The sequence below is a fragment of the Actinobaculum suis genome (assembly GCF_900618115.1).
In the GTDB taxonomy this organism is placed as follows: domain Bacteria; phylum Actinomycetota; class Actinomycetes; order Actinomycetales; family Actinomycetaceae; genus Actinobaculum; species Actinobaculum suis.
Genome location: NZ_UYIO01000001.1, coordinates 2,247,654 through 2,305,324 on the forward strand (window position 1 = coordinate 2,247,654; position 57,671 = coordinate 2,305,324).

Sequence of the window (57,671 nt, forward strand, 5' to 3'; positions counted from 1 at the left end):
CCGCGCAGAACTCAAACAGGCACTCGGCCCGATCGTGCGCGATTGCGAGGAACGCATGGGCTTACATGCTCGCGAATACCGGATTCGTAATATGAAGACGCGATGGGGTAGCTGCAATATCCCCAAGCGCCGCATCTGGCTCAATCTCCAACTCGCCAAATGGGCCCCGAACTGCTTGGAGTACGTAGTTATCCACGAACTCGCCCACCTGGTGGAAGCCAAACACAATGCGCGTTTCCACAGCCTTGTGGAAACCTTCTGCCCCGATTACCGGCACCTGAAGCATTTTCTCAACTCGTCTATTTTCGACGCAACTGCTATTTTCGATGCCGCCGCACTTACCCCTTCCGCAGCTTCTGCTTCGTGACCCGCCAGGCTCTACTGTTTCTGCTTCATTACCTCGTGCCATCCGCAGCTTCTGTTTCAGGGCTTCTGTTTCAGGGCTTCTGTTTTGTGACCTAGCGCCTTCGGCGTTTTCGCTTCGTGACCTGGTGCCTTTCGTCCTGCTCGGCAGCTTCTATGCTTGGACACATGGATACCAGTGGAGACTCTATGCCCTTGTCAAGTTATGCACCTGGGCAACTAGTAGTCGGCGCGGCGCTTGTGGATAGTTTGCAGAACCCAAAAACCGTCCTCGGCGCGCAACGTTCGTACCCGCAATGGGCGGATGGTTTGTGGGAATTTCCGGGCGGAAAGGTAGAGCCTGGGGAAACTCCCGCGCAGGCATTGCGCCGCGAAATTCGGGAAGAACTCGGGGCGGATATTATTCTCGGGTCCTTGGTGAAAAACCCGGAAGCAAAGGACGGTTCGTGGGATTTAGCGGCCGGTGGTCACAATACGGGTAAACGCATGTTGTTGTGGCTCGCGGAATTGGCGCCCGGCGCACAGGTGCACGTAACCGCTTCGCATCGGCAAGTGCAAGCCCTCGACGCAGATTCTTTACTCGCGGTTCAGTGGTTGCCTGGTGATCGTCCAATATTGCCCGTGCTCCACTCAATATTACTTGCGGACACTAGCCGTTAGAGTGTCCGCACCATGTAAAGTATTGGGGAAAGGATCTGTAGCGCGGCCCGGATTGGCGGAGTCCACTTGGAGTCGCGCCTGCCACCACGCCAGCAACCAGGGAGTCGGACATGTCAGACCATACAGAGTCTTCTCGGAAATCCGCGGAGACGCCAGGCGAAGAACTTGGTAGCACGCCCACACCGGGCAACTCTACTACTTCGCCTAGTGCGCCGAACCCGGAAGAAGTAGCGCCAGTCCCAGCGAAACCCGATCAGCCCGATCAACCCAATCAGCTTGATCAGTTCGCTGACCCAGTCGAAATTGATCCGGCACCGGACCCTACAGGCCGCGTTTCAACGCCGCCGTCTACTTCGTCTCCCCTGGAACCTGCACCTGACCCTGCAGAACCGGAAGCGACGCCGCCGTCGGCACCAGCGCTTTCTCTCACCGATCCTGAACCAGCCCCTGCGGAATCTGTACCACTTCCCGCAGAACCTGCACCGGAGCCCGAACCGGAAGCAACAGCCGAACCGGAACCTGAGCCGGAGGCCATAACCGAACCGGTGCCTGAGCCGAACAACGTAGTAACCGAACCGACACCCGAGCTAGAGACCGCTGCGGCTGCCAGCACTAGCGCGGAGATTCCTAGTGCGGAAGCCGCCACTGAAGTAACTGCCCGCGCCGAACCCTTTGCTGCAGTAACCGCCGGCGCCGAACTCACCGCAGACGAACCCTCCGCGGATGAAACCGCCATTATTGAGGCCACTACTATTGGGGCCAACGCCGGCGAGAGCGCTACCGAAGGTAGTAAACATGCCGCGAGCGCGGATAATTCGGCTCCTACCGAGCAGTGGACCGCCGATTGGAACGAGTATCCGCAGAATGTTTCGCAGGTCCAGTACCAGGAGCAATATCCGGGGCCTTACCAGACTTCTTATCCCACCCAAGCTTCCTATGCAGCTCAGGGCTCTTACCCGGCCCAAGCTTCTTATCCGACGCAAAACTCATATCCGGCGCAGCCCTCTTATCCAGCTCAGTACGAGGAGCAGAATCAAGATCCCTACCAGCACCAGTCGCCGGCGCAAGGTGCTTCCCCGGTAACGGACCAGTCGCACTTCTCGGCGCCAGCCCAACCGCAGGCACAGCCGCAAGCGCAACCGCTGCCACCGGCCCAGCCGCTCCCGCAGTCGCAGGCACAGCCGCAAGCGCAACCGCTGCCACCGGCCCAGCCGCTCCCGCAGTCGCAGGCACAGCCGCGAGCGCAACCGCTGCCACCGGCCCAGCCGCTCCCGCAGCCGCAGGCACAGCCGCAACCTTTCCCTCCCGCCCAGCCGCAGCAGTTCTCGGGCTACTATCGCGGGGCGAGCCAGACCCAGCAGGGCCGTTACGTGCGGACCCAAGACGCGCAGCACAATACTTTTGAAGAACAGCTGTACGGCCCGCAAAGTTTTATGAACTGGGACAATGGCGAATCCGAAAACCGCGCGCAGCCGGCCTCGAAGCAGTCGCGTTGGCCCATGTATTTCCTGGCTTTCTCCGTCGTCGCACTTTTGTTAGCGGTAGCCGCCGTGTTCTTCACGCACGTTTTCAACCGCGGCCGCGATATTGCCGGTAACAATGAGCCGCAACCGGCACCTTCCGTGCAGGTAACTAGCCAGCCCAGTGCCTCACCGGAGACGACGCCGAACGCCAGCGATTCGCCCCTCACCGCCAAACGCGAAGCCGTGAAATCTTTACCCACCCGCACCACCTGCGATGCCGGTGCAGATAGCGGCAAGATCAGCGATTTTGTGACGGCTTCTAATCAGGCGCATGAACTATCCGGAGATATCGGAATTCTCAAAGACAACATGTACGAGCTGTCCAAGAAGTGCGGTGCCCAGTACACGCTCGATTTGCAAGCAAAGCTGGATACCGTAACTTTACCCGATAACGCCGCCACATTCGTCAAATCGCGCGACTGGTGGTATTTGGTACGCCCAGCCGGCACAGACACGATCAACGTGGTAGATTTCACTACCCCGGTGAATAATATTCGGTGCCGCTTCGGCGATCACGACGTCTCCTGTTCGATCTACGCCTACGACTATCCTTCCCCGCCCGGATGTGAAGGGGAAACCGCCACTTACCACGTGGGGCATGCCGGCGAAGTCACGGCCGATTGTAGTTCCGAAATCAGTGCCGCGAACACTATCGGCTACGACCAAGTGATCTCCCGCAATGGGTTTGCCTGCCAGGCCAGCCAATTCGGCGGCGTCTCCTGTTGGAGTGAACTCTCCGGCCATGGTTTCACTCTGAAACGCTCCGCCGAAGACAGATACTAACCGGTGAAATAGCTGCAGCCCGGTAATGGCGACCACCGCAGCGGTCGCCATTACCGGGCTGGTTATGTTTACGCGCAAATAGTTACGCGGCGCTAGCGCCCGCGCGGATGCGGTCTAAGGCGCGCCACAGCCGTTCCGTACCTTCCGGTTCGGCTACCGAAACCCGCACCCCTTCCGTTCCGAAGCGGCGGGTAATAATGCCTTCTTCGCGGGCCACTCTTTCCAGTAGCTCCGCATCTACCGTGGCAAATTCTGCCGCGTCAGAGCCGTCCGCCGCGCCAGAACCGCCCGCCGCGCCAGAACCGCCCGCCGCGCCAGAGCCGCCCGCCGCGCCAGAGCCACCGGCCGTACTATTGCCATTCTCGCTACCGCCACCGGCCGCGCCCGTATCAGCATCAGCATCAGCGCCTGCAGCAGTATCAGCGTGACTATCGCTGCCGGCACCGGCGAACCACACAAAGTTCGCTACCGATTCTGGTACCGCGAAACCGCGCGCACGGATCCCATCTAACATGCGGCTACGTTCTTCTACCACGAGTTGTACGCGGCGCTCTACTTCCGGCAGCTCTGCCAAGGCCGCCAGTGCCGCCTCCTGGGCAAGTAGATTTACCCCGAAAGGCGTGGCGATCGCGCTCAAACCGGCAGCCATTTCTGGGCTGGTAAGCACATACCCCACGCGCAGGCCCGCCAGCCCATAAGCTTTCGAAAATGTGCGTGCTACCAGCACGTTCGGCCGATTACGAGCCAAGGCTTTGCCGTCTTGAATCGCCGTACCGATCCCGTTCGCAAAATGTATATACGCTTCGTCAATGAGTACCGGAATGCTTTCCGGTACTCGGTCCAAGAAAGCTTCCATTTCCTGATGGCCGATCCCCACACCGGTGGGATTATTGGGCGAGCACAGCAGAATCGCCCGCGTCTTATCTGTAATCGCGCTGGCCATGGCGGCTAGGTCGTGCCCGCCGTCGGCCCGCAAAGGTACCGGTACCGGGCGCGCCCCCGCGCCGAGCACAGCAATCGGGTATGCCTCAAAAGAACGCCACGGGTAGATCACTTCCCCGCCGGGCACCGCCACTGCTTGCAAAAACTTTTCAATCAGCGCGGTGGAACCCGTACAGGCCACAATTCCCTCAAAAGGCCACTCTTCCACTTCCGCCAAACGTTCCCGCAACTGCGTATTCGCCATATCCGGGTAACGGTTAATCTGCCCGGCATAACGCTCCAAAGCTTGCGTTACCGCTGGCAAGGGCGGGAAGTGCACCTCATTCGAAGAAAGCTTTATAACCCGCGGATCTGCGTCCCGTTTACCGGCCACGTAGGCAGGTAACTGCGCAATTTCCGGTTTGAACCATTCGTGCATACCCATAATTCCTATTGTGGCACTCAGCGGCACATTTTCGCCGCAGCGTCCGGCATATGCCCCGAAATGCTCGCCCGTAACCGCCGCCCCTCGCTACCGGGCCTTGCCACCGGGCCTTGCTACCGCGAGCGCGGTTAGCATGGAGGTATGGCTTCTTTTACGAAAACTGGTTCGCCGCAAGAGATTCTGGGTGAGTACGCGGGCTTGCAAGATTTGGGGGCGGCTGCCAAGGCTGGAGGCGCGCCTACCGTGCGGGTCACTTCCACGGTGGAAGATGCGCGCGAACGCGGCTTTTTGGCCGAGCCCCGCTTAGTTTCGGCCCGGGCCACGCCGGCCGCGGCGCGCGAGTTCGGGAAGCGTCTGGCTTATACCCATGCTTATACGGGTGACCTTACGTCCGGGGAGGAACGTCCCTATGGCCGCGCACCTTCTTTGGTGGCCGGCCCGCAGGCCCCGGCTTTCGCGCTCGGCACTTCTCGGCTCGTAACCGTGCCCGCTTCCCATCCGCAACGCACCTGGGGCGAGTTCTACGCCTCAGACCGTATCGAAGCTTTCATTCCTGCCGCGGAACGTAATGGTTGCCTTTCCCCTAGTGATATTGCCGTGATCGAAAAGCTGTGTGAACGCTTGCGTGCCGGAGAGTTCGACGCCGGTGAGCCGGCCCTGGTTACTCGCGGCGCGGCTTTAACCCACGGCGATCTGTGGGGCGGAAACGTACTGTGGGTAAGCGCAGAATCGGCCCGCACCGGCGCACACGGCGCAGAATCTGCAACCGGTGTAACTGCGGTACTCATTGACCCGCTTTCTCATGCCGGGGCCGCCGAAACCGATCTGGCTTGCCTCACGGTATTTGGTGCTCCGCACGTGAGCGATATTTATGCGGGCTATAACTCCGTCTCGCCGCTGGCCCCCGGCTGGGAAGACCGTATTGGTCTGCATCGCATGTACATGCTTATGATGCACTGCGCGCTTTTTGGTGGCAGCTACGGGCCACAAACAGTTTTCCAAGCCCGGGTTTATGCGTAAATAGCCCGCTGTTACCCAAGGTTTTGGCGCCACTACCCGTGCAGCGCCGCTACCCGTAGCACACCACTACCCGTAAAGCGCCACTACCCGCGGAGAAGAAAAACCGGTAGCGGTTAGCAGCGAGGTTTGGCAAGCAGTAACGCAGATAGCCGCGCGGCGTGTTCGTTAGCCGCGCGCCAGTTAGCTTCGCGCCAGTTAGCCGCGCGGTTCGACGTCGAGGTAGGCCACTAGTTGTGCGGCGAGGCCGGTATAGCCGGCCGGGGTCAGAGATTCTAGGCGGGCGGCAAGTTCGGCCGGCAAACCAAGATCGGCAATAAAGGCTTGCATTTCCGGGCCGGTGACTTTCCGGCCGCGGGTAAGTTCCTTGAGCCGCTCGTAGGGATCTTCCATACCGGCCTGCCCGGAAAGGGCGGCCACGCGCATGGCCTGCTGGATCGGTTCGCCCAACACTTCCCACTCCTGCGCTAGATCAGCTTCGAGGCGGGCCGGATTGGGTTGCACCCCGGCAATCCCGCGCGCCAAGTTTTCTAGGGCTAGCAGCGAATGGCCTAGTGCCACGCCCAGATTGCGCTGTGTGGAAGAATCCGTGAGGTCACGCTGGAGGCGGGAAGTTACCAGGGTTTGCGCCAAAGTGTCACATAGGGCCCCGGAAATTTCGAAGTTAGCTTCCGCGTTTTCGAAACGGATCGGATTCACCTTGTGCGGCATGGTGGAAGAACCCGTACTTCCTTGGGCTGCCAAATCTTGGTGGAAATAGTCCAGGGAAATATAGGTCCAAAAATCGGTGGCCACATTATGAGCGATGCGGCCAAAGTGGGCGATAGCGCTGAGCAGGTCTGCAACCCAATCGTGGCTTTCAATCTGGGTGGTAAGCGGGTTCCATCCCAAGCCGAAACTTTCCACGAATGCTCGCGAAAGCGCGGGCCAATCCCGGTCTGGCAAACAGATAGCGTGCGCGCCGAAAGTGCCGGTAGCCCCGTTCCACTTGCCTAAATATTCTGCTTTTTCGATCCGGGAAAGCTGGCGGGAAAGCCGGTGGGCGAATACTGCCATTTCTTTACCAACTGTTGTGGGGCTGGCCGGTTGGCCGTGCGTGCGGGCCAACATGGGCTGGTCCGCGTAGCGGTGCACCAGATCCGTAAGTTCGCCGATCACCTTGCGGGCGGCTGGCATCCAAACATCTTGCACCGCGCTACGCAAACCCAAAGCCCACGCAATATTATTGACGTCTTCCGAAGTGGCGAAAATGTGGACCATTTCCCGCAGTTCCGGTAAACGCGTGCCCGGAATTTCCGTACCCGCCCGGTCCATCGCCGCTTTGATGAAGTACTCCACGGCTTTCACGTCGTGGCGCGTTTCCGCCTCGATTTTTGCTAATTCCGCGATTTGTGCGGCGTCGAAACCCTCGGGAATCTCACGCAAGTACGCTACTTCGGCCGCGCTAAGCGGCTCCACCCCGGGCAGCACGCGGTTTTCTGCCAGGAAAATCACCCATTCGGTTTCCACGCGCAAACGGTTACGGTTCAAGGCCGGTTCGGAAAGACAGTTCACCAAACCGGCGGTTTGGGCGCGATAACGGCCGTCAATCGGTCCGAGTGCCACCGGTGGTTCTATTTTCGCGAAATCATGCATGCCCCTATTCTCGCAGAGCTGCGCGCCTTATTCTCGCAGAGCCGCGCACCGGATTCTCGTAGAGCTCGCCGCGGTATCTATTTGGCACGCGAGCCGCCTACTCCTTAGCGCACCAGCCGCGTAGCTCACCCTCCGCGCAAGGCAACACGCAAGCCCTCAAGGCAACACACAAACCCTCCGCGCAAGGCGATATTCGGCACGTACCGTGCAGTTAACAGCTTCACTCAGTAGAATCAGCCCCGTTGCGAATCCCCGCAAAATTGATCGGTCTTATCCGAACTGGCGCGGTTTGATCCGCTTACCTTGCCAGAATCGGAAAACCACAACCTGAGGAGAATCGTGAATCCCACTCTGAGCGCCCTGCTAGGTATTGCTGCCATGCAAACCGGCGGCGGTGAAGAAATGACGGGTATTGCCGGCTGGGTCGTAAGCGTTATGGACGCTATTGGCGGTTTGGGAGCGGCCTTCCTAGTAGCTCTGGAAAACATTTTCCCGCCCATCCCTTCGGAAGTCATTTTGCCGCTAGCCGGATTCAGCGCCTCCGATCCCACCTCAAATATCACGCTAGTGAGCGCAGTTTTGTGGTGTACCGCAGGTTCTCTGGTGGGGGCCTGGGTGCTATATGGCCTCGGCGCCTGGTTGGGCCGGGAACGCACCCGCAAAATCTTGCTCTGGCTTCCCCTCACCAAACAATCAGATGTGGATAAAACCGAAGCCTGGTTTGATAAGCACGGCCAGTGGACGGTGTTCTTTGGCCGCATGGTACCGATTTTCCGTTCCCTGATTTCTTTGCCCGCCGGGGTAACCCGCATGAACCCGGTCAGTTTCACGATTATGACCACGGTCGGTTCACTCATCTGGAATTCGATACTTATCGGCGCGGGCTACGCACTGGGCGCGAACTGGGCCATTGTGGAAGACTACGTGGGCATTTTCGCCAAGATCGTGGCCGCCATTATCGTGCTCGTGGTGCTCGGTTGGATCGCACACCGCCTCTACCAAAACCGGAAAGCCGGCCAAACGGATTAAGGCCGGCCACTCGGTATAAAAACGCGGGGCCGGGTGCTCGGTATGCCAGCGAGCCACCGGCCGCCAGCTATTTCATTGACCTGCCTACGCGTGTTCATTGGCCTACCCAGGTGTTTCGGCTAGTCCGGATTTTTTCTCGCCGCGCCGCGTTATCCTGGAAGGAGTCAGCAACTCCTCAATGTGGAAGGAATAGCGCTATGGCAGAAGAATTTGACCGCACTATTGAAGTCAAGATCGCCGGTCTTACCGACCCGCAATGTGTAGAAAGCGTGACCTCCGAACTCACTGCCCTTCCGAACGTGGAACACGTCGTCGTCACCTTGGCGGCGCCCGGCAAAGAATCTTCAGCACTCATCTACACACCCCGCGATATCGACGACGCTACGCTCACCGCGGCAATCACCCGCGCCGGGCAGTACACCGTGGCAGAAATTATCCGCTAGTTTTAACGGTTCGCGAGCTTCACTTGGCGGGCGGTAAACCTCACGCTTCCCACCAATGAAGCCAGTTCCACGTACACTGAGCGAATGCATACTGAGGCCGGCGATTCTCGTTTAAATCCCGCCCGCGCAGGTTTTACTAAAAAGCCCGCAGCGGGGTTTTCCGCATTGACCCCAGAAACCGCCCAAGAAACCGCCCCCGAAGGCCCCTCAGAAAACAGTCCCGAGACCGCTCCCGCGCCGCGCCCCACCACAAAAGTTTTGCTGGTAGACGCGATCGCCCGCTGGCAACGCCGGCCCGCCAACCTCGTGCGCGGGATTATTGCCACGCTCGGCGTGATCACCGTGGTACTCATTTCCCTGTACGGTTTTTCTTCCACGGTAGCGGTCACGAACGACGTCGCTAATGCCGCCGCAGACGTACTTCGCACGGTGCTATTTATGCCCGTCAATGTGCTGGAAGGCATTATCTCGCTGGTACTGCCCCTGTGGATAATTCTCGAACTTTTATGGAACCGGCGCTGGCGGGCGCTAGCTACCGCCGCGGTGGCAGTGGCCGGCAGCGTCGCAACCTGCTATGCCGGCCTGTGGCTCTTCCGGCACTATCTGCCCTATGCGGCCGTTACCGAAGCTTTTTCCAAAACGTTGAACGAGCAGGCAACGATCGGCATTTTGCCCTATGTTTCGGTAATTTCCGTGTTGCTTACGGTGGCCGGCCAGTTCAACCAGTCGCGCACTGCCCGGTGGGGATGGTGGCTCCTTGGCATCGTGGTTATGCTTTCGATTCTGCAAGGCATGCAGTCCCTCACCGGCGCCCTGTTCACAATTTTGGTGGGGGTAGCGGCAGCCTGTTACGCGCTTTTTGCGATTGGGGATGCACCGCAACGCGCCGTCGGAAAAGCAGCGGTAGCGCTCGTGCGCCGGGCAGGGCTCGACGCCGTACGGATCATCCGCGTCGATAATATTGACGACCCTTTGCACGCTTGGGAAATTGCGAGCAATGCGCCGCTCGGCTACGCCGATTCGGCCACCTTTAGCGGGATTAGCCGCGTACTTTCCGGGACGGCGAAAACTTCCTCCTCAGCGGCAAAAGAAGCGGCCGCTCCGGCCGGGGCCGAAGAATGGGCGGAAGGAACCGCCCCCGCCGGCGCAACCGCAAAGGCAAGCGCGGGAGCGGAGGGCGCCGCGGAAAGAACCGCCCCCGCCAACGCGGGAGCGGCAGTAGCGGCGGAAGGAAATATTTCGGTATCGCCCGCGCAGGTAGCTGCCGGCCCCGCGTTTACTACCGACACCACACAGGTTACTGAGGTAGAAGCCGCGCTCGTTCCCGCGCCGATCCCCACCCAGACGCTCGATATTGATGCGCCATCATTGGCCGCGCAAACCCGGGCGCGGTATAACCCGCCGATCACGGATACGAACTCCCGCAACTACGTGGCAGAACTGGCTGATGGGAGCGCGCGGTTCCTTACTTTTATTGACTCGGACCGGGAAATTGTGGGCCGGTTGGCCGCGGCGTGGCAGCGTATCTTTTTGAAAGCTTCTACGCGGCGGACCGGGAGCAATATTGTGGAAACCGCTGAACGCACGCTTTTGATGGAACGGGAGGCGGCCGCAATTGGTGCCGCCCCGGACCGCCACCCGCACGCGGCCGGCGGCAACTATTCCATGGTGCTCAGCTTCGACCTGGCGCCACGCGCCGCTACCACACCCGGCAGTGAGCCCGGCAGCGAACCCGGCAGGACCTCCGCTAGCGCGCCCTGTGAGCCCGGCCGTGCCTCCGCTAGCGCGTCCGGAGGCAGCATCGCAACCGGCGTCGAAACAGCCGGCACCGCAACCGGCATCGAAACAGCCGGCACCGCAACCGGCGTCGAAACTGCCGGCACCGCAACCGGCGTCGAAACTGCTACCGCCTCTGGCAAGCTTGGCAATGCCATACCGCTTGCCGCGCTTGCGGCCGAAGAGATACCCGATAGCGCACTCGATGATGTGTGGCGGGCTTTGCGCACCGCCCATCACGCTGGGATTTCGCATCAGGACGTGCGGGCTTCTACTGTGTTGGTAAGTGGCGGGCGCGGTTGTCTGATTCATTGGCGTAATGGCAGTATTGCGTCTTCCGAACTCAGCCGGCAAATCGATCTTTCCCAAGCGTTGACCATGATGGCTAGTGCCGTTGGTATCGAACGGGCATTGGCTTCCGCGCAGCGTATGCTCAGCGAACAGCAACTTTCTTCGATCGCCCCGGTTTTGCAGCGGGCAATTATTCCGCAAGAGACTCTGCGCGCTTTCCAAGACCGGAAAGACTTGCAGCGTTTGCGCGATAGCCTCACCAAGGAAATCCCGCAGGCCGCTACGAGCTCGGGCCCGCAACTTACGCGTTTCTCCCTGCGCACCATAATCACCGCGTTTATCGGGGCGGCGGCGCTGTTTATTTTGCTCGGCTCGATTAACTTCAACGAGCTTTTGGAAACTATTCGCACCGCCAACTTCTGGTGGGCGCTCGCTGCCCTGGCCGCCGGCTTCTTGGCCTTCCTGGGTGCAGGTATCGTGCTCCGGGCTTACACCGCGGAAAATCTGAAACTTTCGGAGGTGACGCTCGTGCAGGTGGCTGCCGGCGTCGTCGGTTTGGTAATGCCCGCCGGAATTGGCCCGGCGGCCCTGAATTTGCGGTATTTGCAAAAGAATAAGGTGCCCACCGCGGTGGCGGTAGCAACAGTAACGCTCGTGCAGGTTGCCCAGTTTGTGGCCACCGTGATTTTGTTACTCGTTTTGGCTTTGGCGACGGGCGATTTCGGTGGGATCTCCCTACCTTCCGGTTCCGGCCTACTCACCTTCTTGGCAGTGGTGGGAGCGGTGGCCGCGGTGCTCACGATTCGCCCATTACGCCAGTGGATCATCAAGAAGATCCGACCCACCGTGCAGCAAATCTGGCCGCGCATCGTCTGGCTCGCCACCCATCCATCCCGGATCGCCACCGGTTTTGGCGGTTCGGTTTTGCAAACCGCCAGCCTGGTAGCCGCCTTCGGATTCTCCCTCGCCGCCTTCGGAGAAACCTTGCCGATTACCACTTTGGCAATCACCTACCTGGTTTCTAATTCCGTCGGTTCGATTGTGCCTTCCCCGGGCGGTATCGGGCCGGTGGAAGCTGCCCTCACCGGCGGGCTCGTGGTGGCAGGAATCCCCTATTCGGTCGCATTTTCCACGGCCATGCTCTACCGCCTAACGACATTCTGGATCCGCGTACCCGTTGGTTGGGTGGCACTCCGCGTACTGCAGAAAAAGGACATCATTTGAGCATCTTTGCTTCCCGGCAGGCTCGCCCTTCTGCTTCCCGGCCAGCACGCCTCTCTGCTTCTAGCCGGGCGCGCTTCGCTGCTTCTGGCCAGGCGCGCCGCCCGCGTTTCGGTTTCTGCCGCGGGATTGACCCGGTTGCGGCCGGCCTCGCTATATTTGCCGGCGCAATTTATGTAATCTTCTCCGCCTACACCTGGCGCAACTTCAACTCTATTTCCTGGGACCAAGGCATCTTCACCCGGCTCGCCGACCAATACGCGCGCGGCATCTTCCCACCCATCGTGGATATCAAAGCCCCCGGCTACAACCTGTGGGGAGACCATTTCCACCCCATCCTCCTCCTCACCGGCCCGCTCTTCCGCCTCTGGCCTTCGGGCATGATGCTCCTCGTCCTACAATCCGCACTCTTCGCACTTTCCGTCTACCCGATCGTCAAACTCGCGCGCCAACACACCCGCTACTGGTTGCTCGTAGCGGCGGCTTACATACTTTCTTGGGGGCTTACTTCCGCGCTCGTGGTCCAATTCCACGAAATTGCCTTCGCCGTGCCCCTGCTCGCTTTCGGCATTACCAACTGGATCTGGGGCAAACGCGCCCGCGCCTGCGCACAAATCGCCCTCCTCGTATTCGTCAAAGAAGACATGGGTTTCACCGTTATCGCCTTCGCCGCGGTTATCTTCCTGCGTGCCTATCTAGAACGCCTGCGCGCCCGCCCCGCACCGGTTTCCGGTGCTAGCGCAAACACTGTGGTTTATCAGGGTGCTGAGGTTTCCACAGGTGCCACGGTTTCTGGGGGTAACGAAGTTTCCACAGGTCCCGCGATTTGTGGGCGTAACGAAGTTTCCACAGGAAGGGCTTGCACCGCGAATACGGTTCTTACCGACGACGCCGCACCTGCGCCCCGCTTTGGCCGGGCCCGCACGTGGTGGCACGCCGGCCTGGCCACGCTACGCTCACGCACCGGCCTGGCCAGTATTTTCTTGGCGCTTTGGGGTTTGGCCTGGTTCCTTTTGGCCACGCAAGTGTTCTTACCGTATTTTTCGGGCGCCGGGGAATGGGAATACGTGACCCGCGTGGAAGCAGATTCTGCTCCCGGTTTGGCCGGTTGGCTCATGCCAGCCAATGTAAAAGTCCCTACCCTGCTGTGGATCGCGGCCGGCCTGGGCCTGATTGGGCTACGCAGCCCGTGGGCTTTGCTTTTGGTCCCCACTTTGCTGTGGCGGTTTGCGGGCAATAATCCGTACTATTGGACGATTTTATGGCACTATTCGGCCGTGCTCATGCCCATTATGAGCGTGGCCCTGGTGGATGGGCTTGCCCGTATCCGGGCAGAAGCACAGGCAAAATCTGCCCTAGGTGCGGCCCCTTCGGCTTCCCGGCTGCAAAAACTGGCTGGTTATGCGGCAGTGCTCGCCCTTTGCGGAGCCATTACCGGTACGAGCACGAACGGTTTTGGCCATTGGGCCACGGGCCAAGGTAATACGCAAGGCTGGAATTCGGTAGCCGGATACGGGGATGCCCAATCGGCGCGCCAACAAGCTGCCGCCCGGGCCGGAATTGCCGCGGTCGGCCAGGGCCGCACGGTGGTAACCGACGTCGTCACCATGGCATACGTGGTGCCCGGCAACCGGGTACTTTGGGAACACTCGTATGCGGGCGCGGAACCAGAAATCGATACCGTGTTCTTCTCGAACCGCCTCCACCATGGCGACGGACTGCAAGTAGCGTTGTGGGCCACGGAAAAGTTTGGCGGCACCTGGGATATTGTCTCCGATAAGTCCGGCTACGTGGTGGTGATGAAGGAGGGGACGTACTGATGGCGAGCATGCCCAGCAGGCGAGAAAACACACCCCGGAAGCAGGATGATTCCACGAAACAGGTCCCGGCCTCAAAACCGGGCCCAGCCTCAAAACCGGGCCCAGCCTCAAAACCGGGCCCGGCTTCGAAACGGGACCTGGCTTCAAAACGGGGTCAGTCTTGGGCACGAATCTTGCCTTGGTTTTTAGCCGCCGCTTTTGCGGCCCTATATATTGCTTTTTCGGTGGCACAGTGGCGCGCTTTTCTCTCCCCTTCCTGGGATTTAGGGATTTTCACGCAGCTGGCCGATAAGTACGCACATTTCCGCGTCCCAATCGTGGATATCAAAGGCCACGGATTTAATCTCCTCGGCGATCATTTCCACCCCATTTTGGTATTGCTCGGCCCGGTTTTCCGCCTCTTCCCTTCCGGGCTTACCTTGCTGGTGGTGCAAGACCTGCTGTTCGCACTTTCCATTGCGCCGATCGCCCGGTTGTCTCTGCGCTGGCTCGGCTGGGGCCCCGGGGTGTTTGCGAGCCTGGCCTATGGGGCAAGCTGGGGACTCACAGCCGCTATTGCCGCCCAATTTCATGAAATCGCCTTCGCGGTTCCCCTACTTGCTTATGGCCTAGTGGCCTGGTTGGAAGGTCGCTTACGCACCGCGGCAGTGCTGATCGCGCTCACCGTTTTCGTGAAAGAAGACATGGGTCTCACCGTGGTTGCTTTCGGCTTGGTCGCCGCGCTTACCCGCGGGCAGCAAACCGCAAGCGGCGCGGCGCAAGGTTCGCCGGAGCGCGCGCCGCAATACTCGCACCAGGACTTGCAGCAGGCCTCGCCGCCAAATAGGCACCAAGGCTCTCCGCAACTTTCGCCGCAAAGCTCGGGCTGGTTGCCGGCCGGACTAGCGCGCACATTGCCCGATTGGCTCGCTACGCGTTTGGACCGTCGCGAAGGCCGGATCGGTGTGGGTTTGATTATTTGGGGTGTTTTCTGGTTCTTCTTCGCACTCTTGGTCTTCTTGCCTTTGTTCAATAACGCGGGCGGGTGGGAATACACCAACCGGCTCACCGGTTCGGAGGCTAGTTTTGCCCTCCGGCTCGGCACCATGCTGATCACCTTGGGTTTCACTGCCCTAGCCGCGGGCATAGTGGGCTGGATAAGCCCCCTAACCGTCGTGGCAGTACCGACCCTGCTGTGGCGGTTTATCGGAAATGTGCCATTTTACTGGGGAATGGAGTGGCACTATTCAGCCGTAATCATGCCCATTATGGCCGTGGCCCTCATAGACGGCGTGGCGCGAATACGCACCCGCATACACCCGCCCGCGCACCCGCAAGCCGATACTCGGAGCCTGCTTCAGGCGGTGTTTTCACGCAAAACTTTGGCCTGGTTCGCCGCGCTGTGTGCGGTAGCCGGCGCCGGAATTGGCACCTGGCATAACACTTTCGGAGCCTGGATTCGCGGCGATTACGGCATCATTACAAACGGTGAAAGGGAGGCCGCAACGGGCCTGCTAGACGCCGTCGCCGCCGAACCTGCCGGTACCACGAGCGCGGAAAGCGTTCCCGCGGCGAGCCAGAAAACCGTGATCACCGATATCTACCTGCTGGCCTATTTGGTACCCGAAAACCGCGTCTACTGGTGGGGAACCGCGCAAGGCGCCACCCCGGACCTCGTGGCCTTCTCCAACCGCACCGCCACCGACCCGGCCGAATGGGCCCAAACCCACTACTCGGGCACGTGGCGCACGGTGTACTCCGAAGCAGGTTACCGCCTCGCCGAAAAAGTGGACTAGCCGCCACTGCCGGTAACTAGCCACCACTGCCGATATAGAAGCAAGGTGAGAATCAGCTGACCTGTGGAAAACTCTGCACCGCAAAAGAACCGGAGAGTACGCTAAACCGCGTGACCGAGAAACCTCTTTACCGCGACCCCGCCGTGCTCGGCCTGATCTTTCTGGGCGGCACTCTGGGCACCTTACTGCGCTATCTCGTTTCTACGTTTGCCGCTACTAGTGCGAAGAGTACGCTTGCCGCCAGCTTCAGCGATGTGTGGGCGACCTTTGCTGTCAACCTGCTTGGCGCTTTCCTACTCGGGCTAATAACCGGCCTGCTCACGGATATAATTGCGGCCGGAAACAAGCGCGCTTACCGGCTCAAAATGTGCTTCGGTACCGGGTTTTGCGGTGCTTTCACCACTTACGGAACCTTCATTATGCAGGGCATTACAATCAGTCTCTTCGCCTCGTTTTTCGGCCCGCTCGCCCTCGGCGCCGCAGCCGCCTATGCCCTTGGTTCCCTAATTGCCGGCTTCCTGCTCGCCTGGTTGGGGCTTTCCCTAGGCGGCAAACTAGCGCGGCGCATTTCGATACCGCGCTGCTCTACGAAGCGCAACTTCGCAGAGCGCAACTCTGCAGAGCAGCTCGCTGGCACTTCCAGTAATGCCGCGCCGGACTCCGCCGCCGATACCGCCCCCGCCGCCGCGCCGGAGGTTTCGCAATGAGTGTGCTGATTATTGCTATTGCTGGCGGTATTGGTGCGATATTGCGCGCCTTGCTGGACGACGCCGTTACCCGCCACTCCCGAGCTTCCTGGCCGGTAGGTATTTTCGCGGTGAATATTATCGGCAGCTTTATCCTGGGCGCTTTCACCTATTTCCTCAGTACTTTATCCACAGGTGCGACGGCGGGGTGGAGTTCGGAGCTAATCACGCACATCGCGCTGTGGGCGCCGGCCCTCACCACCGGCTTGCTTGGTGGCTTCACTACGTTTTCCACAGCTATGCTCGACGCCGTTAAACTCGCCCGTTCCGGCCGTAAAATAGCTAGCCTCGGCTTGCTGCTAGGTAATTATCTGAGCTCGCTTGCCGCCTGCCTACTCGGTGTTGGCCTGGCGTATTTGGTTTGCGGCTAACGGCGGCCTACTCACACCGGCGGCTCCGATCAGAAGGCCACGGCAAGGCGGATATGGTCTAGCAGGCCGGGCAAAGCACAACACCAACTGGAAAAGCTGCGGTGCCTACGGGAAACCTGAAGCAAGCGGGCTGGGAGGATACCGTATTAAGCAGGCAATATTCCCGCTTGGGCATATATCTCAACCTGTATACAGCGTTCCCCTCCAGTGATAGGACAGTTATGTATAAACATTCAAGAGAGCAGGCGAAACAAGTGCGCCTGCGAACCTGATTGAGGGTAGATAACAACCTCGGCAGAAGTTTCGGATAAGCAGCAAGCCTCCGTAGTAAGTGCGGGTGGGGAGCCGCTCCTAGCCGGGGATAAGAGAAAGGATTCGCCACCATGAGCGCCGAATATACAAACGGAACTCCGGAACAGCCAGAACGCAAGACCGAATACGTGGAAGCTGAACCGCTCGGCCGGCGGGAACGCTACGAGAACCCGACCTTCCTGGATCCTTTCGAAATGGGACGGCAAGCCATTAAACATATCCGCGGCGGTTTCGGTATCAGCGGGCTGGTAATGCTCGTGATTGGCCTGTGCCTCCTCTTCGCGCCCGGCCGCACTTTGGCCTTCGCCGCCGGTTTGGTGGCCGTGGGGCTCTTAGCGGGCGCAGTATTTCGCGTACTCATGGGATTTTTTGAAAAATACGTGCCGGGCGGGTGGCGCGTACTGAGCATCATCTTTGGAATAATGCTCGGCATTGCGGCCATTATTATGCTTCGCAATCTCAGCGCTTCCGCCAACGTGCTCTTCCTGATTTTCACCCTTGGTATGGGTTTTTCCTGGGTCTTCGAAGGCATTATGGCGCTGGGCGAATCCGGCTTCGCGCGTTCTCAGGGATGGGCGATTGCCTACGGACTTATTTCTTTGCTCGCCGGCGTCACCGTGCTGGCTGTGCCTGCTTTCAGCGCCGCTAGCCTGATTGTTTTCATCGGAATCATGCTCGTGGTTTCCGGCTTGGTTTCGATCATCCGTGCCTTCACCTTCGGTAAGGCCGCGCTACACCAGTTGCGGGAAGAAGAAGCGCGGTAGCAAGCGAACGCGTTAGGCAACATCCGCGCGCAAGGCAACATCCGCGCGCAAGGCAACATCAGCGCGCAAGGCAACATCCGCGCGCAAGGCAACAATTGCGCGGTAGAGAACGCGCGATAGCAAGCGATTAATTCCGCCCACAGGACAGTCCCGTGTGTTGCGCGCCACTGTATGAGATAATGGAAGTTATGAACGAACGTGCAGGACAACCGGCGCGCCCGGAAGACCTCATCGACGTCGATGAGCTCGTGGCCGCCTATTACGATATCGAACCGGATCCGAACGATCCGAACCAGGCCGTGGTGTTCGGTACTTCCGGGCACCGTGGCTCCGCTTTTGACGGTGCTTTCAATGAGGCACATATTGCCGCTACCACGCAGGCGATCGTGGAGTATCGCGTGCAAGAGGGTTTTGACGGCCCGCTGTTTATTGGCCGCGATACGCACGGGCTTTCCGCACCGGCGGAAAAAACCGCGGTTGAGGTGCTGATCGCCAACGGGGTGAATGTGCTGGCTGACGCACGTGGTTCGTGGACTCCCACGCCCGCGGTTTCGCTAGCCATTTTGGAAGCGAATGGGGCCCCGCATAATTTGCGGACCTCGGGGCCCGGGCTGGCGGACGGCATCGTCGTCACCCCTTCCCACAACCCTCCGCGCGACGGTGGTTTCAAGTACAACCCGCCCAACGGTGGCCCCGCAGATACGGACGCTACCGGGTGGATCGCGGACCGCGCGAACGAAATTTTGCGGCAGGGTTGGCAGGAAAACGTCAAACGTCTCCCCTACGAGCAGGCAATCACCAGCGAACATTACGGTAGTTACGATTTCCGCCAGCGGTACGTCGAAGCGCTCGAAACGATCATTGATTTCGAAGCGATTCGCAAGGCTGGCGTGAAGATTGGCGCCGATCCGCTAGGCGGGGCCTCTACCGAATATTGGCAGGCTATTGCAGACCACTACGGGATTGATCTGACGGTCGTCAATCCCACCGTCGATCCCACCTGGTACTTCATGACCCTGGATTGGGATGGCAAGATCCGCATGGATTGTTCTTCCCCTTCCGCCATGGCCGGGCTGGTAGCGCAAATGAAACCGGATGCAGAAGGCAATGCGCCCTACGATCTGGCTACCGGGAACGACGCCGATTCTGATCGCCACGGGATCGTCACGCCCGATGGTGGGCTCATGAACCCAAATCACTATCTGGCGGTGGCCATCGAATATCTCTTCACGCACCGGCCCGGTTGGAGCAAGGATACGAATGTGGGTAAGACCCTCGTTTCTTCCTCCCTCATTGACCGCGTGGTGGCAGGTATTGGCCGCGAACTTGTGGAAGTGCCAGTGGGCTTCAAGTGGTTTGTGCCCGGCCTCCTTACCGGCGAGATCGGTTTTGGCGGGGAAGAATCTGCCGGCGCTTCCTTCCTGCGTAAGGATGGCAGCGTGTGGACCACGGACAAGGACGGCATTGTGCTGAACTTGCTGGCCGCAGAAATTACCGCGGTAACCGGCAAATCTCCTTCCCAGTTGCATCGCGAACAGGTGGAAAAGTATGGCGATTCGGCCTACGCCCGCTTGGATGCCCCGGCCACCAAGCCGCAGAAGGCGAAGCTCAAGGCCCTCTCCCCGGCAGACGTGACCGCCTCCGAACTGGCCGGCGAACCAATTACCGAAAAGCTCGTAAATGCTCCCGGTAATGGCGAGCCAATCGGTGGCCTAAAGGTGACGACGCCGGACGCCTGGTTCGCCGCCCGCCCCTCCGGCACCGAAGATGTTTACAAGATCTACGCCGAATCCTTCAAGGGCCCCGAACATTTGGCCCAGGTGCAGGCCGAAGCCAAGGAAGTGGTAAACGCCGCCCTCGAAGGGTAAGCGGTGGCCACACCGGCTGGTGGCCACACCGGCTAATGCAGGGTGCCGGCAGTGTTTTCGGATACTGCCGGCACCCTTTTGTTTTCGTTAGCTGGCTACGGCTGCCGGCTTTCTCGCTACCGGCCCGCGCTGCACGCGGTATGGCGCCGCGCGCAGCTCCATTCCCCTTCGCACCGTGCCCTTTCACACCGCGCCCTTGCACGCCCTGCGTATTACATCCGAACCGCGACTTTGCACGCCGCGATCTTTCACATCGCGCGTATTACATCCGAACCGTGCCCTTCGCACCTGCTTAGCCGTAAACTAAAGGGAGCGCCGCGCGGCACTGCCACACGGCCCAGGAAAGACGCGGGATTGCCCGCCCAACACGAGGAGTTTTATGTCCATTACTACACCGCCCGCTGGCATTGCGGACATTGGCGTTACTGGCCTGGGAGTTATGGGGGCAAATCTGGCCCGCAACCTGGCTCGGAACGGTTTCAAGGTAGCCGTGCATAACCGTTCGGTTGGGCGCACCGAAAAGCTCATGGAAAACCACGGGAAGGAAGGCGATTTCTACCCGTCTGTTTCTATGGAAGATTTTGTGGCTTCCCTGGCCAAACCGCGCGTCGCCATCATTATGGTGAAGGCCGGCAGCGCTACCGATGCGGTTATTGAACAGCTTGCTGCGCTTATGGAAGAGGGCGATATTATCGTCGACTGCGGCAACTCCTTGTTCACCGATACGCGGCGGCGGGAAGCAGCAATCCGGGAACGCGGCTTGCACTATGTGGGGGCCGGGGTTTCCGGTGGTGAAGAAGGCGCCCTGTGGGGGCCGTCGATCATGCCGGGTGGTACCCGCGAATCGTATGACCGTTTGGGCCCCATGTTTGAAAAGATTTCCGCGAAGGCCGAAGATGGTTCGCCGTGCTGCACCTACGTGGGCCCGGATGGTGCCGGCCACTTCGTGAAGATGGTGCATAACGGGATCGAATATGCCGATATGCAGCTCATTGCCGAAGCTTATGATCTGCTGCGCAAGAGCTTGGGCTGGTCTGCCACCCAGATTGGTGACGTGTTCACCGAGTGGAACAAGACGGAACTCAACTCTTACCTGATTGAGATCACGGCGGAAGTGCTCCACCAGCAGGATGCTAAGACGGGTAACGCGCTGGTCGATATGATCCTCGACCAGGCCGCCCAAAAGGGTACTGGGGCGTGGACGGTACAGAACGCTGCGTCCTTCGGCGTGCCCGCCACCGGGATTGCCGAAGCCACTTTCGCCCGCTCACTTTCGGGAGATGTGGAAGAACGCGCGGCCGGGCAAGCAGTTTTGCCGGCCGGGGCGGAAACGCGCGAAGTTTCCGACCCCGCCCAGTTCGTGGAAGACATCCGCCAGGCCCTTTATGCCTCCAAGATGGTCGCCTATTCGCAAGGTTTCGAACTGATCCGCAAGGGCTCCCAAGAATTCTCTTGGAATATTGACCTTGGCGCGATGGCCCGCATCTGGCGCGCCGGTTGCATTATCCGCGCCCAGTTCCTCGGCCGCATCACCGAAGCCTACGAACGCCAGCCTGACCTGCCGCTACTGCTCGCCGATGAATACTTCCTCGGGGAGATTTCGCAGGCCCTGCCCTCCTGGCGCCGGATCGTCGCCTTCGCCGCACAAACCGGCGTACCGATCCCCGCTTTCGCTTCCTCGCTTTCGTATTACGACGGCGTACGTGCCGAGAAACTGCCGGCCAATCTCATCCAAGGCCAGCGGGATTTCTTCGGTGCTCACACCTACAAGCGCATTGACGGTGGCGAGGGTGTATTCCACACCCTCTGGGCAGAACCAGGCCGCCCCGAAGAACAGTGGAGCTAAACCAACACTGAGCTATTGCTAAACCAGCCTCGGGTCGTTGCTGAGCCAGCCTCGGGTCGTTGCTGAGCCAGCCCCGGGCCATTACTGAGCCAGCCCCGGGCCATTACTGAGCTAATAGCTTGAGCTCGCCGCAAGCGTGCGGCCCCCGGATTTTCCGGGGGCCACACGCCTTATTTCACCGCGCATAAAACTACGCGCTCACTGCCACGTTCTTCACAGCCGCGTGTCCATTGCCGCGCGCTTACTGCGCATTGGTGTAGCCAATGAGTTCGTCGCCATTGCGAATAATCATGTGGTCGCCGGCAAAATAGACTTCATTGCCCGGCAAAGACCAAGCAATATGTCCACCTTTGCCAACCTGCCAGTATCGGACCGTTCCAGCTACTCCGTTAGCCGGTCCGCCGGCCTTACTGCCAGCTTTACTGCTGGCGGGTGCACTGCTTGCATTGCCCCTTGCGTCCTCGGTTGGCACCTCACGAGCCGCGCTATCAGCATTGCCGCTACCAGCCACGCTGCCCGACTTGGGCGCTACCGTATACGTAAAACCGTGGAAATCGCGCGGGGCTTGTTTGACTACAAATCGCATTTGTTGCGGGTCCGGGAATTTATCTGCATCCAGAATTGGCACCTTGTAGCGCCAGCTGGAGAAAGAAACTTCCCGGCTCGGTGCCACCGGTTCATCCGGCGCATAAGTTATAGCCTCGCTGGAGGAAATATCGATAGCCAAATGTTTATCGCGAATATCCGGATCGGCTAAAAAGTCAGAAGCTGCCTGGAAGCCATCATAAATACTGATCGCCGGTTCTTGTTCCTCATTTACCGCAACCAACACTTCCGAAGCATTGTTCTTTTCGGTTTTCCCCGTCTTCCCGCTTTCCTCAATATAGAAACCATTGGAGGGAATCCAGAACCCGCCCACCACCGGCACAATCGACTTATTCGCCGCGAAACTAATTTCCCCTTCCGCAACCTGATCGCCGGTCTTGGCATCATACAAATGCCATTTACTTTGCCCTTCCGCATCCGGATCGGCTTTATCTATCACCATGACCTGCTGGGAACCGGCATTGAAAGCTGCCGCCCGCAACGTAGCTGCCGCGCTTTCCACACGGAACCGCGCTTCCCCGCCGTCCTGGTCGAAACGTGCCAGGTACCAGCCTGGTGCCTGCGCGCCCTGTTTTTCTTCCCCGCCCGGTTCGGCGGCCCCGGGCGCGACGACGATGCACCCGCCTTCGCGCAGCCGCCAAATACGTTCTTTCCCGGCCAGCGCCGCAGCCGCAACATTATTTGCTGGCAGCTGCAGATCTTCCGCAGCTCCGTTGTTGGCCGGTTTTGGCGCCGAGGTATCGCCAGGTTCCGCAGCCGGAGCAACAGGTGCAGCCGCCGAACTTACTTCTCCACCCGCTGGTGCCTGTGTGCCCGCGGCCGGGTCAACGCCAGCTACCTGGCCCGCGCCAGCTGCCTGTTCCGCGCCAGCTATCTGCTCCGCGCCGGTAACTGGCTCGCCCGTTTTCGGATCGATTACCGCATAGTGGCCCGAACCATCCCGGACTTCCAGGTATTTTTGGTCTGCCGAAACGCGCACATACTGCAGGCCGGGCAGGGCGCTTGCCGCATCAGTGCTGGCGGGCTCACTGCCCGCGGCCCCGGCGTTCCAACGCCAAATCTCACGCGGTTCACCCGCCCAAGAAAACCCGTCCGCGGCGGGTGCGGACGGCGCGGACGGCGTCGTCGTTACTGGCGCCGCCGGATCTGAGGTGGCAGGCCCCGCATCCCCGCCACCCTTTACGCACCCTGCGGTAAGCCCGAGGGGTAAGAGCGTAGCTACGAGGCCGGCGATGAACCGCTTCATTACACAGTTCCTTTCTGAACTGGCTCTTTCTGAACTGAGCCACTCGCCCGGCGCGCGACCCGTACAGTTTTTGATTCTGGCTATTCCTACGCTAGCAGGCCCCGCCGCGCGGGCCGCTACGCCAAGCCGTAACGTTAAAAACCGCGCCCTACCGGGCTTTGCGTGATAGGTGTCGCCATCTACTTGACCAAAACTTGCCACAGATCACATACAGGGAAGGTTAAGTTTGGCTAACCTTAACTGCATATTGCTGGAAAGTGTACGTAAGTGCACGCCGGCTCGCGAACACGCGAGCTATTGTGCCAGTTTTCGCGCACCTTGCGCGAGGAAAATAATAGGAAAAGGACACACTATGAAGAAAGCACGGTTCGGCATCGTTGCCGCAATCGCCGCCGTCTCCCTTGCGTTTACGGGTTGCACAAACGCCGATAAGACCCAGGACGCTCCTACCGCTTCCGCTCCGGCCGCGGAAACCAGCGCACCTAGCGAGGCAGCCACGGTAGAACTTGCCGATGGCGTTGCCAAGGCAAAGCTCAACCCGGTAGATGCGGACGGGAAGATCGAGGTGACCGACGCGCACGGCACGCAAAAGATTACGCCGAATCCGAGCAAGGTCGTGTTGCTGGACAACCGCACCTTCGAGACTCTGGAAGATTGGGGTATCAAGCCGGTAGCTATCCCCAAGAAGGTAACGCCTTCCACGATTGGTTGGAAGAGCGATGATTCGGTGCAGGACGTCGGAAACCACCGCGAACCTAATTACGATGTGATTACCGCCGCGGATCCGGATTTCGTGCTGGTGGGGCAGCGTTTCGCCCAGCATTATGACGACATCAAGGCCGCCGCACCGAATGCCGAAATCTTGGACCTCAACGTGGACTTGCCCGCCAAGGCCACCGATCCGAAGGCTGGCGAATCCGGCCAAATCTTGGTGGATGGTTTGGCGCAAGACGTACTCACGCTGGGGCAGATTTTCGGCCATGAAGCAGACGCTGCCAAGCTGATCAACGATCTCAATGCGTCGATCGAAAATGCGCGTGCTGGCTACAAGAAGGGCACGAAGGTGCTTTCCGTGAATACTTCCGGTGGCAAGATCGGTTTCTTGGATCCGGATGTGGGCCGCGTTTACGGTCCGCTGTATAACCTGCTTGGTTGGGAACCCGCCCTTTCGCTGGAGAGCGGCACCAATGACCACAAGGGTGACGAAATCTCTGAAGAAGCTATCGCGCAGGCCAATCCGGATTGGATCATGATCTTGGATCGCGACGCCGCCGTGGGCGATTCCGATAAGAAGAAGGACGGCGAAGCGAAGAAGTCGGTGCCGGGCCGCGAACTCGTAGAGACCTCGCAGGCACTGAGCAATGTCACGGCCGTGAAGGAAGGCAATATCTATGTTGCCCCGGCCGATACCTACACCAATGAAGGCATCCAAACCTTCATCGAGATCTTCAACGATCTAGCCAAGCTCGGCTAGGCGAAGGGTTGCCGGCACCGGTTCCCGGCCCGGGCTCGGATTCAGGCATCTCGCCACTATCGAGCCCGGGCCTGCCGGCACGTGTTGCGGGCCTGCCCGGCACCGCCGCAGCAGGCCCGCAATCACGCCAACTCTGCCACCGGCTAACCCCGCCCTGGCTGGCCGGCTAACCCCGCCCTGCCGGCACGTTAGCCTCCGGCACATATTTGGAGAGGATTTTCTATCACGGACGCCGCTCTCGCACCCGCAAAAACCAAAACCACGCCGCCGCGTTCTTCGCGCCGGCCACTCGGGTGGAGCTTCCTTATCGCTTGTATTGCCCTCGTGGGTTTGCTCTACCTTTCGCTCACTACCGGCGCTTATGATCTTTCCCAGCCAGACGGGCAGGAAATGTTTTGGATTACGCGCTTCCCGCGCACGGCCGCGCTGGTACTTTCCGGTATCGCCATGAGCCTGGCCGGCTTGGTAATGCAGCTCCTTACCCAAAATAAATTCGTGGAGCCTTCCACCACCGGCACTACCGAATGGGCCGGTTTAGGTTTGCTGATCGTAATGCTCCTGTGGCCGGACGCTTCGGTGGTTACGCGTATGCTCGGCTCGATTATTTTTGCTTTCGCCGCCACGCTTATTTTCTTGCTATTTTTGCGCCGCGTAACTTTGCGCAGTTCCGTGATCGTCCCGATTATTGGCATGATGATCGGCGCCGTCGTCTCCTCTATTTCTACTTTCCTCGCTTTGCGTTTCGACGTTTTGCAAAACCTTTCTACCTGGTTCCAAGGCAGTTTTGCGCCGATGGTACGGGGCCGCTATGAACCGTTGTGGATTGCGCTCGTGGTCACCGTGCTGATTTTCCTCCTCGCCGATCGTCTTACCGTCGTCGGGCTGGGAAGCGACGTCGCCACCAACGTGGGCCTGAACTATAACGCGATGATGCTCGCCGGTACCGCGGTGGTGGCTGCCGCATCCGGCGTGGTCACCGTGGTGGTAGGAAACTTGCCCTTCCTCGGACTCATCGTGCCGAACGTGATTTCTTTAGTGCGCGGGGATGATCTGCGCTCGAATCTTCCGTGGGTGTGCGTGGGAGGTGCGGCCACGATCACTGCTTGCGATCTACTCTCGCGCACACTCATCGCCCCCTTCGAAATTCCCGTTTCGCTCATTTTGGGGATTTTGGGCTCCGCCGTTTTCGTGTTGCTTATCGTTTCGCGCCGGGGGAGGTTGCAGTGAAAAAGTACGACGACGCCGCACCGGCCACTACTTCGACTACCGCCGCAAAGGCAAATCCGCCCGCGCCTACCCAGAAAATCGCGGCCGCCACCCAGGATCCAGCAGCCACCCAAGCTCCGGCAGCCACCCAAGCTCCGGCTCCTGCTCGGCCGCGCCGCGGCACCGCAACTTTTGCGAGCCGGCGCGCCCGGATTATTTACTGGACGATATTGGTGGCAATGATTATTGCCGGCCTGGTTTTTTCGGTTTTGCACGTAACTATTGGCAATATTGCGGAGCCGGGCACGCAGGCGTGGACGATTATTGCGAACCGCCGCGCCAAAACCCTGGTCGTTATGTTGCTCGTAGCGGTTTGCCAGGGTATGTCTACGCTAGCCTTCCAAACCGTGACCAATAACCGCATTTTGACCCCGGCGATTATGGGTTTTGAATCTTTGTATTCAGCCTTGCAGGCGAGCGTGATTTTCCTCTTCGGGGTGGCCGGGTTTGTGGCTTTCCAAGGCACGGGGGCTTTCCTCGCGCAAGTGGCTCTCATGGTGGCCCTTGCCGTGGCGCTTTACAGCTGGCTGCTGGGCGGAAGAATGGGGAACCTGCACATTATGTTGCTGGTCGGGATCATTATTGGCACCGGCCTGCGTTCCCTTTCTACTTTTATTCAGCGGTTGCTTAGCCCTTCCGAATTTGATGTGTTGAGCGCCCGCATGTTCGGTTCGATTGCGAATGCAAAAACCGATGAACTACCGGCAGCGATCGGCCTGGCTACCGTGGCCGCAATATTGCTGTTTGTGTATGCACGCCGGCTCAACACGGTTTCGCTGGGCCGCGACGTCGCTATCAACCTGGGTGTGAACCACACGCGGGCCTTGATGTGGACGCTGACTTTAGTGGCCATGCTCGTCTCCGTATCTATGGCCCTCGTGGGCCCCATGACCTTCTTCGGTTTCCTCGCCGCCACCCTGACTTATCAAGCTGCCGAGACCTACGACCACCGGTTCCTCTTCCCGATGGTCGTAGCGATCGGTTATACCCTGCTCGTGGGTGCCTACGTGATTATGCAAAACGTGTTCTACGCGGAAGGCGTGGTTTCTATCATTATCGAACTCGTTGGCGGCACTTTCTTCCTCATCGTCGTTCTTAAGAGAGGCAGGTTGTAAATCATGCACGACGCCGTATCCCCCGCTCCCTCCTCCACCCCGCACACCGATTCCGCGGTTTCTGCCCAGCCCGCTGCAGGCCCAAGCTCTGGCATTTGTGTGGAAGGCGTGGTGAAACGCTACCGTTCGGATGTGGTGATCGGGCCTTTTGACCTGGAAATTAAACCGGGCGGCCTCACTTCTTTGATCGGCCCGAACGGGGCCGGCAAATCCACTTTGCTCACCATGATCGGCCGACTTTTACCTTTCGATGAGGGCCGCATTGAGGTAGCAGGAATGGACGTGACCCGGGCGAACTCGAATCGTTTCGCCCGCACCTTGGCGATCCTCAAACAGGAAAACCACTTCGTTACTCGGCTTACCGTGCGCCAGCTGGTGGGATTTGGCCGATTCCCGTATTCGAAGGGCCGGCTCACCCCGGAAGATGAAGAAATCATTTCTCGCTATATTGATTTCTTGCAGCTCGGCAAACTCGAAGACCGCTATCTAGACCAACTTTCGGGCGGGCAGCGGCAACGTGCCTATGTGGCCATGGTGCTCGCCCAAGAAACCGACTTCGTACTCTTGGACGAACCGCTCAACAACCTCGACATTTCCCATTCGGTACACATGATGCGGCACTTGCGCCGCGCCGCCGATGAACTGGGCCGCACCATCGTGCTCGTCTTGCACGACATCAATTTTGCTTCCCGGTATTCGGACCAAATTATTGCCCTGCGCGATGGCGTGGTGTGTGACTCCGGCACCCCGGAAGAAATCATGAGCCCGTGCCGTTTGTCCAATGTTTTCGACGCCGATATAGACGTCGTCGATACCCACCGCGGCCGGGTTGCTATCTACTAACCCGGCAACTGCCGACTCCCGTATTTGGGGCAGGTTCAGCCACGCCCGCGTACTTGATGCCCGCGTAGTTGGTGGCTAGCTGCTTTCAGCATTGCGGTTTTCAGCATTGCGATTTTTCCGCGAGTTTTCACCGCTGTTATTTTGCGTGGATTTGTTGTTTTGCTGGGTCTTGCGATGCTGAGCCATTTGCCGTAAAGACCGTTTTGATTGGTTGCGTCGGCGGGTGGCCCGCGCTTGCCGTTCGGCTCTAACTTGCGCGCGGCGCTCCTCCGAACGAAGCACCGCCAGCCGGGCACTAAGCGAACTGGAAACTTTCGCCAGCGTATCGTTCACCGAATAGTCCCGATTTTGCGGCAGCTTCCATCCGCGGTAGCGGGCCAAAATCGCCACTCCCGCGGTAATGCACGTGGTAACCACCATGCCCACGCTCGGCATATGCACATACCAGAAAATCGAGGCGGGAATAGTGCCAATCACGGAAGCCGTGGCATATAAAGTATTACCGCCAAAAATTACGGGCGTGCGGCCCACCATAATATCGCGGATCATGCCGCCACCCACCGCGGTGATCACGCCCATCATCGCCGCTGGTACGTAAGAAAATCCGGCGTCGAGCGTTTTGGTTACCCCGGTAGCGGTCCACGCTCCAATAACGAAAGCGTCCATAACCGTCATGGAACGCATAATCCATTTCCCGCGCACGCGGATCAGGTAGGCCACCGCGGCGCCCAGCAAAGCCATTGGTAAATACAGCGGATTGGTGAGGGCAACGGGCGGTTGATGCAGGTTCGGGCCATTTGCGATGAGTACGTCGCGGATCATGCCGCCGCCGAGCGCGCTCATAATCGCCACCACCACGAAACCCACGGCGTCGAAGTGTTTCTCGCGCGCTACCATGCCTCCAAGCACGGCCGCCACAAATACCCCACCGATATCCAAGGTGTTGAAAACAACCGGGTATAGCGCAGACAAATCTATGGACACAACGAAAGTTTAGTTGCTAGAACCCCTCCCAGGCGGGAACGTTCTCCAAATCGCACCCAAACCAAACAATAGGCCTGTTTCCCGGCGCGCTTAGCGGCGGATAGCTTCGGTGGCGGCGGCGCGCTTAGCGGTGGTGGCTAGCTTTGCGTTGGCGCCGCGCTTAGCGGCGGCTAGTACTTATTTGGCGCGGAGGCGGACCAGTATCCCGCGGTGGTCCGAGCCGCCCGCATCTACCACTTGCCCGGCCACGCCCTGCCAGTTTTCCGAACCGGTAATAACGCGGTCAATCGGAGAAGCCAGGAAGGCAGGAAGTACCGTAGGCCAGGTTCCAGTTCCGGCAATGCCAGCCTGCCGGCCCAGATCATGGCAACTCCTATAGCCGGCCAGGCGTTGATGATCCGCAGTGGAATTGAAATCCCCCATGATTATGGCCTCTGGCTGGCTCGTACACAGCTCATACAGCACACCGGTAGTGGTACGCCATTGCTCCATAAGTTTTTGCACCGGCGTGATTGGATGTGCGGCCACAAATTCGGGTGCCGTGGCACTGACTCCAGCCACCGGGGCGGCTGCCACGATATAACGCGCGGCGTTCCCATCGGCCCCCGGCACCGAAACCTCCGCGTATTCGCCAAGATCCGCGGAAATCAGCAAAACGGTGGAATACCAATCGGATTCATACCGGGAAATATTGTGGTCAAACTGCTGGAAATGCAGGCCCTGGGCGGCTAATTGCGCCACCAATTCGCGGCCGTATTCGGTGGAAGTTTCCGGGAGCGAAACCGCTTTGACGTCGTTGTTTACGATTAGTTCCGCGATTTTATCGAGCGGTACATTCCCGCCGCGGGTGTTGTATTGCAAAGTGGTGAGGTCTCCCGCGGCCGCGGTTTGTAGTAGCGGTTCACTAGTTTCCGACGCCGGAGCGCTATACCCCCGGTCAAATATCACCAGGCCGTGGAAAACTGCTCCAGCTAGAAAGACGACGGCGAGGGTCAGGCTCATGGTGCCGCGGCCGCGCAGTACGCGGAACACCGCCCCAAAAAGTGCAAAGATGGCCGCGAGCGCCACGAATCCCACCGTGATCGTCCCCCGCATGGCAATAACCTGGGCGGCAGGAGCGGTGAGCGCAAGTTCTGCAAATTTCGGGCCGAACCAGGCCGGATTAACCGTCCATATCACGAAGGCCACAAGTAGCACGGTGATAACAATCCCCAGTACTTTCCTTATCATCGGCCCTCCTTCACAGGGTTTTCCGTAGCGGCCACGCGGCTAATTCGCATCCCGCCGCATTATTCCGCCGTTATCTCGCAGTTCTCGCAATCTACCCAAACTCTACCGGCCGGGTGAGAAACCACTCGCGCTACCTGCACCACACTCTCTACCACACTCTGCGAAACCCACTGCTCCCACCAATTCCGAGGTTTGTGCTCTGCGCGCCAAACAACCAATTCCGCGGTTTGTGTTCCACCCGCCAAACAACTAATTCCGCGGTTTAGGTTCTACCCACCAAACACCAATTCCGCGGTTCCGGTTGCCAGCCACTAAATCCGCGATTATCAGGTAAGCAGTATTTGCTGCGCCGGCCAGCTCGTGCGCGGCACCTGTTCCTCAAACTAGACGGCTCGCTACTAGCAGCCACGCCGGCCAGCCTGCGCGCGGCGCGCGGTGTTCCCTTCGCCTAATCATCTAGGAGTTCTCGGCCGGGCGTGGGATAATGCCGGCAGGTATGACACACGAATCCGATCTTTCTGGCGAGCGTCCCGCCCGCCGCAATATGCAAACCAGCCAAAATCCACGCGACCAACGGCCGCGCGACCAGTCCCGTAGCGGCCAAAAATCAGGCCGGCCGGGCCAGCGCCGCCGTAAAGCTCGGGGCAAAGGCCAGAGCAGCGGCCAGGGCCAGGCACGCCGCCCGCGCGTGCCGCGCGCTTTTAGCCCGCAAGAAATCGCGGCGCGCCGCGCCTCCCTGCCCGAAATCACCTACCCGGCCGAACTTCCAGTTTCGGCCCGCCGGGAAGAGATCAAGCAGGCCATTGCCGAAAACCAAGTGGTGATTGTGGCGGGCGAAACCGGCTCCGGGAAAACCACGCAGCTGCCCAAAATCTGTTTGGAGCTGGGCCGCGGCGTCGAAAAAATGATCGGCCACACCCAGCCGCGCCGGATCGCGGCCCGATCCGTAGCAGAACGCATCGCGCACGAACTCGGCCAAAAAGTAGGCCAAACGATCGGTTTCCAAGTGCGGTTCACCGAAGAAGTTTCACGTGAAACCCTCGTGAAACTTATGACAGACGGGATCCTCCTCAACGAAATCCAGTCCGACCCGCAACTTTTACGCTACGACACGCTCATCATCGACGAAGCGCACGAACGCTCCCTCAATATCGACTTCATCCTCGGCTACCTGGCCCGCCTCCTCCCCCAACGCCCCGACCTCAAAGTAATCATCACCTCCGCCACAATTGATACCCGCCGGTTCGCGGAGCATTTTGGCCAGCACCAATACCGCGGGAAGGCCGGCGAGCTGGCACCGATCGTCGAAGTTTCCGGGCGTACCTACCCGGTAGAAATCCGCTATCGTCCGCTCGCCCCCGAAGATGAACTCACGCCCGCTCCCGAACACGACGCCGTACACACCGGCACCGACCGTACTACCGGGAACGCTGCGAACCGCTCTGCCAGCGGCGTCGGCCCTGCCCCCGCAGCCGCTACCCCCGCGGTAAACAAACCTGCCACCCCCGGCCGGGCGGACGCAAAAGACCAGGTCACCGGTATTATCGAGGCCGCGGAAGAACTGTTGGCGGAAGGGCCGGGAGATATTCTCGTTTTCCTTTCCGGGGAGGGCGAGATTCGGGATACCGTGCGCGCTTTCCAAGACGAGTTCGGACCCAAATATGTGGCGCCGGGGGAGAAATCTTCAGTGCCTGGCGCCGTGGAAGTGCTGCCCCTTTTTGGCCGCATGTCTAATCAGGAGCAGAACCGGATTTTCCATCCCGGCCCGCTCCCGCGTATCATTTTGGCCACGAATATCGCCGAAACTTCGATTACCGTGCCGCGCATCAAGTACGTGATCGACCCGGGCACCGCCCGCATTTCCCGGTATTCGAATAAAACCAAGGTGCAGCGGCTTCCCATTGAACCGATTTCCCAAGCTTCCGCTAATCAGCGTTCGGGCCGGTGCGGGCGAGTGGAAGATGGAATTGCGATCCGCCTCTATTCGGAAGCAGATTTCCAGGCGCGCCCCGAGTTCACGCAACCGGAAATTCAGCGTACTTCCCTGGCCAGCGTGATTTTGCAAATGCTTTCCCTCAACTTGGGAAGCGTGGAAGAGTTCCCGTTCATTGACCCGCCGGAACGGCAAGCCGTGGCCGCCGGCGTCCAACTATTGGAAGAAATTGATGCGATTACCCCGGCCTCGCGGGGCGGCCAACGCAAACTCACGAAAGTTGGGCACCGGCTCGCCCGCCTCCCGATCGACCCGCGGCTGGGCCGCATGTTGATCGAAGCGGAAAGTAACGGTTGTGCTTCCGAAGTGCTGGTTATCGTGGCCGCACTTTCCGTGCAAGACGTGCGGGAACGGCCCACCGAAAAGCGGCAAGCGGCCGATCAGTATCATGCCCGGTTCAACGCTGCTTCTTCCGATTTCCTTTCCTACCTCACTTTGTGGCGTTACCTGCGCACCCAGCAACGCGAACTTTCGGGAGCCGCTTTCCGGCGTCTCATGCGTGCCGAGTTTCTGAACTATCTGCGTTTCCGGGAGTGGTGCGACGTCGTAAACCAGCTGGAAGAAATGTGCCGCCCGTTAGGAATCAGAATCCGCCGTTTGGCTCTGCCCAGTCCTGCCGAGATACAGGAGGCGATTACTAATGATCTTGGCGCGGGTAATCCGGGAGGTACGCCGCACGCGGCCGCGGTGGCGGAAGCTTGCCGCACTTTGGGCCGGAGCGCCGACACTCCGGAAGCGGGCGCTATCCACCGGTCTTTACTGGTGGGTTTGCTTTCGAATATTGGGAACTATCGGGAACGCACGCGCGATTATGCCGGGGCGCGGGGCACGCATTTTGTGATTTGGCCCGGTTCTGGTTTGCACCGGCGCACCCCGGCCTGGGTAATGGCCGCCGAATTGGTGGAAACTTCCCGCCTGTTTGCGCGCACGGTGGCGGCTATAAAACCCGAATGGGTGGAACCGGCCGCGAAGAATCTGGTGCGCCGCTCCTATTCAGACCCGTATTGGAGCAGCCGCGCCGGGGCCGCCATGTGCAAAGAAAAAGTGACCCGGTATGGGCTCACGCTCATTGCTGACCGGCCGGTTTTGCTTTCCAAAACCGGTACGCCCGGCGGCCGAGAACTTGCCCGGAGCATGTTTATTGAACACGCTCTGGTGGAAGGTGATTGGCGGGGCCGGCACGATTTCCAAGACCGCAACCAGGAAGCACTTGCCCAGGCATATGAAACCGAATCGAAACTACGCCAACATGGGCTGGTGGCTGATGAGTCTGCGCGGGCCAAGTTTTATGCGGAGCGGATCCCCCAGCACGTGGTTTCTGCCGGGCATTTTAATTCCTGGTGGAAGAAAGCCCGGCAAGAGAACGAACATCTTCTGGATTTCACGCAAGAATTCTTACTGGGCGGGCAAAGCGCCGCGGCAGACGACTATCCGGGCCAGTGGCAGCAAGGCGAACTAACCTTCCCGCTGGAATATAGTTTCTCCCCGGATTCTTACGCGGATGGAATCACTGTGGAAATCCCGGTTTCGGTATTGCCGCAGGTTACGGAAGCCGGTTTTGATTGGCTCGTGCCCGGAATGCTCGATGAGCTTGTGATCGGCACGATCCGCGGCCTACCGAAACGCGTGCGCCGCCAACTGGTTCCCGCCCCCGATACTGCGCGCGAAATCTTGCCGCTCTTACCCGCGTGGGAGGATGTGGCCCACGGGCAGGCCGGAGCTCCGAGTTTCCGCGAAGCCTTCACGCAGGCCGCTTTGCGTTTGCGGGGCGTAGAGATCGACGACGCCGCCTGGGCGGAACTGGATTTGCCCGAGCATTTGCGGATGCATTTCCGGATTGTGTCTGAACGGGGTGCCGTCCTCGAGGAAGGTAGTTCTTTAGAAAAACTCAAGCACGATCTGGCCCCGCAATCCCAGCACGCGGTAGAAACCGTGGTGGCCGGGGCCGTGGCCCAAGCTCTAGACGAAGCGCGGCGTAGCCTCCCGGTGGCCACGCAGAGCGAGGAGCCGCTCACGCAGTGGCCCACGCTTTCTTCCGCGTCGGACGCTTCTGCCACGCTTTCCTCCGCTACGGGTGCTTCTGCCACGCTTTCCTCCGCTACGGGTGCTTCTGCTGCGGATGGCAAGCTTCCGCTCGTATTGGAAACTGCCGGACCGCATGGCACAGTGGTGCGGGCTTATCCGGCTTTGGCGGACCGGGAAGGCAAGGTGTATTTGGACGTCGTCGCCTCCCCCGGAGAACAGGTACGGGTACACCGCGGCGGCGTGATCCGTTTGGCGGCGAATACTTTGGCCCTCCCGGAGGCGCGGATTACTTCCCGCTGGGATGGGGAAACTTCGCTGCTGTTAGCGGCTTCTCCGGCAGCTTCGACCAGTGCGCTGGTGGCGAATTTGCAGTGGGCGGCTACGCGCAACTTGGCGTTACGCTGGGCGAAAAGCCAGGATCTTACGGTGGCAGATATTCGTTCCGGGAGCCAGTTCACGGAATTGACTTTGTGGGCGCGGGACGAGTTTGAAGACGAAGTGTTTTTGCTCGCGCAAGGCGCCGCGCAGGCCACGCAGGCTTGGGCGGAAGTGGAGAAGCTGATTCGCGAATCTTCCTCGGTGGCTTTGTTGGCTACTGTGGCCGATGAACGCGAACATATGAATACTTTGATGCCGCCGAATTTTGTGGCCGCTACCCCGCCGGAACGGTTCTGGGATTTGCCGCGCTACTTGCAGGCCGCAAAATACCGGATCGAAAAGGCCCAATATAATCCGCTCGGCGATGATTCTTTGGCTTGGCAAGTGCAAGAAGCGCGCGAGGCAATCGCGCGTGCCCGGCAAAAACTGGAGTACCAAGAATATTCGCCGCGGGCCGCCCGGATTTTGGAAGAAGCGAAATGGATGGTGGAAGAACTACGAGTTTCTCTGTTCGCTCAGCAGCTCGGTACCAAGGGCAAGGTTTCCGTGAAACGGATCGAACGCAAACTCGCCGAACTCGAAACCGAAGAGCGCTAGCGCGCTACATTTGCGCCAGCTAACTGTTCTTACTCGGGCACAGGTTTGCTCGCTAGCGCGCTGCCAGCTAGCGCGCTGCGCAGGGCTTTGCGGCGGCGCCCCGCTAGGCGAAGTTTCCGCAGAGGATCACGAGGCCGATGCCGGCCGCCACACCGGCCGCAATCCCACCCCACCATTCGAGTTGGTCTACCCAGTCGGAACGTTCCAGGGAACCGGTTTTGAAAGGCAAAACGGGCGGATTATTGGCCATGAGCTTGGGGCGGCGAGCCAGTTTATCTATGAGTTCTTGCTGTTCCGGAGAAACTTCCGGCGAGTTTTCGAGCTCTCCGTAGCCGCGTTCGATTTGGCGTAGGGCCATGAGCGTGCCGGGCGCTGATTCGTGGAAACTGCCATCGTTTTTGCCGTGCGCGGCCACCACGGTACGAAAGTCGGCGCTACCATCTTGTTCGGCTACCGGGCGGACGACGACGGGAAGAAACACCGCCATTTTCCCGCGGCTTTTCTTGTATGTCCGTACCCCGCTGGATTCGTCGGTCCCCAAAACGCGAGCCACCACATCTGCACCCGGGCCCGGTTTCGGATCGCGCCACAACCACCAGGGCGATGCCAGCGCAGCCAAAAGCAGCAGCGTAATAACCAACAGCGTGATTCCCGCGCTGGAAGCAAGCCGGAAATTCAGCCACATCAAAGCCACAACTTCGCCCACGAGCAGGCCCCACAGCAAACCGGTAGTGCACCGGCGCACGTGATCAATCGGCCGTTTCGCCCCGCGTTTGGCCGCCGCCCACACTTCCGCCACCACGTGTGTTCCCAGATATGGCCGTACCATTAGCTCCTCATTCCTCGCTTTCTCCCGTTACTTTCTTCCGGTCTCCGTAGCGCGATCCCCATAGTCTCAGTAGCGCGATCCGCGTAGCGCGATTGGCGCGGTATTAGTCGAGGTAAACTGCGCCGTCGTCGTGCACAGAGAAATTGAACCGTGCCGGTTTCCGCCCCGTACCGAACATATTTTCTTCGCGGGCGTCTTGGCGCTCCCAGTCGCCGATCGAGAGGAAACGGTAATCGTATTCTGCGCGCATGATCCCGCCTTCTACCAGTACCTTGCCACCCATACCGGAAAGCTCGTAGCTAACGCGCGGCTCTTCCACCCAGCTACGTTTCACGTTCTGCACTTGCCCGAGGGGTGAGATGTCCAAAGCCTTCGGGCATTTGCCGCCCGCCCGCGCGGAAGTTTTCTCCATACAGTCGCGCATACGTTCTTGGAACAGTTCGACGGCGCGCTGGCCAGCCGCGTCATTGCTGCGCGCTTCCAAATCAATCCGCGCCCGCGCAGGTTTATTAGAACCGGCCGGAATGACCTCCGGTGAGGCATCCCCTTCCCAGGTCACATAAGAAATCGCGCCGCTATTCGCCGCGCTACTATCCGCGGCGCTACTATCCGAGCTATTTGCAGCGCCACTATTCGCAGCGCCACTGTCCGTAGCGCCGCTAGCCGCGTTGTGCGCGGGCTGGAAATTGTAAATACCGGGCAAGGCGGCCAGTTCCGTGCCCGCAGCGGCGTCTGCGGTATCTATGAGCACGCCGTTGACGCGCCGAGCCTTACCGGTTTCGCCGAGCCTAATACTTCCCGCAAAGCCGGAAGTAATTTTCCATTCGGTTCGGGAGGAGTTTTCCGTTTCGGCTTTGGCCAGAGAAATCACCACGGTATAAGCTTTGCCGTTTTGTTCCGCCTGGACGGTAACATCTACCCCTTTGCGCGTTTCCGTAACATCAGTAATATCCAGCGAGCTGGGGCGCTGGGTAGCCGCGTACACCTCATTGGAAAGGAGGGCCCGGTTTTCACCTTCTGTGTATGGATCGTAGAGGGCAAGGGCATCGAGGGCCCGGCCGTCCCGTATCGCGCTCACGTACTGCTCCGCCACTTCCCGCGGAGTGTAACGCTTTTCTTGCGAATATACCGAATATGCTTTGGCGGCTAGGAGGAAAAGCAGTGCTAGCACGAAGACGGCTACACAGCCGATCACAATTCTTTTGTTATTGCCGGCGGGGCGCCGCTTGCCGGGCCCACCCATTTATGCGCGTGCGGCGAGCAGGAGGTTCACAATCCCGCTTGCCCCTTGTTCGACGCTGTCTAGGGTCTTTTCGAATTCGGCGTCGGCCCCACCCCAGGGATCTGATACGTCCCAGCGCCCCGAAGAATAGTAGAAATCGGAACTGGAATTGCGCCGTTTCCGGGCGGGAATATCGTCCTCGCTCGGTTCGAGCACACCTCCCGGCCCAAACACGCCGTGCGGGCAAATTCCCAGGCCGGAACCGTCAAATTCCCGCCACAAATGTATGGCGCCTTCGTCTAGGCCGGCCGCGCCCAATAAACGTTTCAGGGCGCGAGCATGGCCGGTTGTCATAGCGAGTATCAGCCCAGATTCGGCAAGTTCTTTTTGCGTAACGCGGTGCGCGGCGCGCTCCGGGGTGGGGTACCCCCGAGCTTTCAGGGCTCGCTGCGCGGGCGGGTAGATCCCACGCCCGTGTTCTTCATTCGAAACTCCCGCGCTCGCAACGCGGATATCCAGCTGCGCCTGCGCCAATTTTTCACGCAAAACAACTTCCCCCATGGGCGAGCGGCAAATGTTTCCCGTGCAAACCACAAGAATCTGCGGGCGCTCGTGCAACCTCCGCAAGATATCCCCGGTCTGATTGGCAAGTTCGGTCATAACGCCCATGGTACCTGCTTCGGCGCGCCCGCGAATCAAGGTATTTCATACCGGACCGCTTGTTGGACCTTTTTCTTCCACCCAACGGGACGACGCCGGTTTGCAAACCTGCCCGAAAACCTCCCGGGCGGGTGCAAACCGGCGTCGTAACACCGTATTGCTTGGCGGCCGTGTTATCTGGCAGCTACACGCTATGTGCCGGCCGCGTTATTTAGCAACCGCACGCTACGTGCTGGCCGCGCTATTTAGCAGCCGCACGCTACTTGCCAGCCGCGCTATTTAGCAGCCGCACGCTACTTGCCGGCCGCGTTATTTGGCAGCCGCGTACTAGTTACCAGCTGCGCGCTACCGTGACTTTTCCTTAGAGAATGCGTTCTTGGCCACCGGCGGTGTGGAAGAAGTGCAACTGCGTGGTATCCGGCACTGCCCACACGGTTTCGCCAATGCGCGGGGCCGTGAGCGGAGGTACGCGCACTACCATTTGTGCGGAATCATCACCGGAACCGAACTTGTGCTCGCTTTCCCCGGAAATCTGCCCGTACACGTAGTTATCCGAACCCAGGTTTTCTACCATTTCTACCTTGAGTGGCAAAGCATCGGGCGCTTCGGATTCAGTAAGGCCGGTGAAAGCTTCGGGCCGAATACCGATAATCACTTCGCTATTATCTTCGGCCGTCAGGCCGTCAATAACTTCCCGCGGGAGGCGGATATGCCCATTGCCCACCTTCGCCACTTCGCCTTCCACCCGGAAGACGCCGAGGTTCATAGCCGGCGAACCAATAAATCCAGCCACGAAAGCATTCTTGGGCCGGGCATAGAGTTCTTCCGGGCTACCTACTTGCTGGAGTACCCCGAAGTTGAGGACAGCAATGCGGTCTCCCATGGTTAGCGCTTCGGTCTGATCGTGAGTCACATACAAAGTGGTGGTGCCCAAAGAACGTTGCAAAGTAGCAATCTGGGTACGGGTTTGTACGCGCAGTTTTGCGTCCAAATTGGAAAGCGGTTCATCCATGAGGAACACGTGCGGTTTACGCACGATGGCACGGCCCATGGCTACGCGCTGCCTTTGCCCACCTGAAAGAGCCTTGGGTTTGCGATCCAGGTAGGCTTCCAAATCCAAAATACGGGCAGCTTCTTCCACCCGCTTATTGATTTCATCCTTCGGGCGCTTGGCGATCTTGAGCGCAAAGCCCATATTTTCCCGTACCGTCATATGCGGGTATAGCGCATAATTCTGGAACACCATCGCAATATCGCGATCCTTGGGGGCAACGTCTGTTACGTCGCGATCGCCAATGAGGATGCGGCCGGAATTTACGTCTTCCAGGCCGGCGAGCATACGCAAACTCGTTGATTTTCCGCAACCGGAAGGCCCTACGAGCACTAGGAATTCCCCGTCTGCAATATCAAGATTGAGGTTATCTACGGCCGGAGAATCCGAACCGGGATAAATACGGGTTGCGTGATCAAATGTAACTGTAGCCATGTTTATACAATGGTCCCTTCACCGGCAGGTACGTGCCGGACGATCCGAGTGAAAGGTGCCCGAGTGTCAACTCTGACACGGTTATGCCGTGCATAACTCCAGCTATTATTCCACGGCATTTCACGTGGCGGCAAGGAAATGAAGTCCCGCCTTCTGGAAGGCTTTTCACACAGCTTTTCTGTGCATTTTCAGGCGGGCGGCCGCTTCCTGTGGTGCCGCCGAAAAATGTGGCGGGCTTGGTACGGCGCTGGGCGCGGGCCTGGATTACCATAAGCGAGGCGAGCCGTGCCCGCGCCGTGCGGGCTCCGGCGTTTTTGCATCCCGGTTGCCGCGCCAGGCACTGGCCGGGTTTTCCCGGCCACGGCAGTGGCCGTGTTTATTTGTATTCCACGCAGGAAGGCGGCCCCAAACGGTGATTGTATTCGCTGGAGTTATTGGCTCGGGAAAAACGACTTACTCCCAGAAACTCGCCGATTCTTTGGGCTCGGAAGCCTTTTACGAATCGGTGGATGATAATCCGATCCTGGTCAAGTATTACGAAAATCCGCAACGCTATGCTTTTGCTTTGCAGATTCATTTCCTGAACCGTCGTTTCCGTTCGATTAAAGATGCTTTCGTGCACGACAATAACGTGCTGGACCGGTCGATCTACGAGGACCGAATTTTTACGAAGGTAAATACCGATTCGGGCAATATTAGCGAAGAAGAGTTCGCCGTTTATGATTCTCTGCTTGAGAATATGATGGAAGAACTGGAAGGTATGCCTAAAAAGGCTCCTGACCTGCTGGTTTATCTCGATATTTCGCTGGAGCGGGAACTGGAAAATATTCGCCGCCGCGGCCGTCCTTTTGAGCAGATTGAACATGATCCGAGCCTGCTCGATTACTACAAGACTTTGCGGCGCGAATATGCCACCTGGTACGAGTCTTACGATAAGTCTCCCAAGATCCGGATCGATACCGATAAGTACGACGTCGCTAAGGATGCGGATTGGGCGGAAGTGTTCTCCCTAATCGAAACCAAACTCCGCGAAATCCGCGAACCCTAAAAAACGAAACTCTAAAAACCCGCGTTTCAAAAACCCGCGTTTCACGAAAAACTGATCCCGGATTAAGCCTGTGCCTAATCCGGGATCAGTGCATGTTTCAGGAGCAGCGCAAACTCTGGGAGCAGCGCCGGCTCCAGGGGCAGCGCAAACTCCTGACTCCGGCCCAGCACCCAGCACCCTAGCTTCACGGTCAACCGGGCCAACACCAGCAGCTCAGCGGCCTGTAACTAGCATTTAGCGGCCCGTAATCAGCTCACCTTCGCGCACTACGTGGGTCACGCGATATTCTTCGTCGAGCACGAGGAAGTTTGGTTTCTTCCCGGGTTCGTAGGTGAGCGTGACGCCGGTGGCGGCGTCGAGCCCAAGGGCGCGGACCGGGCCGGCCACGCAGGCGCGAATCGCTTGCGGCAAGGAAAGGCGGCCGCGCCGGGCGAAGAGTCCGAGCTGGTCAGCGAGTACGGATGCCCCACCGGCAATCGAATTGGTGCCCAGCAAGTAGCACACGCCATCCCGAATTTCGACGTCGAGCCCGCCCAGCTTGTACTGCCCGGAACCTAGCCCCGCGGCCGCCAAAGAATCGGTAACGAAGAAAGCCCCCGGCACGATTTCCGCTTCGCTCGCGCCACCGCAACAAGCCTTCGCGTCTTCGCAACAAGCCTTCGCGTCTCCGCAGCAAGTTTCCGCTTCCTCACCGGTGGGAGCTTCCCCGGGCCCAGCGGTATCTCCGCAGCAAGCCTTCGCGTCTTCGCAGGCCGGCCCGGCCAGGTAGAGGTAAACGTCTTCCACTAGGTCCGCAGACAAATGGTGGCTATCGGCGATGAGTTCCACCGCGATTTCGCCCCGCCGTGCCGCTTGCACGTATTCGCGCACCGGGCCGGGAGCCCGATGCTGAATCCCAGGCATCGCATTAAACAAGTGGGTAGCAGTTTGCGGCACGTGATGGTTGCGTAAACCGGGCAGACCTTCCGCCGCAGTAATTGTCACTTCGAGCAGTTCCCGCGCGGTTTCTCCGTCCGCATTTGTATGCCCCCAGCTGGGCACGGCTCCGTATTCGAGCAGTAGCTTGGCCGCTTCCCGCGCATTCCCGGTTTCCGGGGCAATCGTCATGGTTTTGATCCACCCGCGCCCGGCTTCCAACCAGCTACGTAGTTCTTCCAGATTCGCATCGCGAATCACCGCCGGGTTTTGCGCGCCCTTTTTCTCCACCGAAATATAGGGACCCTCCAAATGGATACCCGCTAGGTGCCCCGCCTCGCAATACGGCACCAAAGCATGAATTTGCGGGAGCGGATCGGCCAAAGAAACCAGGGAAGCAAACATGGCGGTAGTTCCGCCCGCTAGATGCGTGGCAATCGCGGTTTCGATCTGCGCCGGTTCGTAATCATCGGAAAATCCGAACCCACCGCCGCCATGGCAATGCACGTCCACCACGCCCGGCACAATATAAGCCCCGCTCACTACCTGCGCGGAGGCTGCTGTAGTTTCTGTAGTTGAGGTTGTGGCCGGCGCCGGAGTGTGCGCGACGGGCGCGCCCGGGCCGGTGGGTTCCAAAACTTCGCTCAGTTCGCCCGCACTGTTGAGCCGTAAGCCGTGGCCGACTTCGCGCCCGTATCCGTCAAAAGTTGTGCCCCGAAATTCCATTTTCGCTTCTCACTTCTATTTAGTGCCCGTGCCCGCGTGCAACTTTGCCGTGGGCTCGCCCCCGATCGTCTTTCCGCCACCACCGATCGCCAAGCGTTTTCTTCTCCGCTACCTATCCCGGTTCCGTTTCCGCCACCTTCCGCAGCCGGCTTCCATTTCCCGGTTTCCCGGTAACGTTCTCTTCCCGGTTTCCCGGTAACGTTCCCTTCCCGGTTTTCCGGTAACGTTTCCGCACTGTTCGCCCAGTTCCTATTCTTCCCGATTTTCGATAACGACGCCGTACTTCCGCCCGTGCCGCGTGCCACGCCCGCAACTTCCCACCCGTCTACCCGCTGGTCCTATTCCTTCCTCCCCCGCATTTCCGAACTAGACATTTTCGGCGCGTATCCTGACCCCGATAACTGCATTCCTGGGCAGTACTAGCCTTTGGCGTTATTTACCTTTGGCAGTGTTAGCCTTTTGGCTGTATTAGAGGTATTTACCCTTGGCGATATCTGTCTGGTGGCTGCGCACGCGAAAGGAGGCCAGCCGATGCTGATTGCGGAAGCGATACTTGTGGGTTTGCTAATTGGCGGCGTAGTGGGCGCTTTGGGGGCAGGCGGTGGGATTCTTTCCGTACCGGCGCTCATATTTTTCTTAGGCTACAGCCCGCATACCGCCGCTGCCGGTTCCCTCGTGGTCGTTGGGCTCACCTCCCTCAGTTCCCTACTTTTCCGGGCACGACGCCGTGAAGTCGCCTGGCGCCGCGGCCTCATTTTCGCCGCGGTGAGTATTCTCGGCACGCTTGCCGGCACGGCCCTCGGCGCGCAGATTAGCGGCCGCCTACTCATGTTTCTTTTCGCCGGGCTTATGGCGGTAGTCGGCGTCGTTATGCTGTGGCGTGCCGCCCGCGCAGGTAAAAGCACCCCCGCAAACTCTGCAGAAAATACTGCAGAAGATACCGCAAACTCGGGAACCCCGCCCCCTTCCGCGTGGCGCAAGATTTTACAAACCGTACTGGTAGCTTTGGTGACCGGCCTGCTCACGGGACTGTTTGGCGTGGGTGGCGGATTTCTGATCGTGCCGGCACTGGTGATGATGGGCATGCAGATGCGGCTGGCTGCGGGCACGTCTTTGCTGATTATGGTCATCACTTCGGTAAGCGGGTTGTTGGCACGGTTGCCGGACGGTTTTGCGGGGATAACCTGGCCGGCACTGTTGCTGTTCGCGGCGGCTTCAATGCTCGGCGGAATGTTGGGCGGGCCGCTCACGCGCAAAGTTTCCAACCGGGCACTAACCGCGGTGTTCGGGATACTTTTGCTGGCAATTTCGGCCTATACGGCAATTTCTACCGCGCTCGGTGGCTAAACCAGCGCCGAGATAGCTCGGTGGCTGAGGCGCGCGCCCCTGTGCAGGCACCCAGATGCTTATATTTTCGCTTAAAAGCGAGTTATTCCCGCCGCTCAAAGTTGGAATTTTCACGGCGGGCGGGCTATGGGCGCGGGCGCTACGCCGGTACCCTGTGGAGCATGGAAACCGTTTTGACTCTGTGTACCGCTGCGGACGTGCCCGAACTGGCACGTATCCGCAGGGTTATCGAGGAATCGATGGCAGCCGAAGGCATTGAACAGTGGCCTGTCGGTTCTTTGCCAGCGGAGGAAATTGCGCGCCTGGTTGCGGATGGTGAGTGGTGGTGCATTCGCGACGGCGCACATATCGCCCTGGCGGTACGGATCCTAGAAGAAGATCCACTTATTTGGCCGGATGGCGTGCGGGCACTCTACTTGCATTCCCTCATGGTGAATCCGGATTATCGCGGGCGCGGGCTGGCCAGCCAGCTTTTTGTAATCCTGGATGATATTGCCCGCGAGCGCGGCCTGCGCCAAATCCGTTTGGACTGTGTGCCCCGGCTTTTGCCTTTCTACGAAAAGCTTGGTTTTATTCAGACTGGTTTCACGCATTCCTGGAATGCTTCAGAAACCGAAATTTCGCATTTGTTATACCGGCCGGTGGGTGCGGCGCAAGGTCAACCGCGCGAAATCCTCGGCCTGAAACTGGAAAAGCGTCAGCGCGAAGCTACCGCTGCGCCTGCTCTCGCAGAACTTTCGAATGCGGGCACGGAATCGGAGATCCGCAATCCTTTGCGTAATGTCTCCGAGGCAGCACAACTACCCTTGGGGCTCCTCACGGATGTACCTTCCGATTACGATCCTGCCGATTTCGAGGTGCCCACGGATTACGAAGCAACGCCCGCATAAGCGGCGGGCTATTGCATAAGCGGCAGCCGCTACTATTTGCGGGCTGCTGCTATTTGCAGGCGGCGGGCCGGCGCTACTTATGGCTAGCTGGCCGCTGATTAATGGGTGGCCGGCGTTTTAGCCAAATGTTTCGAGGGCGTTAGCGCGCTCCGGGCCGATTTCGGTACGCCACTGCGCGTAGGCCGCGTTGAGTTCTTCCAGCTGCGGGCTGGTAGCAGGCCCTTCGCGAGTCACCGCGATCCCGGCGGCCACCCCGGCCCGGGCGCAGGCTAATCCGAGGCTTTCCCCGCGGCACAAACCGGCTCCTAAAACTCCGGCATGGGCATCGCCCGCACCATTCGTATCAACAGCGGTAACGCGTAGCGGCGGCACGAAAATCGCCCGGCTTTGCTCCGGTGTAATATTCCCTCGGAACGAAGATCCGCCCCCTCGGAAAGAGGTTGCCGGTACGGTCGGAACTTTTGCCGCACCTGTAGTTTTTACCGCGCCCGCAACATCAGCCGCGCCAGTAGCATCAGCCGCGCCCGCAGCATCAGCCGCGCCAGTAGCATCAGCCGCGCCCGCAACTCCCGCCGTGCATGTAGCTTCTGCCGCTCCCCTAGCATCTGCCAGGTGCGAGGCTGCGGCACCCGGTTTTTCTGGCAGGGCTAGGGCAACGCCGGCGCCGCCGGCCCGCAATACCACCGCCGCACCGGTTGCCGCACTGAGCTGGCGGGCCCGCCCGAGCAAAACCGCTTCGGTAGGTTTTTCTTCCGCGCCGGCCGGATCTGTTTGCTCCGCTAGCGCCGCGCGAGCAGCAGCTGTTTCCGCGCCGGCCGGTGCTGTACCCAGGCGGGTGAGCAAGACCTGTGCTTCCCACGCATTAGCCGTCACAATATCGGCGCGGGCTAGCACGGCAGCGAGGGCCGGCTCGGGGATCTCCGCTACTACCGGGGCCGGGTCAAAAAGCACGCGCGCGGGGATCCCGGCCGCCAACCAGCGTTGGAGTTCCGCCCGGTTTGCTTCATGCACCAAGGAATATCCGGAAATGTATACCACGTCTTGCGGGCCGGGTGCGGCTAGCGCGTATTGACCCGGGCTTATTACCCCTTCCGCTCCCACGGTCGAAATAAAAGTGCGTTCGGCCTGGTTATCTACCAGGGCCACGCAAAATCCGGTGTCCATATCCGGTACCGGCGCGGCCAAAACCTCAATATTTTCTTCCCGCAAGGCAGCCAGCACAATATCGGCATAAACCCCCTGGCCATAGCTGCCGGCATAGACCACGCTGGCGCCAGCCCGCGCCCCGGCCGCCATAACGTTAAAATCTCCGCCCGCCAGCAAAGTATGCTTCGCAGCAAAAACATCCCCGCCCGGTTCCGGCACGCGGTCTACCCGCATTACCACGTCCACGATTGCCTGGCCGGTATTGATAAACCGACCCGCAGTCTTGCGCACATCTTGGGAGCCCTGGTCGGCATGGTCGTTCGCGGTGGGGGTGGCTCCACTACTGTGGTCGGTAGTGGCCGCGGCTGGAGGGACGGCGTTGTACATTATTTTCCTCCTGCAAAGAAACTAGTTTTCTGCGGTGGTGGCCGGGGCGGTATCTACGGCGTCGTAATCACGTAAGCCACCGCAAAGGAGGAAGACGACGGCCGCTACCACGCCGGCAACCAGCCACCCTAGGCCAGCCTCGCCAATCCACGTGTGCGCGAGGGGGCCCACGAACAAAACTTCTTGGACGCTTTGTGCCACGCCAGTGGCTTCCCCTCCGCTCCCGCTCCACTGGATTTCGATGAAGAGGAAGGCCACTACCGTGCCGATAATCCAGGCAGCAAACGCACGCCACCGCACGCCTCCGCGATACCAGTACGGGCTAGCGGGGGTGAGGTCGAGTAGGGAATCGCGTTTGTAGCTGCGGCGTTTAATCATGTCTACCAGGAACACCGCCGTCCACGCGGAAAGCGGGAGGGCGAGCACGGAAATGAAAGCGATGAAGGGGTCGTAGAAGTTTTCGGCAGCGAGGAGGAATACGAGGGCGAGCACGGTGGTAATCGCAATTTCGATGAGCACCGCGGTGGTGCGTTTGATCCGCACACCCATGGTGATCCAATTCAGCCCTGCCGAATAAACCGATAAATGATTCGAAAGCAGCAGGCCAACGAAGGAAATGAACAGGTAGATGGCGGCAGCCGCGGTGGGTAGAGATTCGCGGATCGTATCCATCGGATTCGGGGAGGCGAGCACGGCGGGGCTGGAAGAACCAATCACCGCGCCCATGGAAATCATAATGATGAGCGGAATACCGGCACCTGCCGCGGCGGAAGCTACCAAATGGCCGGCTCGCACCAGCGGCGATTGGTAGCGTGCCATATCGGCCCCGGAAGTGGACCAGCCGATCCCGGTGCCGGCGGCGATCACGCCAATCCCGGCGATCACTTGCGCCACCGAACCGCCTTCCAAACTCAGCACGCCAGCCCAGTCAATCCGGGTGAGCAGGTATACCAAAATCACGAGGTTGAGGGCGCCAAAAATCCAGGTTGACCATTTCTGTACTTCGTTGATCGCGTTTATGCCCAGCCCGGAAATAATCATGGTGAGAAGCACGAAAAGGAGCACGCCCACTACTGCGAGGAGCGGGGTTTGCCGCGCGGTACCGGGGGTGCCAAATACCAGCGAACAGAAAGTGACAAAAGCGAGCGCCGCGGTGGAGGTGTTCACGGTTTCCCAGCCAAGCCGGGAAAGGAGCGCCATGAGCGTGGGGCCCAAGTTTCCGCGCACCCCGAAAACCGCGCGGGAAAGCGTGAGGGAAGGCGCTCCCCCGCGGCTACCAGCCACCGAAATAATGCCGACGACGGCGAACGAACCGCAAGCCCCCAACACAGCAGCGAGCATGGCCTGCCAAACGTTGAGCCCCATAGCCACGAGCGAGACTCCCAGCGGAAGCCCGAGCACGGAAATGTTCGCGGCGAACCAGACCCAGAATAATTGCCAGGGATTTCCGGTTTGTTCGGAACGCGGCACCGGTTCGATCCCGCGCTGTTCCACCGCGCTTAACGTGCGGCCGGGCGCGGGCGAACCGGATGCCAGTGAGCCGGGTGCGGGCTGGCTGGGTGCGGCCGAATTGAGCGCGGGCTCGCCGCCGGCGGGCTGGTTAGGCAGTGGTTGGCTAGGCATTGGCTGCTGGATAGGTAATGGCGAGCTAGATGTAGATTCGCCGGTTCCAGACGGCGTATTCATAAGAAGTCCTTCGTACGTTTTGAGCTCGGATTTTTCGCGTGTTTTTGGCGCAGATTTTCGTGCTTTTGAGCTCTAGTTGGGTTTGAGCTGTATCCTACCGAGAATTACGCAGCGCGGGGTTTACGTAACAGTGCGAGATTTACGTAGTGCGAGATTTACGTAGAGCGGGCTTTACGCAGCGCGGGGTTTACGTAAGGCTAGGAGGCCGGTGGCGACGGCGTCGATATCAAGGTTTTGTACGCTGCTCATGGTTTCCACCATGTTCGGGGGTAGGGCGGAAAATCCACACAGGGCGCCGAAGATAGCTCCGGCCATGGCGCCGATCGTATCTGTATCCCCGCCCAGTTCAGCCGCAAAAGTGAGCCCGCGAACGATTTGCGTGCCGAAATGTTCCACGATCAACAGGGCACACACTACTGATTCTTGGGAAGCCACCGAAGTGCCAACCACGTGGGCTAGATAGTCGCCAAATTCGGTTTCTGACATACCTTTTACCTGTGTGCGGGCATGTGCAAAACGCGCCGGAATGGACGCCCCTTCACACCAGGTACCGAGCTTTTCGGCTTCGTAAGCACAGGCCAGGCCGGCATCCAAAGCCCGCGAAATCTGGGCGAGCGTAGCAGGCACGGCAGGCTTGGCAGACGCGGCGGGCGTCGCAGGCGCGGCAGACTTAGCAGGCGCGGCCGGCGCCGGGCTATCGATGGCGGCGGATATTGTGGCGGCAATGGCGGCCGCACCGGAAATCCCGAGGTTCGTATTGTGGGTGACGCTGCACGATTCGGCCACGGCGGCGAGGAAACTTGCTGGTTCGGCAAGAGAGTTCGCGATTCCTACGGGTGCTACTCGCATGGCCGCACCATTCGTGGTGCCAGCCTTTCCGGTTTCGTGCGGCGAAGCTCCGGCGCGAAGTGCTTCCAGGGCGCGTTTGGTGGAAGGGCCAAGTAGGTCTTTCGAGCCGGTCGCGATCATTTTTTCTTCCCACTCCATGAGAGCAGTAGCAAAATCTAGGGGCGCTACGTGCCCCTCGCCGGCTATTAACAGCCTGCCGAGAATAAGGGCTTGATCCGTATCGTCGGTTACCGAGCCGGCAGGCATTCCCGGTGCTATCGGTTGGTTCGCAGCACCTGCCACAAACCCTGATATTTTTCCGTAGGTTTCGCGGATCGCCTGCCGGGACATGGACTGGGTGGGCATTCCCAAAGCGTCCCCGAGCGCCAAACCCCACAGTGCACCCCGGGCGCGATCCAGCTGAAGCTCCGCAAAATCTGTGTTTTCTGTGTTTTCTGGCCGTGTCATACCCTTAGCCTACGCGTAGTGGCGGAGGCTAGAATCCGCTCTGGCGTTAGCAGCACGCCGGCGCGCTCCTACGGAATCGGCGACTGCCCAGCTACAAGCACGCCGTCGTTACTACCGGCGCGCTGCTTCCTCTACGCGTAGTGGCGAAGGGTGTGGGCTTCGATAATGCTTTCGAGGGGCCGGTAGTGGTCGTTTATGGCCCCGCGGTACGCGAAAATATCGCCGGCTTCCGCGGCGTCCAAAATCCGTTCGTGGGCGCGCGCAGTTTCCAACATTTGGGGATTGCCTTCGGTCCCAATATCTTGCATGGAGATGCAATGCACCACCCACAAGGCCGTAACCATTTGGGAAGCCACACCATTATCCAGAGATTCGGTCAGGCCGATATGGAAGCGGATATCTTCCTCCCAGAACCGTTCCCCGCGGAGCGCTTTCTCCTTCATGTTTTCCACGATTTGCCGCAAATCCTGGTTTTTGGTTCCCCGCAGAGCCGCCACAATATCGGTACTCATCCCCAAATCGAGATAGCGGCGCATATCCACAATCTTTTGGATTGCTTCCGCATCCGGGCCCTCTTCGATAGTGGCCCGCAAGAGCAAAGTTTCCACCAGCGGGGTGAAAGACATTTGCCCCACTACCGTGCCTCTTCCCTGCCGGGAAGAAACCACGTCCAAAGCTTCCAGTTTCGAGAGTGCTTCGCGCACCGAAGAACGCGAAACCCCCAATTCTTCGCACAGCTGTGCTTCGGTAGGAAGTGGGTCACCGCTCGAAAGCTTGTGTTGCACGATATAAGACTTGATCGAGTTCATGACGATATCCGCCCGGTGGGAAGCTTTCTTTCGCGGGCCCGTTACCGCTTCTACCGCTAACAGCGCCAACTCGCTATCCTGTGTGCCTTCGTATTTGCTATTCTCGGCGCTGTTTTCTTCCCGCGGCGCATTGCTTTCCGTCTCCGTAGTTACACGCTTCTTTGCCATAACTCTCCCCCTCACCTCGTACTTCTGTGCGCTGCTGTCCCGCTGGCTCGCACTACTTTGCTATTCGACTTTTCTGGTTCCTGGTTTTCCGGTTCCGGTTTTTAGTTTTTGGTCTCGGTATCTGACCTTGATATCTAGTTTTGGTCTTGGTACCTGGTTTTGGTTTTTTGGTTTTGGTTTTTTGGTTTTGGTTTTCGGTTTTGTTCTGTTGCGTGTGGCATCCGCATACCAGCCCGGTAGCGGCGCTGCTTCCGTGTAGCTTTCTGGCAGTTGCACCTTCGCCACTGCCGGAAAACATTTTTTCCTTTCCGCCGGTGAAAGCGAGAAATGAAGATTTAACAGAGATTCTATAAGACGTCAGACAAATTTCCCATGCCGTACCATAATGCGCACATTTTCTGACAGTAGGTCATATTCGCGGCTTTGCTTAGGTGAGCTTCCACTCGGCCATGCTTCAATTATGCAAGAGAGCATTACGATAGCATGCCCTAATTTGTCAGACCTATAGGCTGCCGTAGTGCCGACATTCCGGAAGAAAGCACTGCCGGGGCCGAAAAGCACTGCCGGGGCCGAAAGGAGAATACCGATGGGGGCTGGAAGGAAACCGTGTTCCTTTCAGCCCCCATCGTTGTGCAAGTGCCCAGGTTTTATTTGCGTGTGCGGATTATATGTTTACACCAGGGCGTACCTGCACTCCCTGGAAGAGCGGGGAGGAGCCGGGTACCGTGGCGGCCAGTAGCCCAGTTACCTCCTGACCTTAGAGGAGCCCCTCCGCGGTGAGGATGTGGCGAACAGCCTCCATATCCTCGCCTTCCAGTGCTTCCACCGGGCGCGGCATCTGATTCGATTCGATTACGCCCATGAGCATGAGCGCCGTCTTGAACCCGCCTACTCCCACGCCAAAACCGCGGGTAGCTTTCGCTACCAAAGCTACGCGCATGACTCGCGCCAGGTAGTCTTGAATTTCTCGCACTTTTTCCCAGTTGCCGGCTTGGAAAGCTTCCCACTGTTCCACGTAGGGCCGTGGGATCACATTTGCCAGGCCCGGCACCGAACCGTCTGCTCCCGCCATGTAGGCGCCATCTACCACTACTTCGTGCCCGGTCATCACGGACAGCGGAGAACCAGCTTCCTGGTTCGCCGCGCACAGATAGCGGAAGTTTACGTCGTCGCCGGAAGAATCCTTCACGCCGGCCAGTACACCGTCTTTTGCAAGCCGCATGACGAGATCAATGCCAAGCTTCTTGTGGACGCATACGGGCAGGTCGTAGGCGAAGAGCGGCAAATCTACGGCGTCGTGAATGGCGCGGAAGTTTGCTTCATCTTCCTTTTCCGAACTGAGGGCGTAGAACGGCGCGGTAGCTACGATCGCGTCTACTCCGATAGCTTTCGCTTCGCGAGCATTTTCGACCATCCGGTCCGTTTGAATATCCACGATCCCGGCTAGTACGGGCACGCGCCCGTCCACTACTCGCACGGCAGCTTCAAGCACCTCGCGGCGCCGCTGCGCGGTAGCAAAAGCTACTTCACCGGTGGAACCGAGGAAGAAGAGACCGTGCACTCCTGCTTCCAGCATCCGCTTCACATTGTTCTCGAAAGACTTTTCGTCGAACTCGCGCGCGGCTGTAAGCGGGGTAATTACCGGCGGGATCACTCCCCTAAATCGTTGCTCAGCCATTTATTTGTTTCCTCCCAAGTCGGGGTGTAGAAGAGACGGGGTGGCTGCGAGGAGGGTCCTCGTGTACTCGTCCTTCGGGTTATGAAGAACCTGTTCAGCAGGGCCTTCTTCAACGAATTCACCGCGGTTCATCACGGCGATCCGGTCTGATATATAGCGGACAGTTTGAATATCGTGCGAGATAAACACCATGGACATGCCGAGCTCCGTCTTCAGATCTGAAAGCAAGTTCAAAATCTGGGCGCGCACGGAAACATCCAGCGCGGAAGTCGGTTCATCAGCAATGATCACATCCGGTTCGATCGAAAGGGCACGGGCAATAGCCACGCGCTGGCGTTGCCCACCAGATAACTGGCCCGGCAAAGCCTGCAGTGCCGATTCGGGTAGTCCCACGAAGGAGATCAGTTCCCGCACCCGCTTTTCCCGCGATTCGGCGTCGCCAATCTTGTGCACAAGCAGGGGATCAAGCAGCTGATCGTGCACGCTCATGCGGGCGTTGAGAGCGGTTGCCGGATCTTGGAAGACCACGGAAACCACGCGCCCGATAACTTTGCGTTGCTTCGCGTTACGGTGTGTGACGTCTTTCCCGCGGAAAAATACTTTTCCGCCGGTGGCCTGCTGCAGGCCACACATCACGTTTGCGGTAGTGGATTTTCCGGACCCGGATTCACCCACGATACCGATCGTTTCCCCGGGGAAGAGCTTCAGGTTCACGCCGCGTACGGCATGGACCTTATTCGGCCGGAAAATACTCCCGGTACGGGTGGTGAAGCTGACCTCCACGTCCTTGAGTTCGATGAGCGGTTCCCCGCTTTCGATCCGCGCAAGTTCATCCGCGGAGGCGATGCGTTGTCCCGTCATTACTGTGGCTCCTCTCCCGTTTGCGTGGGGCTGGATTCGCCGGTTTCATCCGCAGCGCGCCGGCCCGGTTCTTTACCGGTGCTAACGAGGAGCGGATCCACGTATTCCTTCTGCGCCACTTCTCCGGCTTCCGGATGCCCGGCGTAGAAGTGCCAGGTATCGGGTACGCGCAGGAGCGTGGGCTTGGTTGTAAGTCCCACCGTGGGGTGCGAGGAACGCGGCGCGAAGCGATCTCCGGAGGGGAAATCCTTCGGGGAAGGCACGGTTCCGGGCACTTGGTGGAGCCGGCCGGAGCCAGCCTCGATAGAAAGTACGGAGCCGAGCAGGCCGCGCGTGTATTCGTGGCGCGGATCCATGAGCAGTTCCTTCGTAGAGGCCTGCTCCACTACCTGCCCCGCGTACATCACGGTGATGTAGTTAGCAACTTCGGCCACGAGTGCCAGATCGTGCGAAACGAAGATCATCGCGAACCCGAGCTTTTCTTGCAGCCGGTTGAGCAGGTCAATCACTTGGCGTTGCACGGTCACATCGAGCGCCGTCGTCGGTTCATCAGCGATAAGCAACTTCGGATCGCGGGTGAGCGCCATAGCGATCAGTACGCGCTGGCGCTGCCCACCCGAAAGTTCGTGCGGATACGATTCGAGCGTGCGCTTAGGATCGAGCTCTACCAGTTCCAGCAGTTCTTCCGCGCTCCGGGTACCGCCCCGGCTGGTCAGCTGCTTCATTTGTGTCTTGATCAGCATCGAGGGGTTGAGAGCGGAAAGCGCATCCTGGTAGATCATGGCGATTTCATTGCCGCGGAGCTGGTTGTGTTCCTTGGGGTCCATGCCCACAAGGTTCTTATCTCCGTACCTGATTTCGCCGGAAACTGTTGCCTCCTGGGGCAACAGCCCCATGATGGAGAAAGCGGTAATCGACTTGCCGCACCCGGATTCGCCCACGAGCCCCATTGTTTCTCCGGGGCGTACCGCGAAGGAAACGTGATCGACGACGTCGATATCGCCGTGCCGGGGGAAGCGAATGCACAGGTCCTTGACCTGGATAACCGGTTCGCCTTCGCCGCTGGGCAGGAAGCGATCGGTCCGTTTGGATTCCACGTACCGCAAGCGGGCGAGCCGTTCCACGAGCGCTTCGTGCTGCGCCTTGTAAGCGAGCACCGGATCGGCGATCAGCCGGTCGGCTTCGGAACGAGATTCGGCCCCGGCGGTTTCGTCCACCGAGCTCTGACCCTTCGGGGCCACCACCATGGCGTCCGTGATGCCTTCGGAAAGGATATTCAGGCACAGCACGGTGATCATAATGGCCAAGCCGGGGAATAGTGCCTGCCACCAGCGCCCGGCCATCACGCCGCCTTGCGCATCGGAAAGGATATTGCCCCAGGTGGGAGTCGGTTCTTGAATGCCGGCCTGGATGAAGGAAAGCGAAGCTTCCAGCACGATCGCGTCTGCCACCAGCACGGTTGCGAATACCATTACCGGTGCCGCGCAGTTACGCACCACGTGCTTGATCAAAATCCAGGGTGCTCGCGCACCGGAAACGATAACCGCGCGCACGTAGTCCTCGCCGTATTCGGAAAGCACATTGGCACGTACCACGCGGGCTAGCTGGGGTATGTAAACCACCCCGATTGAGATGGAAATACTGAGGAGGGAATTGCCGAAGACCACCACGAATACCGCTACCAGGGCGATACCGGGGATAGCCATTACGACGTCCATGCACCGCATGATGAGTTCGGATACCCACTTGCGGGAAACCGCGGCGGTTGCACCGATAATCGAGCCGAATAGGACGGCAATGAAGAGGGCTACAAAGCCCACCACCAGCGAGTAACGGCCACCGTACATAACGCGCGAGAGCACATCGCGGCCCTTATCGTCCGTACCGAAGAGGTGTTCTCCGGAAGGGCCCTGCTTGGCGGTGAAGATCTCCAGCGGATCGTGCGGGGCGAGGAAGTTGGCGAAGATAGCGATGAGAATGATCGCGAGGATCACGAGCAAGGAGATGCGAGCTCCCCAGGACATCGCCCGGAAACGCCGGAAGCGTACCGGCTTGTTTTCTAGTTTCTTGGTTAGCTTTTTGCGTCCCATCGTTACACCGACCTAATCCTCGGATTGATCGCGATGTAGAGCAGATCAACCACGATATTCACGATGATGAAGGCGATCGCAACCACGAGCACCACGCCCTGGACGACCGAAGTCCAATTATTGGTAATGCCGTCTACGATCACGCGTCCCATGCCGCGCAGGTTGAAGATAACTTCAATAACCACGGCGCCGCCCATCAGGTAGCCGACTCGCAAGCCAAGTACCGTGACCGGCGTGATCAGCGCATTGCGCAAAACATTGCGGGCCACCACTACCGTCTTCGGAATGCCGGCACCCAAAGCGGTACGCACATAGTCCGAATCCAGTTCTTCCACCATCGAAGTACGAATCACGCGGGTAAGAGAACCAATCACGGGCACGGCGAGCGCCACGGCCGGTAGCAGCATACGGAGGAACCATCCCCCAAAATTGTCCGTCATTGCTGGCAGGCGGCCAGAAACTGGCAATATATTTGCGCCTCCCGGGCCCATCCAGACGATGAGCAAAATGCCGAGCCAGAAGGAAGGAGTGGCAATCCCGGCGATGGAGAGCACGCGGATCACCTTATCGGGCCAGCGGTCTCGGTAGAGAGCTGCCAAAACTCCCAGCGGGAAAGCCACCACAATAGCGATGAGCAAACCAAAGAAGGTGAGTTGCATGGTGATGGGGAAAGCTTGCCCCACCAGTTCGGCTACAGAATCTTGGCGTACCCCGTACACGCCGAGGCTGCCGCGGAACATTCCGCCTAGGAAGGCCAGGAATTGGATGAGCCAGGGTTTATCGAGACCTTGGGAAATCCGGAAAGCTTCCCGTTGCGCTTCGGTGGAGTTTTCTCCCAGTGCCGAATACGCGGGGTCAATTTTTGAGAAAGACATGAGGAAGAAGACCAGGAACACCACGCCCAGGATCATGAGCGGTAGTGCCACCAACCTTCGACCAACGAGTCTGATGACGTTATTCATATGCGTTACTCCTCAGTTCCCTGACACTGCGGAGGGGCGGAAGCTGTGCTTACCGCCCCTCCGTAGCGTTTTACACGGGATCCTGAATTTCGAGCACCCGGAAGGGGCTCGCTACTATTCGAGCGGCTTTGCCGTCAGCAGGTTCAGACCGGTGGTGGTCACCGGCGTTACGCCTTCCACGAGCTCCGGGTTGTAAGCGGTGATCATGGTGCGGTGGAAGAGCGGGTAGATCACGGCTTCTTCGGCCACGAGATCCATGGCTTCATTCCACTTGGCCTGGCGGGCATCGCCTTCCAGCTGCACTGCTTCATCAAGCAGGTTCTGCAGCTCCTGGAACTTCTCCGGTTCGCCCTTCTGCATGAAGGAGCGGCGCTGCGTCCACAGGTTATCGCCGTACCACCAGCGGATAAGCATGTCTGGATCGTTGCCGAATACCGAAGGATCGCCCGGGGCGAGTGCCACATCGAAGGTTGCATTATCGACGTCGAGGTTGTTCGAGTAGAGCGAGGCGGAAGCCTGCGCGTTGAGTTCTACCTTCACGCCCACAGCTTCCAGATCGTTCTTGATCTGGGGCCCAAGAGCTTCAATCCACGGGTGATCCGTGCTCTGCAAGGTGATCGAAAGATCGGATACGCCAGCTTCGGCCAGAAGTTCCTTCGCCTTTTCTGGGTTGTAGGTGTACTGGACCTTAGCCTTGTTGTAGTACTGCGAGGTTTCGGGCAGGAAGCCGATAGCTTCCTTCGCCTTGCCGTCCATCGCGTTCGCAATCAGCTTCTGAGTATCGATCGCGTAATGGAAGGCTTGGCGGACCCGCGCGTCATTGAAGGGTGCCTTGCTGGTGTTGAAGAGCAGGAAGGGCAAGTTGAAGCCCTGCTTTTCTTCGACCTTCAGGCCAGCAGCTTCCAGCAGTTCGATACGGTCAGCCGGTACCGCTTCCATTACGGCAATCGTGCCGTCCTGAGCGGCGGTGGTACGAGCGTTATCGTCCTTGATGATGTCCCAATGCATATGTGCACCCTTGGCCGGGAAGGGGCCGTTGTAGTGCTCGTTCGGAGACATTTCAATACCGGTATCGGTAATGGAATCGTACTTCCACGGGCCCGAACCAACCGGCTTGGCCTTCAGCTCGTCCGCAGTGGCGGACTTCGGCACAATCTTCACGACCGTCAAGCGATCCTTGAGCAGCGTGAAGGGATGGTTGAGGTTAATCGTGACGGTGGAATCGTCCTTCTTCTCTACGTTCTTCACGGAGGAAAGCATGGACGCGTACAGGTTTTCGGGAGCCATTGCCTTTTCGAAGGAGGCAATAACATCATCGGCCGTCACCGGAGTGCCATCGGAGAAGGCCGCATCGGGCCGAATCTTCACTTCGTACTGGGTATCGGATACTTCGACCGGGGCGTCATCCGCGGCCAGCTCCTTACGAATATTGAAGTCAGAATCGTAGGAGTACAGTGCTTCAACCACGTGCCAGTTGGTGCCCATAGCCAGTGCCGAGGAGGTACTGGTGGGGTTGTAATCCGTGGTTTCGTAGGCGGCACCAGCGGTGATCGTGCCGGTCTGCGTTGCTTCGCTAGTACCGGCGGAGCCGGAGGCGTCCGCCGTGCCTTCCGTCTTGCCGCTACCTCCGCCACACGCTGTTAGCGCCAGCGCTGCGGCGGCAAGGACTGCGGCAACCTTCGTGCTAAAGATGCCTTTTCGCATGGATAGTGTCCTCTTCTTACTTGTTGTGTCCTCATCATTGAGAGCATCGGCCCGCGAGCAAGTGCCGGCGTTGCCGAAACGAAAGAAAGCTGTTCGCCCTACTTCCTTCGTGCCTCCTCGTTGAGACCTTTCTCGAAGCTCTCTGTGAACCTCTTAGGGTTCCCTGTGAACCTCTTAGGAAGAAAACTATGTCATCAGACAAATTTTCGCAAGGGCTACACACGGCCCCGCCCTAACATGACCGCGTAAGGAGCTCTCGCTCTATCAGCTTTTGCGGCGACATTTCGGGACTTTTTGAGGAAAAACGCGAATTTTCTGGCGGCGGAGCAAATTCGATGTAGGCTAGGCGTAGCAGTTTGTCTGACGTTTCGTGAAGGTGCGAATCGTACAGGCGC

Annotated in this window: 43 protein-coding genes (1 of these 43 only partly in view); 22 read left to right on the forward strand and 21 right to left on the reverse strand. The window is 59.2% G+C overall.

Annotated elements, in window-relative coordinates; translation table 11 throughout:
- The 3 genes from H8274_RS08995 to H8274_RS09005 form a co-directional block, all read left to right on the forward strand.
- Positions 1-367 carry the 3' portion of a M48 family metallopeptidase gene (locus H8274_RS08995; RefSeq protein WP_221884793.1) on the forward strand. Its footprint begins 596 nt before the window's first position, so 367 of the gene's 963 nt are visible here — the last part of the coding sequence; the start codon falls outside the window, past its left edge; its stop codon occupies positions 365-367.
- A 164-nt stretch (positions 368-531) separates the two neighbouring features.
- Positions 532-1,023 carry a (deoxy)nucleoside triphosphate pyrophosphohydrolase gene (locus H8274_RS09000; protein ID WP_185934351.1) on the forward strand — a complete coding sequence of 164 codons (492 nt, stop codon included), beginning with the start codon at positions 532-534 and terminating at the stop codon, positions 1,021-1,023.
- 110 nt (positions 1,024-1,133) lie between these two features.
- Positions 1,134-3,329: a hypothetical protein gene (locus H8274_RS09005; RefSeq protein ID WP_185934352.1), complete on the forward strand. Its 2,196-nt coding sequence runs from the start codon at positions 1,134-1,136 to the stop codon at positions 3,327-3,329.
- 82 nt (positions 3,330-3,411) lie between these two features.
- Here the strand turns inward: H8274_RS09005 and H8274_RS09010 are convergent, their stop codons facing one another.
- Entirely contained in the window at positions 3,412-4,695 is a 1,284-nt protein-coding gene (locus tag H8274_RS09010) for an aminotransferase class I/II-fold pyridoxal phosphate-dependent enzyme (RefSeq protein WP_244924586.1), read from the reverse strand.
- 141 nt (positions 4,696-4,836) lie between these two features.
- Here H8274_RS09010 and H8274_RS09015 point away from each other — a divergent pair, with 141 nt between their 5' ends.
- Positions 4,837-5,715 carry a fructosamine kinase family protein gene (locus tag H8274_RS09015; protein WP_185934353.1) on the forward strand — a complete coding sequence of 293 codons (879 nt, stop codon included), beginning with the start codon at positions 4,837-4,839 and terminating at the stop codon, positions 5,713-5,715.
- 195 nt (positions 5,716-5,910) lie between these two features.
- Here the strand turns inward: H8274_RS09015 and purB are convergent, their stop codons facing one another.
- Complete coding sequence (gene purB / locus H8274_RS09020; RefSeq protein WP_049619811.1) at positions 5,911-7,347, reverse strand: adenylosuccinate lyase; 1,437 nt, start codon at positions 7,345-7,347, stop codon at positions 5,911-5,913.
- 339 nt (positions 7,348-7,686) lie between these two features.
- Between purB and H8274_RS09025 the strand changes: the two genes are divergently transcribed.
- The 8 genes from H8274_RS09025 (at position 7,687) to H8274_RS09060 (ending at position 17,895) form a co-directional block, all read left to right on the forward strand.
- Positions 7,687-8,376: a DedA family protein gene (locus H8274_RS09025; RefSeq protein ID WP_244924587.1), complete on the forward strand. Its 690-nt coding sequence runs from the start codon at positions 7,687-7,689 to the stop codon at positions 8,374-8,376.
- 197 nt (positions 8,377-8,573) lie between these two features.
- Entirely contained in the window at positions 8,574-8,819 is a 246-nt protein-coding gene (locus H8274_RS09030) for a heavy-metal-associated domain-containing protein (protein WP_049619812.1), read from the forward strand.
- An 84-nt stretch (positions 8,820-8,903) separates the two neighbouring features.
- A complete protein-coding gene (locus H8274_RS09800; protein ID WP_244924588.1) occupies positions 8,904-12,110 on the forward strand; it encodes a lysylphosphatidylglycerol synthase transmembrane domain-containing protein in 3,207 nt (1,068 codons plus the stop codon).
- On the forward strand, positions 12,107-13,927 hold the full coding sequence (locus H8274_RS09040) for a DUF2079 domain-containing protein (RefSeq protein ID WP_185934354.1): 1,821 nt from the start codon (positions 12,107-12,109) through the stop codon (positions 13,925-13,927). Before H8274_RS09800 ends, H8274_RS09040 begins: the two co-directional genes overlap by 4 nt.
- A gap of 224 nt (positions 13,928-14,151) precedes the next feature.
- Complete coding sequence (locus H8274_RS09045) at positions 14,152-15,702, forward strand: DUF2079 domain-containing protein (protein ID WP_185934355.1); 1,551 nt, start codon at positions 14,152-14,154, stop codon at positions 15,700-15,702.
- A gap of 110 nt (positions 15,703-15,812) precedes the next feature.
- Positions 15,813-16,409 (forward strand): fluoride efflux transporter FluC, encoded by a 597-nt coding sequence (locus H8274_RS09050; protein WP_185934356.1) that lies wholly within the window; start codon positions 15,813-15,815, stop codon positions 16,407-16,409.
- A complete protein-coding gene (locus tag H8274_RS09055; RefSeq protein ID WP_185934357.1) occupies positions 16,406-16,819 on the forward strand; it encodes a fluoride efflux transporter FluC in 414 nt (137 codons plus the stop codon). Before H8274_RS09050 ends, H8274_RS09055 begins: the two co-directional genes overlap by 4 nt.
- A gap of 383 nt (positions 16,820-17,202) precedes the next feature.
- Positions 17,203-17,895: an HdeD family acid-resistance protein gene (locus H8274_RS09060; protein ID WP_185934358.1), complete on the forward strand. Its 693-nt coding sequence runs from the start codon at positions 17,203-17,205 to the stop codon at positions 17,893-17,895.
- A gap of 12 nt (positions 17,896-17,907) precedes the next feature.
- On the opposite strand, the gene H8274_RS09065 is transcribed toward H8274_RS09060, so the two are convergent.
- Positions 17,908-18,063 (reverse strand): hypothetical protein, encoded by a 156-nt coding sequence (locus H8274_RS09065; protein ID WP_185934359.1) that lies wholly within the window; start codon positions 18,061-18,063, stop codon positions 17,908-17,910.
- Positions 18,064-18,083: 20 nt separating this feature from the next.
- On the opposite strand from H8274_RS09065, the gene pgm reads away from it, so the two are divergent.
- Both pgm and gndA read left to right on the forward strand, forming a co-directional pair.
- Positions 18,084-19,763, forward strand: coding sequence for a phosphoglucomutase (alpha-D-glucose-1,6-bisphosphate-dependent) (gene pgm / locus H8274_RS09070; RefSeq protein WP_185934360.1), 1,680 nt, complete (start codon positions 18,084-18,086; stop codon positions 19,761-19,763).
- A 379-nt stretch (positions 19,764-20,142) separates the two neighbouring features.
- A complete protein-coding gene (gene gndA / locus H8274_RS09075; protein WP_185934361.1) occupies positions 20,143-21,609 on the forward strand; it encodes an NADP-dependent phosphogluconate dehydrogenase in 1,467 nt (488 codons plus the stop codon).
- A gap of 241 nt (positions 21,610-21,850) precedes the next feature.
- Here gndA and H8274_RS09080 read toward each other — a convergent pair whose 3' ends face one another.
- On the reverse strand, positions 21,851-23,461 hold the full coding sequence (locus H8274_RS09080) for a hypothetical protein (RefSeq protein WP_185934362.1): 1,611 nt from the start codon (positions 23,459-23,461) through the stop codon (positions 21,851-21,853).
- A 352-nt stretch (positions 23,462-23,813) separates the two neighbouring features.
- Between H8274_RS09080 and H8274_RS09085 the strand changes: the two genes are divergently transcribed.
- From H8274_RS09085 to H8274_RS09100, 4 genes are all read left to right on the forward strand, one after another.
- Complete coding sequence (locus H8274_RS09085) at positions 23,814-24,935, forward strand: siderophore ABC transporter substrate-binding protein (RefSeq protein ID WP_185934363.1); 1,122 nt, start codon at positions 23,814-23,816, stop codon at positions 24,933-24,935.
- A 324-nt stretch (positions 24,936-25,259) separates the two neighbouring features.
- A complete protein-coding gene (locus H8274_RS09090; protein ID WP_244924589.1) occupies positions 25,260-26,162 on the forward strand; it encodes an ABC transporter permease in 903 nt (300 codons plus the stop codon).
- A complete protein-coding gene (locus H8274_RS09095; protein WP_244924590.1) occupies positions 26,159-27,316 on the forward strand; it encodes an iron chelate uptake ABC transporter family permease subunit in 1,158 nt (385 codons plus the stop codon). Before H8274_RS09090 ends, H8274_RS09095 begins: the two co-directional genes overlap by 4 nt.
- 3 nt (positions 27,317-27,319) lie before the next feature.
- Positions 27,320-28,159, forward strand: a complete 840-nt coding sequence (locus H8274_RS09100) for an iron ABC transporter ATP-binding protein (protein ID WP_083330106.1) — start codon at positions 27,320-27,322, stop codon at positions 28,157-28,159.
- 75 nt (positions 28,160-28,234) lie between these two features.
- Here H8274_RS09100 and H8274_RS09105 read toward each other — a convergent pair whose 3' ends face one another.
- Together H8274_RS09105 and H8274_RS09110 are read right to left on the reverse strand one after the other, a co-directional pair.
- Positions 28,235-29,143 carry a trimeric intracellular cation channel family protein gene (locus tag H8274_RS09105; RefSeq protein ID WP_185934364.1) on the reverse strand — a complete coding sequence of 303 codons (909 nt, stop codon included), beginning with the start codon at positions 29,141-29,143 and terminating at the stop codon, positions 28,235-28,237.
- A 177-nt stretch (positions 29,144-29,320) separates the two neighbouring features.
- On the reverse strand, positions 29,321-30,373 hold the full coding sequence (locus H8274_RS09110) for an endonuclease/exonuclease/phosphatase family protein (RefSeq protein ID WP_185934365.1): 1,053 nt from the start codon (positions 30,371-30,373) through the stop codon (positions 29,321-29,323).
- A gap of 496 nt (positions 30,374-30,869) precedes the next feature.
- On the opposite strand from H8274_RS09110, the gene H8274_RS09115 reads away from it, so the two are divergent.
- Positions 30,870-35,366: a DUF3418 domain-containing protein gene (locus H8274_RS09115; RefSeq protein WP_244924591.1), complete on the forward strand. Its 4,497-nt coding sequence runs from the start codon at positions 30,870-30,872 to the stop codon at positions 35,364-35,366.
- A gap of 103 nt (positions 35,367-35,469) precedes the next feature.
- Here H8274_RS09115 and H8274_RS09120 read toward each other — a convergent pair whose 3' ends face one another.
- From H8274_RS09120 to H8274_RS09135, 4 genes are all read right to left on the reverse strand, one after another.
- Positions 35,470-36,195 (reverse strand): hypothetical protein, encoded by a 726-nt coding sequence (locus tag H8274_RS09120; protein ID WP_185934366.1) that lies wholly within the window; start codon positions 36,193-36,195, stop codon positions 35,470-35,472.
- Positions 36,196-36,298: 103 nt separating this feature from the next.
- Positions 36,299-37,390 carry a hypothetical protein gene (locus tag H8274_RS09125; RefSeq protein WP_185934367.1) on the reverse strand — a complete coding sequence of 364 codons (1,092 nt, stop codon included), beginning with the start codon at positions 37,388-37,390 and terminating at the stop codon, positions 36,299-36,301.
- Between the two features lie 48 nt (positions 37,391-37,438).
- Positions 37,439-38,077, reverse strand: coding sequence for a low molecular weight protein-tyrosine-phosphatase (locus tag H8274_RS09130; protein ID WP_049619851.1), 639 nt, complete (start codon positions 38,075-38,077; stop codon positions 37,439-37,441).
- A 361-nt stretch (positions 38,078-38,438) separates the two neighbouring features.
- Positions 38,439-39,563, reverse strand: coding sequence for an ABC transporter ATP-binding protein (locus tag H8274_RS09135; protein WP_049619829.1), 1,125 nt, complete (start codon positions 39,561-39,563; stop codon positions 38,439-38,441).
- Between the two features lie 412 nt (positions 39,564-39,975).
- Here H8274_RS09135 and H8274_RS09140 point away from each other — a divergent pair, with 412 nt between their 5' ends.
- Positions 39,976-40,611, forward strand: coding sequence for a deoxynucleoside kinase (locus H8274_RS09140; RefSeq protein ID WP_049619831.1), 636 nt, complete (start codon positions 39,976-39,978; stop codon positions 40,609-40,611).
- Between the two features lie 234 nt (positions 40,612-40,845).
- Here the strand turns inward: H8274_RS09140 and H8274_RS09805 are convergent, their stop codons facing one another.
- Positions 40,846-42,252, reverse strand: a complete 1,407-nt coding sequence (locus H8274_RS09805; RefSeq protein ID WP_244924592.1) for an N-acetylglucosamine-6-phosphate deacetylase — start codon at positions 42,250-42,252, stop codon at positions 40,846-40,848.
- A gap of 531 nt (positions 42,253-42,783) precedes the next feature.
- Here H8274_RS09805 and H8274_RS09150 point away from each other — a divergent pair.
- Both H8274_RS09150 and H8274_RS09155 read left to right on the forward strand, forming a co-directional pair.
- The gene (locus H8274_RS09150; RefSeq protein WP_221884794.1) at positions 42,784-43,599 is read left to right on the forward strand and encodes a sulfite exporter TauE/SafE family protein; all 816 of its coding nucleotides are present in this window, start codon (positions 42,784-42,786) and stop codon (positions 43,597-43,599) included.
- 161 nt (positions 43,600-43,760) lie between these two features.
- On the forward strand, positions 43,761-44,489 hold the full coding sequence (locus H8274_RS09155; protein WP_074662735.1) for a GNAT family N-acetyltransferase: 729 nt from the start codon (positions 43,761-43,763) through the stop codon (positions 44,487-44,489).
- A 117-nt stretch (positions 44,490-44,606) separates the two neighbouring features.
- Here H8274_RS09155 and H8274_RS09810 read toward each other — a convergent pair whose 3' ends face one another.
- The 10 genes from H8274_RS09810 to H8274_RS09205 all read right to left on the reverse strand — a co-directional run bounded on the left by H8274_RS09810 (position 44,607) and on the right by H8274_RS09205 (position 57,276).
- A complete protein-coding gene (locus tag H8274_RS09810) occupies positions 44,607-46,022 on the reverse strand; it encodes a PfkB family carbohydrate kinase (RefSeq protein WP_244924593.1) in 1,416 nt (471 codons plus the stop codon).
- A gap of 21 nt (positions 46,023-46,043) precedes the next feature.
- The gene (locus H8274_RS09165) at positions 46,044-47,645 is read right to left on the reverse strand and encodes a purine-cytosine permease family protein (protein ID WP_185934368.1); all 1,602 of its coding nucleotides are present in this window, start codon (positions 47,643-47,645) and stop codon (positions 46,044-46,046) included.
- A gap of 234 nt (positions 47,646-47,879) precedes the next feature.
- On the reverse strand, positions 47,880-49,004 hold the full coding sequence (locus H8274_RS09170) for an ADP-ribosylglycohydrolase family protein (protein ID WP_185934369.1): 1,125 nt from the start codon (positions 49,002-49,004) through the stop codon (positions 47,880-47,882).
- A gap of 131 nt (positions 49,005-49,135) precedes the next feature.
- Positions 49,136-49,981, reverse strand: coding sequence for a FadR/GntR family transcriptional regulator (locus H8274_RS09175; RefSeq protein WP_083078557.1), 846 nt, complete (start codon positions 49,979-49,981; stop codon positions 49,136-49,138).
- A 60-nt stretch (positions 49,982-50,041) separates the two neighbouring features.
- Positions 50,042-50,266, reverse strand: a complete 225-nt coding sequence (locus tag H8274_RS09180) for a hypothetical protein (protein WP_074662726.1) — start codon at positions 50,264-50,266, stop codon at positions 50,042-50,044.
- Positions 50,267-50,738: 472 nt separating this feature from the next.
- Positions 50,739-51,659, reverse strand: a complete 921-nt coding sequence (locus H8274_RS09185; protein WP_065414813.1) for a dihydrodipicolinate synthase family protein — start codon at positions 51,657-51,659, stop codon at positions 50,739-50,741.
- Positions 51,660-52,520, reverse strand: a complete 861-nt coding sequence (locus tag H8274_RS09190; protein WP_065414814.1) for an ABC transporter ATP-binding protein — start codon at positions 52,518-52,520, stop codon at positions 51,660-51,662.
- Entirely contained in the window at positions 52,520-54,610 is a 2,091-nt protein-coding gene (locus tag H8274_RS09195; protein WP_065414815.1) for a dipeptide/oligopeptide/nickel ABC transporter permease/ATP-binding protein, read from the reverse strand. Before H8274_RS09195 ends, H8274_RS09190 begins: the two co-directional genes overlap by 1 nt.
- Before the next feature lie 2 nt (positions 54,611-54,612).
- The gene (locus tag H8274_RS09200; RefSeq protein WP_049619837.1) at positions 54,613-55,572 is read right to left on the reverse strand and encodes an ABC transporter permease; all 960 of its coding nucleotides are present in this window, start codon (positions 55,570-55,572) and stop codon (positions 54,613-54,615) included.
- Between the two features lie 114 nt (positions 55,573-55,686).
- Positions 55,687-57,276, reverse strand: a complete 1,590-nt coding sequence (locus H8274_RS09205) for an ABC transporter substrate-binding protein (protein ID WP_185934370.1) — start codon at positions 57,274-57,276, stop codon at positions 55,687-55,689.
- Positions 57,277-57,671: the final 395 nt, after the last annotated feature.

What these genes read in the sequence shown, in the direction of transcription:
- pgm (WP_185934360.1), top strand. Translation starts at nt 18,084, where the DNA reads ATGAACGAACGTGCAGGACAACCGGCGCGCCCGGAAGACCTCATCGAC.
- H8274_RS09805 (WP_244924592.1), bottom strand. Translation starts at nt 42,252, where the DNA reads ATGGAATTTCGGGGCACAACTTTTGACGGATACGGGCGCGAAGTCGGC.
- H8274_RS09010 (WP_244924586.1), bottom strand. Translation starts at nt 4,695, where the DNA reads ATGGGTATGCACGAATGGTTCAAACCGGAAATTGCGCAGTTACCTGCC.
- H8274_RS09085 (WP_185934363.1), top strand. Translation starts at nt 23,814, where the DNA reads ATGAAGAAAGCACGGTTCGGCATCGTTGCCGCAATCGCCGCCGTCTCC.
- H8274_RS09800 (WP_244924588.1), top strand. Translation starts at nt 8,904, where the DNA reads ATGCATACTGAGGCCGGCGATTCTCGTTTAAATCCCGCCCGCGCAGGT.
- H8274_RS09030 (WP_049619812.1), top strand. Translation starts at nt 8,574, where the DNA reads ATGGCAGAAGAATTTGACCGCACTATTGAAGTCAAGATCGCCGGTCTT.
- H8274_RS09120 (WP_185934366.1), bottom strand. Translation starts at nt 36,195, where the DNA reads ATGGTACGGCCATATCTGGGAACACACGTGGTGGCGGAAGTGTGGGCG.
- H8274_RS09150 (WP_221884794.1), top strand. Translation starts at nt 42,784, where the DNA reads ATGCTGATTGCGGAAGCGATACTTGTGGGTTTGCTAATTGGCGGCGTA.
- H8274_RS09005 (WP_185934352.1), top strand. Translation starts at nt 1,134, where the DNA reads ATGTCAGACCATACAGAGTCTTCTCGGAAATCCGCGGAGACGCCAGGC.
- H8274_RS09810 (WP_244924593.1), bottom strand. Translation starts at nt 46,022, where the DNA reads ATGTACAACGCCGTCCCTCCAGCCGCGGCCACTACCGACCACAGTAGT.
- gndA (WP_185934361.1), top strand. Translation starts at nt 20,143, where the DNA reads ATGTCCATTACTACACCGCCCGCTGGCATTGCGGACATTGGCGTTACT.
- H8274_RS09060 (WP_185934358.1), top strand. Translation starts at nt 17,203, where the DNA reads ATGAGCGCCGAATATACAAACGGAACTCCGGAACAGCCAGAACGCAAG.
- H8274_RS09175 (WP_083078557.1), bottom strand. Translation starts at nt 49,981, where the DNA reads ATGGCAAAGAAGCGTGTAACTACGGAGACGGAAAGCAATGCGCCGCGG.
- H8274_RS09185 (WP_065414813.1), bottom strand. Translation starts at nt 51,659, where the DNA reads ATGGCTGAGCAACGATTTAGGGGAGTGATCCCGCCGGTAATTACCCCG.
- H8274_RS09135 (WP_049619829.1), bottom strand. Translation starts at nt 39,563, where the DNA reads ATGGCTACAGTTACATTTGATCACGCAACCCGTATTTATCCCGGTTCG.
- purB (WP_049619811.1), bottom strand. Translation starts at nt 7,347, where the DNA reads ATGCATGATTTCGCGAAAATAGAACCACCGGTGGCACTCGGACCGATT.
- H8274_RS09195 (WP_065414815.1), bottom strand. Translation starts at nt 54,610, where the DNA reads ATGGGACGCAAAAAGCTAACCAAGAAACTAGAAAACAAGCCGGTACGC.
- H8274_RS09130 (WP_049619851.1), bottom strand. Translation starts at nt 38,077, where the DNA reads ATGACCGAACTTGCCAATCAGACCGGGGATATCTTGCGGAGGTTGCAC.
- H8274_RS09110 (WP_185934365.1), bottom strand. Translation starts at nt 30,373, where the DNA reads ATGATAAGGAAAGTACTGGGGATTGTTATCACCGTGCTACTTGTGGCC.
- H8274_RS09000 (WP_185934351.1), top strand. Translation starts at nt 532, where the DNA reads ATGGATACCAGTGGAGACTCTATGCCCTTGTCAAGTTATGCACCTGGG.
- H8274_RS09115 (WP_244924591.1), top strand. Translation starts at nt 30,870, where the DNA reads ATGACACACGAATCCGATCTTTCTGGCGAGCGTCCCGCCCGCCGCAAT.
- H8274_RS09100 (WP_083330106.1), top strand. Translation starts at nt 27,320, where the DNA reads ATGCACGACGCCGTATCCCCCGCTCCCTCCTCCACCCCGCACACCGAT.
- H8274_RS09205 (WP_185934370.1), bottom strand. Translation starts at nt 57,276, where the DNA reads ATGCGAAAAGGCATCTTTAGCACGAAGGTTGCCGCAGTCCTTGCCGCC.
- H8274_RS09170 (WP_185934369.1), bottom strand. Translation starts at nt 49,004, where the DNA reads ATGACACGGCCAGAAAACACAGAAAACACAGATTTTGCGGAGCTTCAG.
- H8274_RS09190 (WP_065414814.1), bottom strand. Translation starts at nt 52,520, where the DNA reads ATGACGGGACAACGCATCGCCTCCGCGGATGAACTTGCGCGGATCGAA.
- H8274_RS09080 (WP_185934362.1), bottom strand. Translation starts at nt 23,461, where the DNA reads ATGAAGCGGTTCATCGCCGGCCTCGTAGCTACGCTCTTACCCCTCGGG.
- H8274_RS09015 (WP_185934353.1), top strand. Translation starts at nt 4,837, where the DNA reads ATGGCTTCTTTTACGAAAACTGGTTCGCCGCAAGAGATTCTGGGTGAG.
- H8274_RS09055 (WP_185934357.1), top strand. Translation starts at nt 16,406, where the DNA reads ATGAGTGTGCTGATTATTGCTATTGCTGGCGGTATTGGTGCGATATTG.
- H8274_RS09200 (WP_049619837.1), bottom strand. Translation starts at nt 55,572, where the DNA reads ATGAATAACGTCATCAGACTCGTTGGTCGAAGGTTGGTGGCACTACCG.
- H8274_RS09165 (WP_185934368.1), bottom strand. Translation starts at nt 47,645, where the DNA reads ATGCCTAGCCAACCACTGCCTAACCAGCCCGCCGGCGGCGAGCCCGCG.
- H8274_RS09155 (WP_074662735.1), top strand. Translation starts at nt 43,761, where the DNA reads ATGGAAACCGTTTTGACTCTGTGTACCGCTGCGGACGTGCCCGAACTG.